Below are 57671 nucleotides of genomic sequence, written 5' to 3'. Positions count from 1 at the left end.
GACCGGTAACCACTGATGAAATGGCCGAAAGAGGAAAGTCTACAAATTGGGATACGTTTTTCACGGACACTATCGTACTTAAGGACTTGATGCCCGTGAGGCCTTATTTGAGTTCTGAGCGCTACCTGTATGCGCTGGAAGATTACTATAAGGCGCGCCAAGATGCATGGGAAAAGCTGAACGACTACGATGCGTTGCTGATGGTCGGCGGCGGTGGAGCTGTGGTGGACATGGTCAACAACAACCGGCTGCATGATGTGATTCTTGGGTTCTACTATCGGGATAAGCCGATTGCGGCAGAGTGCTATACCGTGACTTGTCTGGCTTTTGCACGTGAGCTGGATAGCCGAAAAAGCATCTTGGTGGGCAGACATGTGACCGGCCATACAATGGAATATGATTATACAGCTAATTGGGCAATTTTTGCCAATGGCGACTATTTCAATTTTGATTCTCCTCCTTTTCCGCTTGAATATATTCTGCGTGATACGGTAGGGGTGCATGGAAGGTTCCACAGCAATATTGGAAGAGCTACATCTGTGATTGTAGACTATCCGTTTATTACGAGCCGCTCTGTCGAGTCTTCGGATGAATGCGGAAGGCTGCTTGTTGATGTGCTTGAAAAAGGTGTAAGAAAGTACGGGTGGTGACGGTGAGTATTGAAGTCGATACGATTGATACCTTTTTAAAGGGACTCAGGTGCGAGTCTGGAGGATATTCAGAGACGATGGGCGGCGAAAACAGCCTTAGGTCTACCCTAAGCGTTGTAAAGGCGCTCGGCGAACTAGACCGATTTGACGGCAAGGGATCGGTGCCCCATGTGGTTGACTTTGTGAAGGCCTGCCACAAGCAGTCGGGTGGGTTTTCGATTAGTCCACTGGAGGCGGAGTCGCCGTATGATACCACGAACGGTCTGATCCTTTTAAAAAACATAGGTGAAACGGAGCTACTTGCACAGTATCTTCCTAAAGCGCTTGATTACATCAGTCAGGCGGCTGTGACCCAGTTTGACTTTTTTATGGCTATCGCGGCATATGAGGAATGTGAAGTCGCTGGTGCTGTTCCGCAAGCATTTGTTTTGTTTTTTGAAAAAATGCTGAGTGCGAGTCTTATTGAAGGAAGGGTCGCAGATACTGCGATTGCGGCATCGGCTCTTTTGAGGGCTCATGAAACTATACCTGAGAGTGATAGGATTATCAGTTTTTTGCTTTCTAAGCAAAATGCGGATGGCGGTTTTGGAGAATCTGAAACCTCGACACTGTTCGCGACTTACTGTGTGATGCGTCTTTTGGTTTTAAAACAGGCTACTCCGGATGGTATTAGGTTGCAGAAGTATCTTGATAGCCTTAAGACGCGCTTTGGATATTCGGATGTGACAGGTGGAAAGACATCGGCAGGTGCGACCTACATGAACCTTAGCATGAGGGGCTGGTTAAGGGACTTGCAGGGCTATGCTGTCAGCATGAGCCGAATTGGTGATGTAGATGGGCTCAGGCGATGGCTTGAACATGGCGGGGATCCCGATCTTTACGACAGTGAGGGGTGGACGGTGCTGCTTGCAGCCGCCGCCCGTGGTCAAGCACAGGTTGTCGATCTTTTACTGAATCATACGATGAAAAACGTACCAGTTGCAGATCCGACGCTTAGGTTCATACAGGCGGACGCCTTACCTATCTATATGGCGGGACAAAACGGCGATGTACAGACTGTCAGACTGCTGCTGAATGCGGATGCCAGCCATTTACACGAAATCAGCGGTGTCAACGGTCATACCGTATTGCTACAGGCGGCGTTCTACGGTAAAGAAAAACATCTGGAACTTGTGAGGTACTTACTGGACAGTGCAGATGGGGCGACCCAAAAACAGATGTTATGCTCGACTAATGTACGAGGCTATTCTGCGCTGGACATGCAGGATTTATGGCACAACGAGGCGATGAAAGCACTGCTTCTAAGTTATTACCCTGCAAATAGCGACGGCTACCTACTACAAAAACAGGAGTACTATAATAGATTACTTTTACGCATCGCATCACCTCAGGCCCTGACCGATGAACTCATCGATACGATAGAAACGTGTCTTGAATCAGCGGATACAGAAGTGTTTATTAGGCGCATCGACCAAATTCTAGCCATGCCGCACTTTGATATCGACCGACTCGGCGGACCGCTCCAGATGACGCCACTTGTCTTCACACTGACTGGCGTGGATGCAAATGATGAGAAAAGGGCCAACAGGCGATACAGGTTGGCGACCAAACTGCTAGAGGCGGGTGCCGACCCTAAAGTACGTGAGAAACACCCTATGGCGGTGGGAGCTGTCATTCGCGCGTCGGTGCTGAACAACTTTGAGCTCCTGAAACTGCTTAGGAAACATATGACTGCAGAGGACTTTGCTGTAGAACTGAATATCAGTCCTGCTGTGAATGGTCTTACAGCCATGCACGATGCGATACACCGAGCGCTTACTTCGCCGCTTTCTCAACTTGATGGACATATCAGGCAGATCGAATGGATGATTGGTCAAGGTGCGCGGCTTGATATTGCGGACCATACGGGACAAACCCAATATCAGCTGGCTGACTCTGCTAGAACGGATAGTGGTTTTCCAAATGTTAATGCAAGTGCTGTCTGGCAAGTGATAAGCGCGACAGCTGAAATTTGAAAGGAAGGTATAGTTATGGTTGAAATCACAAAGGATAGGGCACTGGAGATCATCACTCCTTTTTATGATCTGTTCAGATCGGATAAACGCGACTGGGAAAAGGGGTTTGACAGTCTGCACGACGATTGGGTTTCAAGGGACGGCAACGGACCGAATGCGTTTAGAACCAAGGACCAGACCAAAGAATATCTGGGAAACTTCTTTAAGATGATTCCTGATATCAATGTCAAGAACCTAGACGTCTTTGTAAACGGCGAGTGGATCATCGTACGTTCGGAACTGACCGGTACACCTGCCGGGGACCAGTTTTTGGGTGAGCCTGTAACTGGAAAGCCGTTTCATATCATGGCGCTGGATATGAACAGGGTTGATGAAAACGGAAAGCTAGTAGAGCTTTATCACTGCGAAAACTGGGCGATTGCCATCATGCAGGTTCGTGGAGCGTGGGAATAGTTGATTGTAGAATAGCTCGATAGGACAACGAATGGATAGGGTGATGATATGAATACTCAGTTTGAATTTTCAGATTTGATAGCAGGTTATTTATCAAACTACAACGAGACGGCAAAGACCTTTAGCGTGACAACAACTGATGGAAGATTATTTGATGTTTCACTGACCGCAAATACCTATGCCCGGATCACCGGTAATCTTAACGAAGGTTATGAGTATCCTGGTGACGGCATGTACGATCTTCTTTGCCAGGACGGCAAGATGGTTTTTGTATATGGAATTTATTATCCTCAAAAAGAGAAGAACGCTTTTGAAGCGAAGGTGATTGACTTCTGCTCAAGTGAAAAGGAGACCTATCGCTTTGAGGAGCCGGACTGGTGGATCAAACAAGCGAGGAGCATCGGCGAATTTTATGTGAATGCCGAGTTTGGCAAGGGTCAAGAAATAGATTATCAGAACTATCGTACCAGATTACATATCAACGGCGAAAAGAAGCCCGAACACAGGCAGGAGACGGATACTATCTCGCGTATGGTGTACGGTCTGGCGAGCGCTTATATGTTGACTGGAGAAGATGTTTTTCTTGAGGCGGCTGAAAAGGGTAGCGAGTACCTTCGCGACCATATGAGACTGATCGATACGGACTACAATGTGGCCTACTGGTGTCATGGGATTGATGTTAAGGCGGATGGATCTGAATTTAAGGTCTTTGCATCTGAATTTGGTGACGACTATGAGGCGATCCCGGCGTATGAGCAGATTTATGCGCTTGCGGGCCTTACCCAGACCTACCGCATCACAGGGTCCAATAAGATTTTTAACGATATCAAAATGACCACTGACCTGTTCGACAAGTTCTTTGTGGACAATGAAAAAGGCGGTTACTACAGCCATGTTGATCCGATCATGTTCAGCCCTCATGACGAGAGTCTTGGGGATAACAGGTCTAAGAAGAACTGGAACTCGGTTGGAGACCATGCGCCTGCTTACCTGATCAATCTTTGGCTGGCTACTGAAAACGAAAAGTACGGTAAGTTCCTAGAGGGGACTGCGGACTGCATCACCGATCATTTTCAGGATTACGAGAACAGTCCTTTTGTGCAGGAAAAGTTCAATGACGACTGGTCCCATGATAAATCGTGGAAATGGCAGCAGGACAACGGCGTGATCGGACATAATCTGAAGATCGCATGGAATTTGATGCGTATCAACAGTCTGTATGCCAAGGACAAGTACGTGGACTTTGCTAAAAAAATTGGTGCGGTGATGCCGAAGGTCGGCATGGACAAGCAGCGTTTTGGATGGTATGACGTGGTAGCAAGAACGGTGCCTGACGAGAGAGATGTGCACCCCTTTGCATGGCATGACCGAAAGGCGTGGTGGCAACAGGAACAGGGTATTCTTGCCTATCAGATACTCTACGGTGTGATAGGTGGTGAGGAATACTTGAAGTATGCGAGGGAGTCCGCTGCATTTTATAACGCGTATTTTTTGGACCATGACGATGGCGGTATCTATTTTAATGTGCTCAACAACGGCATTCCGTATCTGCTTGGTAACGAAAGGCTTAAGGGAAGCCACTCGATGGCTTGTTATCATTCGATCGAGTTATGCTACCTTTCGGCTGTGTATATCAATCTGCTGCATACTAAAAAGCCGCTTGACCTGTACTTTAAGCCTGAGGTGGACGGTTTCACAGACGGTATCCTTCGTGTGGCGCCTGATTTGCTGCCTAAGGGATCGATCTATATTGAAAACGTATGGATAGACGGCGAGGAATACGCAGATTTTGATGCGCAAAAGCTTCATGTAAGGCTGCCTAAGCTAACGGAAAGAAAACAAATCAAAGTACGAATCGCTCCAAGGATTTAGCAACCATTGAGCTAGTAGGTATCTAATTAAGGATAGGTGAGATTTTGAATAGAATCGATATTAATCCGACTGTGGAATACCAGGGCTATGCGATTGGTCCTGGAAGGGTATTGCCTTTTGGCGCGACGCTTGTGAGTGGGGGTATCAATTTTTCTGTTTACTCACGAAACGCAAAGTCGTGCACCCTTGTACTCTTTGATAAAGGCGAGAAGCAACCGATGGTGGAGATACCCTATCCTGAAGATTTCAGGTTAGGCGACGTGTATTCGATGGTTGTTTTTGGACTGGCTTTTGAAAACATTGAATATGGCTATCGCTTTGATGGTGAATATGACTTTAAGCGTGGTCACTTGTACAATAAAGAAAATATTCTGCTCGACCCCTATACAAAAGCGGTGGGTGGAAGAAGCGTATGGGGAACAGAGCCCGATTGGGGGGATATCATGCCCCATCGGTCGAAGATCATCGCGGATGACTTTGACTGGCAGGGTGACAAACCCCTTGAAATACCGATGGAAGACCTTGTGATTTATGAATGCAATGTCCGCGGATTTACAAAACATGAATCGTCAAAGGTGAAATATCCAGGCACGTTTGCGGGTTTTAGGGATAAGATTCCGTATTTGAAGGAGCTTGGAGTGAACTGCGTCGAGCTTATGCCGATTTATGAATTTGATGAGTTTGAAAACTCTAAACCTTCACCGATTACCGGTGAGAGAATGCTCAACTACTGGGGCTACAGCTCGATCGCCTTTTTCGCGCCAAAAGCGGGGCTTGCCGCGGGCGGAAAAAACGACATGCAGGTCGACGAGTTGAAGAATCTGATCAAGCATCTTCATAAGAACGGCATCGAGGTCATCCTGGATGTGGTCTTCAATCACACTGCCGAGGGCAATGAGAACGGACCGTCCATCTCCTTTAGGGGGATTGACAACAAAATCTACTATATGCTCACAGAGGAAGGCTACTATTACAACTTCAGCGGCTGCGGCAATACGGTCAACTGCAACCATCCTATTGTTAGAAACATGATTCTCGATTGCCTGCGCTACTGGGCGAGCGAGTACCATATCGATGGGTTTAGGTTTGACCTTGCCGCCATCATGGGACGAAACCAAGACGGGTCGCCCATGCACAATCCGCCTTTACTTGAGATTTTAGCCTACGACCCGGTCTTGAGCCGCTGCAAGCTTATTGCAGAAGCTTGGGATGCGGGGGGCCTTTACCAAGTGGGGAATTTTCCTTCGTGGGGGCATTTTTCGGAGTGGAACGGAAAGTATCGAAATGCCATCCGAAAACTGTTAAAGGGTGATGAGAACACTCTTCATGAAGCGGTGACAAGAATCTTGGGATCGTCAGACCTTTATTCGCACCAAGGGATGGGAACCAATTCGTCTATCAACTTCATCAACTGTCATGACGGTTTTACCCTGATGGACCTTGTGTCGTATAACGACAAGCACAACGAGGCCAACGGTGAGGACAACCGAGACGGAAGCGACGACAATTGCAGTTGGAACTGCGGATGGGAAGGCGAAAGCAGCGATCCCGCTGTCAACCAACTTCGTAAAATGCAGGTGAAGAATGCCCTAACGGTACTGATGCTCAGCAGAGGGGTTCCTATGTTTCTTGCAGGCGATGAGTTTGGCAACACGCAGTTTGGCAATAATAACGCGTATTGCCAAGACAACGAGATTTCGTGGCTTGATTGGAAGTTGACTGAGCAGAACAAGGAGATACTCGATTTTGCAAAAGGCATTATCGCATTTAGGAACGCGCACCCTGTACTACGGGGCAATCGTCATGTAGCGGCTACGGATTATCAAGGCTTTGGAAAACCGGATGTATCCATCCATGGAGTTAAACCTTGGGAACCTGATTACGGCGGACGTGCGATAGCACTCATGTATTCGGGTGATTATGCCAAAGACGATGTAGCCAAAAATGAGGACATCTATTTTGCGATTAACTCGCATTGGGACACTTTGTATTTTGAACCACCCGGTTTTGACGATGGCAAGGCATGGCACTTGGCTGTAAATACTTCGATGCCGCCAGGGCAGGACGTTTATGCCAAAGGAGACGAACCGCTTATTGATGCACAAAACAATATCGTTGTGGGCGGTCGGTCGATGATCGTACTGATTCGACGGTAATGAAATGAAATTTGGAGGAACCAAATGGCTAAATATGTTAATAAGAATTCTGACGGAAACCTTGAAGTAAAGCTGGAAGTAAGACTTGATGCAGCGCTGGCACCTGTGTACATGGATGAACTAAGGGTGTATACGAAACAGGACATTAAGAAGATATTGCTATTCGCAGGTGAAACTGAATACATGAGTAGTGCGGGTATTCGCGTGATTCTATTTGCAAAGCAAAAAATCAGTCAGGACGCCGAAGTCTGTCTAATCGCCCCTAAACCCTTTGTCACCGAAACCTTGCAACTCACAGGGCTGTATGATTATTTGACAGTGCTGGACGACTATGAGGGAAAAACGACGATATGACCCGACAAAAGGAGAAATGAATCGATGAAGCCAGAGGTAAAGAAAATCGCCATACTCATTGAGGCGGATTTTTATGAGAACGAGATCTTTTATTATCAGCTTCGATTTGCTGAAGAAGGCATACAACTTCATTTTCTATCTCGATTATGGAACCAGGACAGACTGACGTTTTTGGGGCACGAGTTTAGAGCTCCGTTTATATGCGAAGAGAGTTTTGAAGATTTGAGCGAGGCGGACCTCGCTCAATATGCTGCAATTATCGTTCCAGCGGGAATGGTTTCTGACAGATTGAGGTATACAGAAGATGTAAGTCAACTACCGCCTGTGAGTGAATTTATGAAAAAGGCTTTTGCCAACAAAAACCTGATTAAGGGCATCATATGTCATGGCATGTGGTTAATGTCGGCAACCCCCGAACTTGTTGAGGGAAGGAGAGCGGTTGTTCACAATAACTTGCTTGGAGATGCGAGAAACATGGGTATTATCTATGTTGATAAGGACGTGGTAGTTGATGCTGATCTTGTGACTGCGCGTACCGGCGGGCACTGCAATTTCTTCGCTAAAAAAATTATCGAACTGATTAAGGAACAATGAAACCCGGTTCAACAAAGGTGGAATGAATATGATTGCAAATTTATTGGCAAAGCTGTTTATTAAAAACTATCAGTTGGTGGAAAACCCGAAAGTCAGGGAAAGTTATGCGAGAATGGCTAATATCTTCTTTATGGTCGTTATGGGATCGATGGGCGTTGTGAAATACCTGATTGGTAGCTCCGTTGGTTCGATTGCCATCAGTTCATCTGCATTTGCTGATTTTTCGGATATTGGACTGGCTGCGATGATGATGATAAGTTTTAAGTTGGCAGGTAAAAAACCGGATGTGAAACACCCTTTCGGATATGCTCGAATCGAGTATATTTCGGGGATAATCGTATCGATGATTATCCTTCTTCTCGGAATCGAGTTGTTGCAATCCTCTATTGAGAAGATTGTTGCCCCGGAGCCGCCAGAGGTCTCTACAGCCGCTTATATCATCATGGCGGTTTCTGTAGTCGTCAATCTTACGGTCTTTAGCGTCAATAAGACAGTCAGTAAGAAAATAAGGTCTTCTTCGATAGGTGCGGCAGCGACAAAAAACATAGTGGACGGATTGGCCTCACTTGTTATTCTGGGATCCTTGGTGGTCTTTGCGATATTCAGCGTGGACCTTGACGGCTATGTGGGTTTGTTGATGTCGATCACGGTGCTGTATTCTGCTGTGACATCTTTTAAAGAAACCGCCAATCCACTGTTGGGGCTCGTACCGGATCTTGCATTTACTGAAGAAATAAGAAAAAGGGTGCTCAGTTATCCCTATGTTATCGGCACCCATAATGAAATTGTACACAATTATGGCAACAATCATTGCTACGTGTCCCTGCACGCCGAGTTTTCGGAGGAGCTTTCTGCAGTCGAAATACACCAGATCATCGGTGATATCGAGCAGGACTTTCTGTTCGACGGAATTCAGATCAATATTCATTTTGATCTTGTGGCAAAAGAGGACAAGCTGACTATGGAAATCGAGAAGCATCTTCTAGAGATTTGCGAGAAGCTGAAGTACAAGGTGTCGCTGAGCGATTTGAAGATCATGCCGTCGAATGCCGTGACCTATCTGTTTTTCACGGCCACGGTACCTAGGGACCTGAACATCGGGATTGATGAGATGAGACATGAGTTCAGCACCAGAATCAGTGAGTATGACAGCAGTTATAAGGCTGCGATTACCGTTAGCTACAGTCATGTGTAAAGTTGACAAAAGGTTATGAGTGTTATGGAGGGATCTAGATGAACATCACAAGAGAAACAGATGGTACAAAATTAATACTCGCCCTTGAAGGGCGGTTGGATACGACTACCGCACCGGTATTTGAAACAGAGGTGAATGCGATCACTGACGACATTAAGCAGCTTGAACTGAATTTTGGTAAACTGGAATATCTGTCATCGGCAGGACTTCGAATCATTCTGGCGGCTCAAAAGCAAATGAACAGACAGGGTGAGATGGTCATCGTCAATGTGAACACGAGCATACAAGAGGTTTTCGACATTACAGGCTTTGCCGATATTCTGACAATAAGGTAAAAAGATTAGGGGATAAGTGAGCGATGCTAAAGGATCATGGAGCAGTATCACGTCAGTTATATAAGAAGACACTTTACAGTTCGATGTCGGCACTGATGATGGGTGTGGTGGGGCAAATGGCGAACGGGTTGTTCGCGGGCAACTTTATCGGCACTTCGGCATTGGCGGTGATAGGCTTAACTGTGCCTGTTTACTACCTGTTTGCCACTGTAGCGAATATGCTTGGTATCGGCGGTGTCGCCTTGTGTTCTAAGTACATTGGAATAGGAGAGGACCTTAAGTGCGCCAAAGCGGCTACGACGACCTATTTGGCTGGTGTGATACTCTATCTTCTTTTGGCTGTTGTCTCGTTTGCCTTACTGCCTTTTGTGATTAGGTTGTTGGGAACGCCTGCAGAACTCTTAGGTGATGTGTATGAGTTTAGCGCGGTGATGATTGTCGGAGGATTTTTCATTATCGGCACCTATCTGTCTTTTAACTTTTTAAGGTTTGATGGAAAGAATCTTGAATTGACTTTATTTTTTATCTTGATGGCTGCTGTCAATGTTGCCTTCAATTACGTATTTATCATCGTTCTTAACTACGGTGTTGTGGGCATCGCCATATCAACTGCGATTGCTGGAGCGGCTGTGACGGTCTTTTCTGCTGTTTCATTGAATTACAGGGGCAATAGCCTACGATTTGTAAAAATCAGTAGCGATGAGTTCTTGAGCTTATCAAAGGAAATCGTGTCGATCGGTAGTCCAGGGGCGGTTGAGAATATTTCGAACTTGCTTCGGTTCTTGCTGCTTAACAGGTTGGTTGTGACTTTGTTTGGAAGTATCGCCATGTCTACTTTTGCAGTAGTTGGTACGATCAACATGTTTATTGTTTCTGTAATCGCTGGAATCGCAGGACCTTTAGTACCTTTCATAGGAGTGTTCGCAGAAGAAAAGGATATCCAAAGCATCAAACAGATATTGGCATCTGCGGTGAGACACGGATTGTTGTGGGTCTCGCCGAGTTCGATTCTGTGCATCCTGTTTGCAAAGGAGCTTTCTTCACTGTTTGGCATGCATGGTCAACAGCTTTTGGATTACTCGGTGCCTGCGTTTATCATCATCTCCTTTTCGTTTATTCCATCGCTATTCAATAACATCATCATTTCGATAAACGTAGCAAACGGACATACTAAGGTTGCGAATGCCTTGACGTTTGCAAAAAATATTTTAGTCATATTGCCGCTTGCCTATGGCATGTCTTATTCCTTTGGCATCATCGGATTTTGGTTTGCTTTTACGCTGAATGAACTGATGGTCCTTATCATGGCTGTGATCGTACATATTCGTGTGTCGATAAAGTATCCCGAACTGTCCAAAGTGACGCTTCTTGATTATAGTGTCGAGAAGGACGGCAAATACGTGGCCTTTTCGGTGAAGAACAATATCGAAGAAATTATGGCGGCGATAGGAAAAATCAGTGAATTTTGCGAGTTGAACGGAGTGAAAGACAAGTCTTCGATCTATATCTCACTTGCTCTTGAAGAGATGCTGATCTTGACTTCTGAGCATTCGTTTGAAATCGGTCAGGAGGGGGAGATCAGTGTGAGGATTCTTCTTCACAATGAGACAATAACACTTCGCATACGTAACACGAGCAATAGGTTCAATCCGATTGAATATTATGAAACGAGACGCAGCAAAAATGTCAGTGATGAGTTGGAACTTGATGATAGCATTGGAATCAAAATGATAATCGGTATGTCAAAATCAATGACTTACAGAAGGACATTCGGGATCAATAATTTAACGATTATTCTTTCGGAGTAGGGTCTGTAAATGAAAGGGAGATAATTATGATCGATTACACTGTCACCTATCAGGATAAATCAGTCACTGTACGTGAAATGACCTTTGAGGATATACTCGAAGTCGCTGGGCTGTACTCTGAGATTGAGATAAACATCAGCAATTATAAAGAAAAATTGTTCGAGGAAAACGAAAATTCCTTCAACAGGCGTGGTGGAATGTTCTTTCCTCAAAATGAAAAAACGCTTCATACGCTGCTGAAGAAAGGCGAAAAATTTCTGCTCGGTATCGAACAGGATAGGGTGACAGCGATGATTTGGTTTGCTTCTAATATAAGAAGCGACGGGTATTATGACAAACTTACATACATAAGCGACGACTTGCAGGCCATTGTGCAAAAAGAGGTGAAAAGAGGTACCATTGTGGATGGGGGAGAGATTATCGTATCTAAGCGGTGCACTTTTCCGCACCTTGCTGAAATTCTTCTCTATACGTTTATGACGTATATCTCATCTAAAGGCTTTACCAGTACGAATGGTGAAGTATACAGGGTGGTCGGTTATTCAGATAGCTGCGGGCAAGGAGACCTTGATGTCTTTAATTCAAGATCGATGGCTCTACTTGAAAAAACAGGGGCAAAACGGTTGGCGACGGTTCCTAGAAAAACAGTGGTAATGGAAAATGTAACTGTCGAAGTTGAACCTATCGCTGTTTTGTGGGATGTAAAAGAATCATTAGGATTAATTAAAACGCGACTTCAAAAATCGGGGCTTGTACTTGAGGAAGGAGAGGATTTGATTGAAACGGGGAATTAAAAGTAAAATCGTAAGAATCATGCTGTCTATTTCTTTATCAAGTCTTTTGATGTACATTGTCATCTTTCAGATCAGCAGTTATTTTTCGGCTGATATTGTTGAACGTGCTACAGATCAAATGGGTAGGAAGTCTTCAACGAACAGTGAGAACCTGCTAATCAGTCAAAGCATTAAAGATTCGGAACAGATTATCTTAAAGAACAGTGAACTTGTCAATAGCCAGTTGAATGAGATAGCTATGGATTTAAGTGCTATCGCTACTGCGATTACCTATATCAATGATCATTCGGACCTTTATATGCCTGTTATGGTAAAGTCGGCCCAGGAGTTAGTGGATCAAGGGTTGTCGGATGGAAGAACGATACACTACGCACTTGGTGAGGATGTAGAGCTTGAAAGTGTCAGTGACGAGCTTTACCTTATGGGAAACATACTGCCCTTTATGGAAGCCATCAATAACGAAAAGGGGATCATCACCAGTATTTACATCGGTGATGAATCCGGGTTTTCGATAGGGTACGACGAAAACGCGGCACTCAAAGCACCACATGGCATTGTTTATGAGGCAAGAAACAAGTCATGGTACACCGAACCCAAGCAACTAAACGGGTTATATGTTTCACCGCCTTATTCGGATAGTTTTGGTAGAGGATTGACGGTTTCGATGGCAACCCCTTATTACCAAAGGGGAGAATTAAAAGGAATCATAGGGCTTGATGTTCTTATTGAAGACATCAACCAAAGTGTTCTATCAGCCCAAATGGGCGGAAACGGTTATGCGATGCTGCTAGCAGAACAGGGCCGCGTGATTTCGGCACCTGGTTTGACAGAGGAGAATGCTGATCGATCAAATGTTTTTTTGGGCACGAAGGCTGACGAGATTGTGAGTTTGATGAATGAAAATTCAAGCGGGGTCTCCCTGTCTGAAATTGACGGACTACCTGTCTATGTACTTTTTCATAAAATTGAACTCAATAACTGGTATTACATTGCCGTTTTGGATATCGCAAGTATTATTGAGGGGGCGACCGAAGTCAAGATGGTGATCGATGAAATTACGATCGATACACAAAACGAGATCGCCAACGCTTCCTTTTATACGAATATCATACTTATAGGTATGTTTGTTGCTACCGGTATAGTGGTTATCTGGGCGGCAAATAAATTTTCCAAGAAGATTTCGAAGCCGATCTTGATGCTCAATGACGGAGTGAAAATCATATCGAATGGAGATTTCAGCAATAAGGTGGAAATTGAAACTGGAGATGAAATCGAGGAACTTGGAGCTTCGTTCAACAAGATGACCAAGGATCTGGTGGACCATATTGAGAACCTAAAAAAAGTCACTGCAGAAAAGGAAAGAATTGGCGCAGAACTTGATGTTGCGACTAAAATACAGGCGAGTATGCTGCCTTATATCTTTCCTGCTTTTCCAGACCGTAAGGAGTTTGACATCTATGCGACGATGGAACCCGCCAAAGAAGTGGGCGGAGACTTTTATGACTTTTTCTTAATCGATCAGACACATCTGGGTATCGTAATCGCAGATGTTTCAGGCAAGGGGGTTCCTGCTGCGCTGTTTATGGTCATCACGAAAACCTTGATAAAAAACTATGCCCAGCTTGGGATGCCGGCAGCTGAAGTATTTACAAAATCCAACGATCAACTTTGTGAAGGAAATGATGCAGGAATGTTTGTGACGGCCTTTATGGGAATTTTGGAGATTGAGACAGGGAAGTTCGATTATGTGAATGCCGGTCATAATCCACCGCTTATCAAAAAGTCAGATGGCGAATTTGAATGGATAAAAGCTCCTGCAGGATTTGTACTTGCAGGAATGGAAGGCATCAACTATAAACAGCAGAGCCTCATGCTCGAGCCTGATGATGTCATTTATCTATATACCGATGGTGTGACAGAAGCAACAAATCTAGAAAATGAGCTCTTTGCGGAGAGTCGTCTACAAACTATATTAAATGAGAATAAGGAGTCGACTTTGACTGAACTACTGGGCAGTATCAAAACCAACATCGACGCATTTGTAGGTGCCGCACCGCAATTTGATGATATCACGATGCTCGCATTTGAATACAAGGGTCTGGGTAAGATCGAAGTGATCGATTTACCTGCGCAGGTGGATCAACTGCACACGGTGCTTGATTTTATTACGGGGCAGCTTGAAAAGAATCAGTGTCCGATGAAGGTGATGACTCAAATCAATATCGCAGTAGAGGAGATTTTTGTCAACATCGCGCATTATGCGTATGCGAGCACGCCAGAAGGCGTTGGAGACGTGGGAATTTCGTTTAAAGTCGAAGAAAACCCGGCATGTGCCATTATCGAGTTTTCAGACAGAGGGATTCCATATAACCCGATGGAACTTGAGGATCCCGATTTGACACTTTCGGCGGACGACCGTAAAATCGGTGGTTTAGGAATCTATATGGTCAAAAAAAGTATGGACGAAGTCGCATATAAATATCATGAAGGCAAGAATGTACTGACCATCCAAAAACGCTTTTAGTATGGTTGAGAATGGAGGTGTGAAGTGAAAACCATCAATGAAAGAAGAAGCGTCAGAAAATATCTTGACAAACCGGTTGAACAGGAAAAGGTGGAAGCACTATTAAGGGCTGCCATGCAGGCCCCGTCAGCGGGGAATCAACAGCCTTGGGAATTTATCGCAATTCAAAACAGCCAAAAGCTTAACGCGCTTGCAAAGATGAGCCCCTACTCGAGACCCATCGCTGAATCTGCTCTGGCGATTGTTGTAGTGGCTGCTGAAAGCCGCATGAAGTTTCCTGAATACTGGCAACAAGACTTAGCGGCCGCTACACAGAATTTGTTGCTCGAAGCGACAGATTTAGGTTTAGGAGCGGTCTGGTTAGGGGTTGCACCTCTTGAGGAACGCATGCGATTTATCAGTGAGCTATTGGAACTGACTGAGGATAGCAAAGTATTTTCGGTGGTTGCGATCGGTTATCCTGTCATGGCCGACAGCAATAGGTTTGTCGACCGATTCGATCCTTCAAGAATCAAGTATCTATAGCAAATGAGGCATAAAAAAACATCCAGTGAAATTTAAGTTCACTGGATGTTTTCGTTTTTATGATAGGAAGCTTCAGCGGATAACCGGTCGATATCCTTGTGCAAAGTGATATGGCCGCCGATTCCAACAATGACATATGATACGATGAGTGATACAAAAATACCGATTACACCAAGGTAGCTTGATGAGATTAGCGCGAGTGGCACGTAAATCAGTAGCATTTGAACTAAGTTTAGCATAGCTGCCTTGATCGGTCTGTTTAGAGCATTGAGCGCGCCGCTAAAGATCATGATAGCGCCTTGGAAAGCATAACCGATGGGCACGATGCGAAGGTACAAGACTATTGTATCTGTAACTTGCGCCTGGTCAGTGAAGAGTCCTGCGATGGGCTTTGCCAGTATGAATAGCAGCGCATAGGTTACTATGCCGGATAAGGCAGAGAATTTTTCGCTGGATAGGATGCCTTTTTTTATACGATCGATTTTACCTGCGCCGAAGTTTTGCCCTACAAAGACAGGTATCACTGAAGATAGGGCGCTGACTAGGGTAAGTGCGAAATATTCGATACGTGATGCGATACCGTAACCTGCGACAACGGTGGTACCAAAGGTTGCCACTAAGCCTGTGATGATGCCGAGACCGATGGGCATGATCACTTTTGACACAGCATTGGGTAGTCCGATATAAAGGATCTTCTTCCAGGAATCGATGAGTTCTTTATAGTGAATGACTTTAAGTGAGATCACCTTTTCTCGTATGATGAGCACATAAAGTGAAACCGCAAAGGTGATCATCCTTGCAAGGACTGTAGCTGTGGCTGCGCCGCTGACGCCACTTGCCGGAATAAACCCCCAGCCGAAGATGAGGATGGGGTCAAGTAGGATATTTGCGCCTGCTGCGACCATCATGACAATGCTTGGCGTTTTTGTGTCGCCTAGCGCACGAATCGCATTATTGCCGATCATGGGAATGACGATAAAGGGTACTCCCATGTACCAGATGCTCATGTATTCCTTGATGTAGGGCATGACCGACTGATCGGCTCCTAGCAAGGTAAATAGCGGCTCGATGGTCGTTAGTCCGATGGTCATGGCGATGATGGCAAAGACGACCCCAAGGCTTAAGCTGTCGGTGGATAGCCTTACGACTTTTTCGGTATCGTGTTCTCCTACAGCGCGTGAGATGATAGCTGACGCACCGATTCCGATTCCGTGGTTGATGCTGTTAAACACTAGAACCACAGGGAAAGTAAAGGTGAGCGCAGCCATTTGACTGGTGCCTAGCTTACCTACAAAATACGTATCAGCAAGGTTGAATGCGACGATTCCCAAAACACCGAAAATCATAGGTAGGGTAAGGGTTGTCAGGGTCTGTTTTATATCGCCTGTGGTTAAGTCTCTTCGTTTAGTCGTTGCCATGAGCGTTTTCCTCCTTGATGTCTTTTAGCGCATCTTGAACGTTGCCGGATAATTTGATCAGCAGCGATTCGAGTTGTTTTATTTCTTCATCTGTCATGTCCTTAGTCAAAACGGTGGAAACCTCAGAAAGTTTAGTTCTGAGATTTGGCATGATTTGTTTTCCTTTATCTGTCAGGTAGAGTTTGCGGTTTCGTTTATCCGTTTCATCAGCAAGTGCGATAACGAGTCCGTCCGCTTCTAATTTTTTTACTGCTCTTGTGGTATTGGCTCTGTCGATCATGACAAGCTTTCCAAGTTCTTTTAAGTTGATGCCTTCATGGGTGTGTATGTTTATTAGAAACAGATAGTGACTGCTTCCAAACGAAAAATCATGGAGCAGATGGTTTACAACGATACTTTGTTGCCTGTAAATAGCTGAAATATACTTACCTATCGATGGTTTATACATAATATCCTCCTTTTAGTTGCGCGCGCAATCATTATATCACATATTGATTGCGAACGCAATTAATAAAGCAGTGGATTGGCTATGAAAGTAGTAAAGATGTGCAAAATAATCCATTTATTCATGATTTATTCACGAACTATCTGTATGATAGAAAAATCGGAGTAAATCATCATAGGAGGATGGATATGGCAATTAAAAAGCAATTGGTAGTATTAATGATCGTAGCTGTTGTGGCAGCCGCTTTTACAGGGTGTACGGCAACAGGGGTCAAAGACGATGAGGCAGTAGCGAACTACAAGCAGGGTGCATTAAGTGAAACAGAGCTTAGCGATCAATTGATTAAGACTGCGGGTCTTCAAAGCATGCTTGATTTAGTAGATGGCGGTATTTTAGCAGAAGTCGAACCTGTGACTGAAGAGATGACAACCCTTGTAGATGAAAGAATCGCAAGTATCAAGAGCCAGTATCAGGACAACTTTGAAGCGACACTCAAGATGAATGGATTTGATAGCGAAGAAGATCTGAAAAAGGGATTGCTCCTCGATGCTCAAAGACAGGCTTTCATCACACACTATGTGGCTTCCACTGAGTTGACTGCTGATGAGATCCAAGCATACTATGACAACTACGAACCGGATGTTCAAGCCAGTCATATTTTGATACAAGCGGCAGATGCCTCAGACGCGGCACAAGCTGAAGCGAAAAAACAGGCTGAGGACCTGATCAGTCGAATCAATGCTGGTGAGGACTTTGCGGAACTTGCAAAAGAGTTTTCACAGGATCCAGGTTCTGGGGCTAACGGTGGTGCGTTAGGTTCGTTCGGTAGAGGTGCCATGGTCGCGGAATTTGAAGATGCGGTATTTGCTCTTGAAGTTGGCGAAGTAACAAACGTACCTGTTGAAACACAATTTGGATTCCACATTATCATGAAGACAGGCGAAGGTGAAAAACCTTCTTTTGAAGAGATGAGACCGGAAATCGAGACCATTTTAACTTCAGAAATTTTGAATGCTGATCAGAACTTAGCATCTAAAGTACTTGTTCAACTGAGAGAAGATAACGGACTGGAGATTCTTAATCCTGTTCTGGCAAACCAATATCAGTTGTTTAGCGAGCAGGTCGATCAATAAATGAAAGATAGTTGGGATTATGCGAAAGCATGGTCCCAATTTATTTTTATATAGGCAGGTAACTCCAAATTGCCCTTTTAGGTGTTATTTTGTGTATTGCAACTGCCAGTTGCGGTATTTTAAAGTCTGATTGATAGCTTGCAACTGTTATAAATGCTATACTTTGACTACAAACAACGAAAAGGAGTTGAAGATATGAAATTAGCAGACAAGATTATCAGATTACGAAAACAGTTTGGATGGTCGCAAGAAGATCTGGCAGAAAAGATGAATGTGTCCCGTCAATCGGTGTCCAAATGGGAAGGCGCCATGAGTATTCCGGATCTTAATAAGATCATCATGCTTGGAGAGATTTTCGGTGTTTCGACTGACTACCTCTTAAAGGATGAAATTGAAGAAATTGAAGCGGGTTCTGATAGTGGAGACAGCGGTTTTGACAAAGTGTCGATTAAAGATGCCCAAAATTTTGTAGAAACGAGTGGGGCTCAGTCGAGAAAAGCAGCGTTTGCTACACTGGCCATATTATTTTCGGTTCTTCCGCTACTTGTATTATTGGCAATTGCTCAACTTCCTACGATTCAGTTGAGCACTCAAGTGATTACTGGTGTCGGCATAACCCTGATGTTCGCTTTAATCGGATTTGGGGTGGTCATCATCATCAGTACCAGTCATGTCGCAAGAAAACTCACTGCATTTAAGGAAGGCACTTTTGAACTCGAGTATGGTGTGGAGAGTATCTATCGTGAAAAATTGGAAGCCTACAGTAGCAAGTATCACAAGGGTTTGTCAATATCAGTGCTATTGTTTATCTTATCGCCTATACCACTGATTCTAGCTGCAATCTTTGAAGCCTCTACTACTGTGATCTTACTGATGGTGGTTCTATTGATCGCATTAATCGGCATAGGTGTCTTTATCCTCATACCGATTAGCTCGACGCAAAGCTCCTATCACTGCCTGTTAGGCGAGGGAGAGTTCTCACCTGAAGGAAGAATTATCAGTAAAAGAAGTATGCAGGTATCGACGATGTATTGGCCGCTGATTGTCGCAATTTATTTAGGATGGAGCTTTTGGACCATGGACTGGCATATCACATGGATCGTCTGGCCTGTTGCAGCTGTTCTCTTTGCAACAATTGTAGGTTTAGTTCAATTAGTAAAATCGGATTGATTAGTTTTTGAAGCAAAGCATGCGAAGTTGATGAGAATCTCTAAAAATAACCACTATTCTGTGGTTATTTTTAATTGTGCATTGCTATGATTTACTGTTTACTTGGTCCATTGTTTAGATTGAATTATGCTATAATTTAACTACATGAGTGCATAGGAGGGGAAGAATGGACAAGAATACGATGATAGAGAACTGTTTGACGCTTGTAAAAAACGCAAAAGTCGCTATGCTTGGTACGGTGGATGAGCAGGGGCATCCAAACATAAAGGCGATGCTGAATTTAAAGACGGACGGACTTCATCGGATATGGTTTAGTACAAATACCTCGTCTAAAAGAGTTCAGCAGCTGCTAAATAATAACAAAGCATGCGTCTACTATTATACGGATAACGATTTTATGGGATTGATGCTTGTCGGTAAGGCCGAGGTGATGAGGGATGAAGCGTCTAGAAAACTATTATGGTTTGATGGTTGTGAGGCGTATTACCCTCATGGAATCGATGATCCCGACTACTCCGTGCTGCGATTCACAGCAGAAAGCGGGCATTATTACCATAATCTAGAGAAACTTAGTTTTGAAGTCAGTTCTGTTTGATGGCTGCCATAATAAAGGAAATTAACATGGAATTAAAAGTAAGCAAAATTGAAAAAGGGGTATACTTATGAGCCATATCATCATCATATTTTATGCCTTATGCATCGGAGCATCGATGTCGGCTCTTAGCAGGCTTGTGCTGATAGACAGAAAAAGAAAAAACGCGCTCCTAAGGTCTGCTGTTCATCTTATTGGAGGAATCGCTGCAATTACGGGTCTTCATTTACTGAATCTTTATATCAAGACAAACCTTAGCGACGTGCCTGCTTGGCTTGGCGCAACGGCTCTGCTTCTTGGAATGTTTATTGGTGGACTCTTGATGTATCAGATACAGGTCTTTATCTTTGCAATGACCTTTAGGGAACTGGATGTGAAGACGCGGCTTTTTTTTGTAGGTTATGTGCTGGTGGCAATAGTCTCAAGCGCTTTTAGCTACGCCTTGGTGAATCTTTTTATTATCATTTTGGTCGGTTATTCTTTTGCCTACATCATCTATTATTTTTGGTTCAACGGCGAGTACCTCAGCAACGAGCATATAAAAAAGCTTAAGAAATACAGTGTGATTTTTTCAGTATCGCTGTTTTTGGTGGGGGCGGATATCATCATCTTTCAGGTACCTTTTTTGGATCATCTTCTACCTTATGGTTTTATGGCACTACCTTTAATGTTGATTTTGATCACTGTGGTGGTGAACAGCGAGGTTAAGAACTACTTGGCTAGCAACTATGATCAGAAGAACAAATACGAGGATATTCTTCTTGAGTTCAAGGTCACCAATCGCGAACGCGAGGTCATCAAGTGTCTTTTAGAAGGCAAATCCTATCAGGAGACAAGCGATGCGCTGCATATCAGCCTATCTACTGTGAAAACCCACATCAACAATGTGTATAAAAAGCTAAATGTCACTAGCAAGGTCGAACTTTTGAACCTGTTGAAATAACTGCGATTAGCCCTCTCAACCTTTCGGTTGAGGGGGCTTTTTAGTAAAAATCAAGTCTTTACCCGATTGTTTGATTGACCGATGCGTCCTACACTGAGAACAACTAAAACAACTGTTCAAGGAGGACTACAATGAAACATCAAAAAAACAGAAAAACATTACTCTTTATCATCTTTTTTATCTTACCGATTATCATGAACATTTTTTCACCGGTTCTTATCATCATGGGTGGCGTCGACGGCATACTGGGGCTTACGTACTATGCATGGACGATCATGTTCGTTTCCTCTTTATTTGTAGGTCGCGCGTTTTGCTCGTATGTTTGCCCATACGGTGCGATGCAGATGTCTTTATATGAGGTTTCGAAAAAGGAACTGGTTCGTGTGAAGGGGATGAAGTATTTGCGATTTGCCTTGGGGATTACTTGGATCGGTCTTATCATTTATGTCTATGCGGTGCGTGTCGGTTTTAAAACCGATCTTACCTATATGTTTGAAACGGGTGTGAGCGTCGATAATCTTAACGGTCTTATCAGGTACTATGCGATTGTAGGAACACTTCTTATATTCACCATGATTTTTGGTCGCCGTTCGGCCTGCAAATACGTTTGTCCGATGGGAATGCTAAACACGATTGGAGCATTTATCAAAGAAAAACTATCGATTCCTTCACTTAGGCTTACAGCGACAGAAGGTTGCATCGACTGCAAGAAATGCGACAAGGCATGTCCCATGACGCTGGATGTCAGTAGGATGGCGAAAACAGGTAAGACTTATGACTACGACTGCATCTTATGTGGTGAGTGCGTGGCGCAGTGTCCGAAAAAAGTGTTAAAAAGAACATTCAATTAAGTTGGATTCACCAGAAGCATAAAAAACGCCACACCTTTTGAATAGGTGCGGCATTTTTTTTAGGTTTATTGCGTCAATCGCTATAGGTCGCGAAGATTTTCTCGAAAGCCTTGTGTCTTTCAATAAAGACGCTGAGTATATCGGGATCAAAATGCGTCGGTTCGACTCTGCCGTCACCGTTTACGATGATCTCGTAGGCTTCCTCGTGGGTGAATCCGCGTTTGTAGGGTCGCTCACTTCTTAGGGCGTCGTAGATGTCGGCTAAAAACACGATGCGTGCTTCAAGAGGGATGGCGTCGCCTTTTAACTTATCGGGATATCCCGTGCCATCGTATTTTTCATGGTGGCTTCTGGCGATGTTCGCAGCCATTTCAAGGTCTTCTGAATCACCGATGATGATTTGACCTTGTACGGTATGGGCCTGCATCAGTGCAAACTCCTGGTCGGTCAGTTTGCCAGGCTTGTTGAGTACGGAATCTGGCGTGTTGATTTTACCGACATCGTGCATCTGTGCGGCCACTGTGATGGATTTGACGAATTTGGTATCCATGCCTAAACTTCGGGCGATCAATTTGGAGTAGTAATTGACACGTCTTATGTGGTGTCCTGTCACATCGTCATTGCCTTCTGCAGCACGGGCGAGCGCATTCATAGTATAGTCAAAAGAGGCTTCAAGAGCGGACATCTTATCTTTGATTGTCATCATCAAGTCCATTTTGATGGTAAGCGCCTTAAGGATGTTCAAGTCTCTTTGACGCACCTGTTCCTTGTAGTTGATTGCGATGACCATCATGTCGTGTATCGCAAAGCTTGCGATGTTGTCAATAGCGCCTGAAATCTCGATTAAGGCATTTGGTATCAGTTCTTCAATGACTTCGATGTCCGAGAACTCATCAAGGGTTTTGTTTTTGAAAAAGCCTGTTTCTTTATAGGGTTCAAATGAGAAGGTGCTGTCTTCAAACGCCTTTTCAAAATAATCGACCTTGTAGGATACCGGGTAGTGGTTGCCTATGTATTTTTCTCCATTCACTTTTTTGATGATCCACATGGATTCTGGGTGATTGTCGAGAAAGATATTGTCTACATAAACGAGTCGCAGGTAGTTCATGAGTACTTTGTGGTCGTAAATCTCATCTTCGTTGAGGTAAGATTCCAAACTTGCGCGTATTTCTTCATTCATGACATCATAGGTATCCTGACAGATGTGCATGTCGTGGTATTTGCTAGTAAACTGGTATGCCTGTTCAATTAGAACAGACAGGGTAGGATTCAATTGTTGCCCGCTGATATAAGTCGCGTGGCTGATGTATCTTCTTATGAGCGAAGGACGTGTCCTGAATGAAATACAGATAGTGGGTATGTATTCAAGACTAATCGTCGAATCGACAAGTGAGAATCCGTCGCTGTCCAGATCATCTGCGATGATGAGGATGCAGTGGGGCATCCTTTTATAGATTTCACCCATCAGGTCGGACTTTGATACGTTATGCACCCGTGCTTCACAACTGATGGACTGCTCAATAGACTGAATGTATTCTTGATTATTACCAATCAGATAGATCGTTGGTTTCACGTTATCACACTCCGATTCTTTATGCCTGTAGTTTTGCTTTTATACTGTCTTTGGCAACATAGCTTATTTCGCCGCCGCTCTGTACGATTTCGTTAGCAAGCTTGACGATTGGATAGAGAACATCATCTTTTACATCGTTTAACTCACCAAAATGGAAGACAACTCTTAACGGCTTGATAAACATGATGCCTCTTATGGCCATGTTGAGCAAGCTGTAATCGGACTGGTCAAGAGATTCGTTGAAGGCGATGATGAACTTGCCTTCGATGTTGTTGATTTCGAAACCCTGTTTTGTACTAGTCGGGTCATTCCTTCTGGTGTTTTGAGCAGTACTGTCGTTTGAGATGACTTCGTTGATCACGCTTAAGACTTTTTTTGACTCAATCGGTTTGATGATATAGTGCTTTGCACCTGCTGTGATGGCGTTATAGACCATCTTTTTTTGGTTTACGGCGCTAATCATGACGATTTTGGCCTCTGGAAACTGGGCGATGATTTGTTGGACCGCTTCGACACCGCTCATGATCGGCATGGAGATGTCCATGGTGACGATATCAGGTCGTAATTCCTCATACTGGGTAATTGCCTGGCGGCCATTGCTTGCTTCACCGATGATGGTATGTCCGTCTTCTTCTAAAATGGTGGTAAGGTTCTTTCTCATCACGATTGAGTCATCAACTACTAATATTCTAGCCATGTCTGTGTCCTCCTAATTAGTCGCTTCATCAAGTGCAGCGCTTGTGTTTGTGCCAATGCGGTCAAGTGTTTCATTGCCTTCTGTTATGAGTAGGCTGAGTGTGATCATGTAGTCGCCACTCTTGTAACTTGCAGATAGTATTTGTCTATCGGTATATTTGATATAAGCGCTTTTGTTGCTTAACATCACCGGTACGCCGATGCTTAAGAACACGCCTTCTTCTTCTAAGCTTCCCAGTACATTCCCAAGGATTGTATTAGTGACTTCACCAAGTACGTCTTCTGCATAGGTGTCGATAGATTCTTCAGGAATATCCGCTAAAACAAAGGCGCCAACCAGGTCTCTTGCAAATAGTTCGTTGGCGCTTACGATTAACATGCCGTCGATTGAACCCTTCATGTTAAGCAGCGCATTTACTCTGTGAAGCGTGATCTTATCTTGCGCTTCTATGCTTGCAGGCTCAAACTTAAAATTCAATGTATTAAAGTAGTTGCCTGCGATTGATTCAATTCTAGCAAGAAACTTTTCGGGTTCGAAGGTTACGATGTCTGTACCGCTCAAAAGGGGAAGGGAGACAATGAATCTTGACCCGGCTCCTTCTTTTGAATCCAGTGTGATAATACCCCCAAGTGCTTCAACGGCTTCTTTGAGTGCGGGTAGTCCGACTCCGCGACCAGAAATGGCTGTGGCGCTATCTTTTGTCGAGAAACCGTGTTTGAATATTTCAGCCTTTATTTCATCTTTTATGCCACGCCCATCATCTTCGACAACAATGTCAAAGCCGTCTGGGTGCTCCACGATTGTACAGCTGATGGCAGCCCCTTGACTTTTACCCGCGATAAGCCGTCCGTCGATGTCTTCTATACCGTGGTCCACCGCGTTTCTGAACAGATGCACCATGGTCTTAAACACGTTTTGGTAGATGTTGAAGTCTACAAATACGTCATCACCTTGAATTTCGAAAGGAAGAATGGATTTGTTCATCCTCTCGCTTAGTTTGGTGACATAATCAGGATAGGATTTCAAGCCTTCTTTAACCGACCTATACCTGATGCTTTGAATGATTGGGATGATGTTGTTAAACTCGGTTGCCGGTAAGATACGCTTGATTTTCTGTTCTATTTCTAGAATCTTGTCTTCGTTAATGGTGTACATGTCTTTTTTATATAAGAAGTCGAAACCGACATATGATTCGATGGTGGACATGTCTTCATTTAGTTTTCTCAAGACTTCTTCTTTATCGATTTGACGCACCGCTTCAATGGAACCTTCGTGATAGATATGATCTTCAAGTTCGTTTAAGTGATTGCTGATGCCTGTCATATAGTACTGTGCGAAGGTTCCTTTAAAGGTATGGATCGATCGAAGCATTTCTTCGTAGTGATCGCCTTCAAGTGAAGTAAAATCATTTTTGAACAGTTCTTTGAATTCAACAACCGAGGATAAGAAGTCATCTCGGTTGAGCAGCACTTTTACGATCATCTGAAGGACATCACGTTCAAGTTCCATTTGCTCTTCAAGTTCGCGCGTGTGCGTGATATCGGTTAAGATGACCATCATCTGTTCTTTAAAATTCTCATCTTTAACCAGTTTGTATTCGATGCTTTGAACTCTACGATTGACATTAAGCTCATCCGGCAACAGGGGGATGAATAGGTTTCTTTGCTGTTCTGTACCATCGATGATTTTCACTAAGAGTGATTCGATAAACTCTCTCTGCTCTTCGTCATCAAAAAGTAGGTCTGTGACCTTTTCACCTTGAATATCATGTCGATGTGCTTTGTTTTCCTTATCATGATCCTCACCGGAATGGTCATATAGGATATCGCTGCATGCGACTGAGTATTCCGAATTGACGATAAGGTCAGATCCGAAGGTCATGAAACCCTGGCCGACGTTATCCAATAAATTCTGTAGCTTCAGGGTTCGACTTAGATAGGCGTCGTTCATCGATTGAAGCGTGCCGCTTGTCATCAGGAGCTGATCGTTTTGTGATTCGAGTTCGTCCTTTTGGGCTTCAAGTTCTTCTCTTTGGTTCTCTAGGGTATCCCTCTGGGCTTCAAGTTCTTGATTTTGAGCCATCATCGTCTGATAGTAATCAGACATCTTCTTCATTATTTTGGTTGTGGATTCTGTAAGACTGTTGACCTCTGAGACAGGTTTTTTTACATCTAACACCGCATTGAAGGCGTCTTCAAGGTCTTCATTGGCCATGTTTTCCATTTGAAGGGCCAATATCTCAAGAGGTCTTGCTACCATTCTCGAGGTGATCACTGTGATGATCTTGCTGATGATCATATTGATGATGAAGATGAAAAATACTAAGAAGATGGATGCGAAGATGACCATGTTGATGATATCGGGACTAACCCTTACCATGACTTTACCGATTACATTGTTATCACTATCGAAGTATGGGGCGCTTACTTCGGTGAATACTTGTTTTGCAAAGAGGTTTTCGTTGCTGTATTGGTCCATCTTATTCATTTTACGAGTGGACTTGTAGCTATCATAAACCACCTCTTCGCCGTACATGATTTGGTACTCGAAATAGGTGATGGAGGATAACATTTCGATATCTGATTTGACCATCTGTTGATTTTTGACGCTATCAAGGTGCAAGATGGTTTGAGCCAGTTGATCAGACATTTGGTTTTGATCGTCGTATTCATCCTCGAGGTAAGCGATGAACTCATCTTTGTCACCAATCTGTATGTAGGTGTCCTGCGTGTCCTCAGCTATCTGATTTGCGGTATAGAGTGAAAAACCCATACCCATGGCCGCTGTCAAGGTTCCGATGACCATGACCATTGCAATAAGAAGCAGCAATACGCTGATCGAGTTGCTGAAGCGCATGACTCTGGCAATTCGCTTTTTAAGCATGTTCTGTTTGTAGTGTTTGGTATTATAACATTCAAGTTTTCTTTGCTTCAGTTCTTGCATCTTCAAGTCATGACGTTTACCCATTAATTTCACCCCTGTTTATTAGTAGATTTATTTGATGTGTTAGTGTCGAACTCCTTATTCAAATAGGCTCTCTTCTTATCATACACGTTGATTATTAAAATACCCTAAAAATCTACTAAAGAAACCCTAATGATTTTAAAACATCAGTAAGCGGCAGGTTCGGGGGTGTAATCCATTTGTTCTTCCCGTGCGACCTTACAAAGCATATGCTGATTGATTTTTTTTAGTTCGCCGTCTACAAGATAATGAGAACCGACTTGACGGTATTCAAAGGATACTTGCTTTTCGATACACTGCTCTCTAATGGATACCACCCAGTCTTTGTTAAGCGGTCTTGCCATAGAACCTTGTTCGCCACCTACAATGACCTGTTCAATCGATTGGTCCAGATAGGCACTCAAATCGATGGATTCGATCATGGGTTGTAAGATGATCAATTTATGGGCGATAGGCATTGATTTGAGCAAGGGGATTCTAAAATCAGCAGTCTTTTGATTTTCGGCGCTGATTCCAACACTGATATGCTCATATCCTTTGGGGTAGTCACTTGGCAGGCTGACTTTGAACCGGTCGATTCGCCTTGTCAAAAACAAGAAGTTCAAGTCGCTGCGCTCTTTCATCATCTCCCAGGCTTCTAATCTCCAGGGATCTGCTTCTTCGATAAGAAAGTCTCCCCTAAAGCAAACATAGACAAACTCACCGCTTTTTATAAGGTACTGTCCATGTTTGTTTTTCTTGATGATTTTTGCAAACTCATCGGTTTTATAGATGGTATTGGTATCGATGCCCTTATTTTCGTCTGAGCGATGGATAAAGCAGTTCACACATCCTTCGCTAAGCTTGTGACATCCTTTCCATGGGTTCCAAATAGCCATAGGAATCTCCTTTTTTATTTTGACATTACACTGTAAAAATCATATGCTTTATTATATATCATACGGGTCAAATGATAAATGTATTGTCACCGTTTGATAGGTAACACATGTTTTACTTATATGAGAGGTAAGGGTTACATATGAATAGACGATTTGAAAGAGCAAAACCTGAAGAGCAAGGTGTTTCATCGACGGCTCTTGTGAAACTGATCGAAGGCATGAAGAGGCAGATGGCTGAAAAAGAGGATTACGCCTTTCATAGTGTAATGATCTTAAGACACGGAAAAGTAATTGCCGAAGGCAGCTTTGCCCCATTTGAACAAGCACAGGCCCATCTGATGTTTTCGCTTAGTAAGAGCTTCACTTCAACTGCGATAGGGATTAGTGTTGAAGAAGGACTTCTTTCACTGGATGATAAAGTCATTGATTTTTTTCCAGAGATGAGAGGTATTGCAAAAGGAACCTATACAGATGACTTGACGATCAGACACCTGCTTTGTATGTCGGCAGGGCAAGATCAGGAAAACATGATGACAGGTAACTGGGTAGAAGCATTTTTCAGTCAGCCGATCAGTCACGCACCGGGCACCAAATTTATGTACAACACACTGGGAACCTATATCTTATCTGCCATTTTGCAAAAGGTGAGTGGTACCACCCTTGAAGCCTACCTTGAGCCTAGACTCTTTGAACCTCTCGGCATTAGAGAGCACCACTGGCATCAAAGCCCACAGGGGATAAGCGCCGGCGGTTTTGGGCTGATGATCAATGTAGAGGATATCGCGGCTTTTGGGCAGCTCTACTTAAACAAGGGCGTATTTAATGGAAAAAGAATCTTGTCTGAAAGGTATGTAACCGATGCGACGTCCGTACAAATAGCAAATGGCGAGGATGTAAATAGCGACTGGACCCAGGGGTACGGATACCAGTTCTGGATGTGTAGAAACGGCGCTTACAGGGGTGATGGCGCGTATGGGCAGTACTGCCTTGTCATGCCCGATGAGGACATGGTCATCGGCATCACAGCTGGGCTTAGCGACTTGCAGGCACCACTTGACTTGATCTTTGAAACCCTAATCGGTGAAGTATCCGATGTGGCGCTGCCGCCTAGTGATAAGTCGTTTGAGCTTAGTCAGATGATGAAATCCTTAATGATTGAATTTGCTGCCGATAAGGCTGAATATGCAGTTGATTTTGAAGGCGATTTTTCTTTAAGTGAAGCATTGTATGGCTGTAGTGACATCTATGTAAAACTAAGTGAGAAGGGACTTGAACTCTCACTGCGTAACGAATATAGTCACTTTGAAATCAATACGACCATAGGGGAATGGAGCAAAACAAAACTCTTCTTCTTAGGTGGAGAAATGGCAGCAAGTGCTGCAGGCGCCTGGATAGGAGAGGGCACCTACAGACTTGAAATCAGGTTTACTGAATCAGCGGTGGTCGATTATTATGAATTTAAAATTGGAGATGTGCTGAGTATCCACTATAAGAGGTGGATCAATCACTGGGAAACCAGGGACGGCATAATAGAAATGATAAGTTGAATGATAAGCCTTACAAGGAGACAATATGATTATCGAACTGACAAAAGAAAATGAGCATCTATTTAATACGGTTATAAGTGAAGTAAAGGTAAGGGAAAAACTGGTGCCTTCGCTATTAGGCGGTATTTTTACCTATCATTTGGAACCGGTAGCACCTACGATTAAAACCTATTCCCCAATAAAACTTGATTTGGAAAACTACTACAAGAATGAAAACAGTGTTGTTTACTTATATGTCGAAGCGGATGAAGCGATCGGTCAGATACATGTCAATAAAAGTTGGAACGGTTATTGCTATATCGATGACATTCGAGTATCACCAAAGCATAAAGGCAAGGGTGTCGGTAAAGCGTTATTCACGAAAGCCAAAGAATGGGGAAAAGCCCATCAGTTGAACCACATGACCTTAGAAACTCAAGATGTGAACGTGGCAGCGAATCTATTCTATGAAAAAATGGGCATGAGAATCGGTGCTGTCGATCTGATGATGTATAAAAATATTGAAGCGACTAAAAATGAAGTTGCGATTTTTTGGTTCCTGATGGACTAATAATGTCATTAGAAGCAACGATAAGTTGAAATTTGAGCAGTATCAATTTGGAGGTCAAACATGATTCATAAACCCAGACTATTTTTGAAACCCACAACCGATTCCGATCTTGATTTTGTACTGAAAAATGAACAGCTTGCCGCTGAAGCAGGCTATGTTGCGCTTTGGACAAAAAAACAACACGAAGAAGCGCTTACTAGGAACGAAACCATACATAGGATTGTTACCAGATTGGAAGACGGTGCCTCTGTGGGTTATTTGATTGCAAATCGAGATTCGAATGATAACCTGGAGCTGATGAGGCTTGTGATTGCTGAGAAAAAGAAGGGCTATGGAAGAGAAACAATTGACCTTGTCAAAGAACTGGCTTTCAATACGCTTAAGGTGAACAGGTTATGGTTGGATGTCAGGGTACACAATCAATATGCGACTGCCATGTATCTGGATATGGGATTCGTTATTGAAGGTACATTGAGAAACTGTGTGAAACTGACGGATCAGTATATGTCAATTCATGTAATGTCGATCTTAAAATCAGAATACCTAGCGTAAAGTGCTGTGAGATGGGTCTGTGACTCAAATTAGGATTTAATGGAATAAAAAAAGATAACCATACTTTTAAAGCATGGTTATCTTTTTTTGCTGCTACATGCTATGTGTGAATTAATTTTACCTTAAGAACAAGTTCATTATGTTCGATGTCGCCGGTTTCTTCAAATCCTAAGGTTTTGTAAAACTCTAGCGGACTACCTTCGCCTTGACCACAAGAAGTTATAAGCTCTGAGTAGCCGTGCTTTATTACTTCGTCAAAAACGATCTGCATTGCTGCTTTTCCGTAGCCTTTGCCGTGGTGTTCTGTGGCAATCATTAACCTCCATAGGTAGGCTTGGTCCTCTCCACCTGGCTCGTCGTCTTCAATACCATAGTGCATCATGATAAATCCGACTGGTTGATCATCTTTATAGATGGCTCTTGGCTCGGCTTTGGGTGTTACATAGGCTTGTGCCAAGGAATAAGCATTGTCTGCTACCATCTTTTTATGGTTGTCAGAAAGAGTCCTACTGAGCTGACAGACGGTATAGACGTTTTTTGTAGTAATTTTTTCGAAACGTATCATTTTATCACCTCTAATTTAAGTATATCCAAAGATAATAAATTTTGTTTGGACCAGATGGTTATAGTTGATTGTTATCACAACAGCCAAAGTGGACAGCGAATTTACTTGACCACAACCTGATTGCGGCCGTTGGTTTTTGCTTCGTATAGCGCTTCGTCAGCCACTTTAAGCATATTGGAGAAGTTGGTGTATTCTTCTGAATAAGAGACTACGCCGATGCTTACTGTAAAGTTGATGGTTTGGTAATCAGAAGTGATAAAGTTGTGATTACTGATCTTATCGTTCAAGAGGTTTGCGATGCTTGTCAGTGTATCCGTATCTGCAAGTACTTTGAGTTCATCGAGTGTTTTGGATAGACTACGTGCGTATAGGTAATAGACGATAGTAATCGACGAGATTGTCGAAAGAACTGACATCGTACTGAGTAGTAGTGATTTTCCGGTCTTAAACATCTGTTTTTTTAAAAAGAAAAAGACGAATAGAAAATCAACTAAACATAGTAGTGTCAATGCATTCACAAAAGTCGACCTGACAAAGACAACGTAGAAGGCACCAAAAGTGACAATCATTAAGATACTCACTGCATTGATGATATATGCATATTGGTCCTTTATAGGTAATTCGGCGCTATTTCCTACTTGAATTAAGGCGCAATGATGAAATGATTGGCAACTGGCCGTAAAAAACCATCCGATGGCCTATTGAGAACTTCACCCTTAAAGTACATGGATGTCGATCCACCGCCATCCAGGTTGTATGCGTTTTTTACACCTAGCTCGATTAACTTGTCTTGAAGTCTTTCAAGTGTGATGCCATTGCTCCAGTCGCTTTGTCTGCCGTCGATGACAATTAATATGAGGTCGTTGTTGGAGTAATCACCTATGATCGTCCGCGGATGCTTATTATTTTGCCATAGTATGGGTAGGGTCGTCTTTTCTCCGTTTTGAATGAGGATGGGTAAAAAGCTGGCTCCCTGATAGGGATTAAGTGCGAATAGCTCCTTTTCGCTATTAGGACGGCCACCGATAAGATTCCCGTACTTGTCGGTACCGACAAAGAATAGGTGTTCAGAGTCGGGAACAACAAACGGGTTTACAAGATTACCGTCTACAACCGTATTGCCGTTCATGACAGACACTGTTTCGCCGTCTTTTGAGACTTTGTCGAATCCGCCACCATTGATTGTAAGTATCGCACCGGTGCGCTCTGCTGCATCGGTAGTAGTTTCAAGCCCGCCTACTTTGCCTTGCGCGAGTTCCAGCTTAAAGATATAAGGATTAAAGAGCTTCACCTTTGCGATGTAACCTCGATAATCCAGTTCACTAAGGGTAAAGAGCTTGATCTCTACTTTAGTGCTCAGATAAAAATCGATGGGTTGTCCTAGCGCTTTTGTAATTCGCTTTTCGTAAATGTCATCTGACAATAGACGTAGCTGTGAGCTGCTTGAAATAGAACTTTTGAGGGCGGCTTCAAACATTGCAAAGTTTTTAACATAGTCTTGTATAGTTTCCTCTAGATAGGTAAGGCTCTCGATAAGCGGTTTTACACGAAGCTCCGCACCCGTTAGGGAATAATCGATAGGGTCTAGGTCGGTGATTTCGTATTCGTAAGCTTTAGTGATGCTATCACTCAACTGAGGATCGTCATAGTAGGATTTTGTAAGCATAACCGCAGCCAAGATTGGTGCCAACAAGAAGATAAGGAACACATAGTATCGTCTCATCATGGCGCCTCCAGTAGGATGTTCAAGCTTTTTCTGAGTGTCAAAAGCCTGTTGTCCAGCTCTTGTATACGATTAGCTATTTCACTTTGCAAGACGACAGAATCCTCGATGCTCGTATTGACAATGTCGATGCTTGATTTCAGTTCGGAGATATCAAGACTGTAGGCTGTAATCTCTTGATTCAGTTCAAGTATCTCTGTACGTAGGTGATCAATCTCCCGGTTCAAAGAGCTTATCTCCTCATTTAACTTTTGATTCTGTCTTATCAGTTCACCCTGGTTCTCGATGTTTTTCACTTCTATACGGTGGATAGATTCATCGATGTACATCTTGCCGTAATCGATTCCATACATGACAATCAAGACCCAGGCGACAGTCAGGAGCAGGGTGGTTATGATTCCTAAAAAGGTTTTTAGTACACTCTTGCCTTTGGGGGTTAAACCCCGTTTCACATTTTCTTGAGTCGATTTATCCATAAGGTCCTCCAGTCCAGTTGAAGGTGGTCTGCTATGATTGATATGTGTCCTATTATATATGTTCCCATTAGGCTTTGGGTTAATCAATACGTAGAGCGATTAGCAAGGTAATTGGAGCATGAATAACGATCACCTTGGATAGGTGGCATATTCTAACAAAATATTGTAAACTTATTAAAGAAAACAGTTATCCTATACGCATTCTATCCATGAAATGAAAGCATTAAGGTGAAGCATGATTTATATCGACAGATTTATATTTCCAAGCAAAAGCGCAGAATTTGATTTTTTCAATGAGTTGAAAAGGCGATGTTATACCAATTTTTATCCTTTTCAGATTTTAGACGACCACGACGCGCTACGGCTTGATTTTGAGCCGAGTATGATACTATACGGCGGAAACGGATCTGGCAAGACGACTGCCCTGAATGTGATCGCCGAAAAGCTGAAACTGAATCGGTTCGCTATTTTGGGTGTCAATTTGTGATTGCGACCCATTCGCCGTTTTTACTGTCGATACCTGGAGCCAAGATATATGATTTTGATGAAGAACCGGTTGACCTTAAACGGTGGAACGAGCTTGAAAACGTCAGAGCCTATTATGACTTTTTTAAAAGTCAGGCGGATGAATTTTAAGTTATTGGATTAATAAGGAGCACTTAAGATGAAGTCTGAAAAACTTGGAATATTTACGATGCGAATGCCTGAAATGAATAGGGAAAGAACCATTCGCGTATGGCTGCCACCCAGTTATGATGAGAGAAACGATGTTCGTTATCCTGTGATCTACATGCATGACGGGCAGAATCTTTTTGACAAGCAAACCTCAGCCTATGGTGAAATTTGGGAGGCGCACACCGCAGTAAAAGGACTTAGTCGGTATGGCTTTGATGGAGCGATTATCGTAGGTATAGATAACGCAGAGGGGCTTGGACGTTTGGACGAGTATTCGCCATGGGTAAGTACTGAAGTGGAACGTCTTAAGGGTTTGACAACTACTGATCGACCCATCGGTGGTGAAGGTGAGGCCTATGGAAAGTTTGTTGTGAACACACTAAAAGTCCATATTGACGCAACTTATAAGACACTTAAGTCACGTACAGATACTGCTGTGATTGGCAGTTCGATGGGGGGATTTATCTCACTTTATCTTGGAGCTACTTATCCAGATGTATTTGGCAAGGTCGGTGCGTTTTCTACAGCCGCATGGTTTGCCCAAAAGGAACTCGTCGGTTGCCTTAAAAGGATTGATTTATCCAAGGACACCCGCTGGTATATCGATGTTGGCACCAATGAGACAAGTAATGATGAGATTGATACTTTCAATCAGCTTTATATAGACGGTTCAAAAGAAATCTATCAGGTGCTGCTGGAAACTGGTGTGCCAAAAGAAAACCTAAGACTTATCACCGAAGAGGGTGGTATCCATAATGAGAAGGATTGGGCCAGAAGGCTCCCAGGCGCTCTGAAATGGTTATTTGAGTTATAGCATGGTTTAGTCCCTATGGTAGTTGAATTAATAAAGTAGATAGTCTTTAAGGAGCGTGGCAATGACTTTACCGCTTGATTTTAAAACAAAAGAAGCTTTTAGAGTGTGGTTGATGGAGAATCATGAACGCTGCGCAGGAAGTGATATCTTCATGTATAAAAAGGGATATCAACATCTAGGGCTTGGTTATGAGGATGCTGTGCGTACAGCGCTCTGCTATGGCTGGATAGACTCGGTCACCCATAGTTATGATGAGGTAAAGTTCATACAGTACTTCTCTCAAAGAAGAGAGAAGTCAAACTGGTCCTTGTCGAATATCAAACGCATGAAGCAATTGATCGAACAAGGTGAGATGACGGAATACGGTCTCAGGTACTTTGATCAGAATTTACTCGATCAGCTTGATGAACTGATTGAAAGGGATCGGCTTGAAAAGGAAAAGGGCGTAGAGGTTCCAGATTTTTTTAAATCAGTCTTAGAGGAGGAAAACGCCACAGAACTGTTCGAAAAAACCGCCTTTTCTCAGCAAAAGATGTTTGTCGCCTACATTTCTGATGCGAAGAAGGAACAGACCAAACTGAATCGCTGCATGAAGGTGATTGGAATTTTAAGGGGAGACAAGAACAACCTATAATTTAACGATGCTGCGCCCCTTGTGCTGGCCTTTTAACATCAAGTCTATGGTAGGGTCCAGTTCTTCAAGTGTGATTTCATGGATATGCTTTGTCAGATCTTCAGCCTTCCATTTGCCTGCGAGTAGGTTCCAAACTTCTAACCGATGCTCCATCGGACAATTGACAGAATCGATTCCGATTAGGGAAATGCCCTTTAAGATGAATGGAAACACAGAGGTTTGAAACTCATGCGAGGCAACATTGCCGCAGCAGGTGACACAACCACCGTAATTAGTGGTCTTTAAGGCTGTTGCCAGTGTGTTTCCACCTACGGTGTCGATCACACCAGCCCAGCGGCTTTTTAGTAGTGGCTTGCCCGATTTGTCATCGAGCAAGTGGCGGTCGATGATATCACTTGCGCCCAGGTTTAAGAGTAGCTCTTTTTCTTGTGGTTTTCCTGTTGAGGCGATAACGGTGTATCCCAATTTTTGGAGGATTGTGATCGCTGTGCTTCCTACGCCGCCTGTGGCGCCTGTTACAAGTATCTCACCGTCAGTCGGCTTTACACCTGAATTTATGAGGCGGTACACGGATAGGGCGGCTGTAAAGCCGGCGGTTCCGTATATCATGCTCTCCTTTAGGCTAAGGCCTTCAGGGAGTTTTACTACCCAACTGGCAGGCACACGGATATACTCAGCAAAGCCGCCATCTGTGTTCATGCCCAGATCGTAGCCTGTGACGATCACCGAATCACCTCTAGTAAAAGTTGTATCGGTACTTTCTTCGACAAGTCCTGCGGCATCTATTCCAGGTGTGTGTGGGTAGCTTCTTGTCACCCCTTTGTTGCCGGTTGCAGAGAGTGCGTCTTTATAATTTAGTGAAGAGTAGTCGACCTTGATCAAGACGTCCCCAGACGGTAAATCGGTTAAGCTTTTATGGGTGATCTCTCGATGAAATGTACCACCTTCAAGTTCTTTTACTACCATTGCCTTAAATTCTTCCATATTGTTTAAACCTCCTAAATAGTTCTACATGGAACTAATCATAATCCTAAATTAGTTCTTTGTCAAACCAAATTGCATTTTGCACTACTTCTTCGAACGAGAATAGATTATAATAAGTCTAACGAAAAGGAGAGCGTGATGAATGATAAATACATAGTCTACTTTGTAAGTAAGATAAAAAAGAAAATGACGAGTTTCATTGAAAAAAAACTGGAGGAAAACGCGATCTATGATTTGGTGCCATCTTACGGCAATATCTTGACGGTGCTCTACGACCACGATGGTAAACTGAGCATGAAGGAGATCGGCGAGCTATTAGGTAAGGAAAAATCGACGATTACGACCTTGGTTTCAAAACTGGAAAACCAGGGGTATGTCAGAAAAGTGAAAAGTGATACCGACAAACGCGTGACTTTTGTCGAACTGACAGAAAAGAGCCATCAGATAGAGTCGAAGTTCAATCAGATTTCAACAGAAGTACAAGACACTGCCTATAAGAACTTCACTCATGAAGAAAAGTCTGAACTGCTTAGACTACTTAAAAAATTGAATTGTAATTTTGATGACTAATAAAAAGTATCACCACTTGTCTTATGAAGTGGTGATACTTTTTTGCTTATCCTCAACTAGCCTTTAGGGAACCACGGAATAAAGACGGATGTTTTATCAGCATAGGTCTTAAATGCAGGGTTGTCCTTGTATTTCTTTTCAAGTAGGGGTACACCAGAAACGAACCGCACAAGCAATGTGATGATGATCGGTGAAAAGACGGTCCAGATTGGAGCGCCGAAGCCGATTGCGATTAAAAAGTTACCCCACCATAAGACCGCTTCGCCAAAATAGTTTGGATGCCTTGTGTATTTCCAAAGACCGGTGGTCATCACCTGGCCAGGCTTTTTTGTTTTTACAAATTCTTTTAGCTGCCAGTCGCCTAGGGCTTCAAATGAAAGCCCAAAGGCAAAGACGCCGATGCCAAGATACACAGCCACTGCCGAAACCGTTTGGGCTGTTGCGCTGATGCTGGCGAAAACGATCGAAAACAATAAGATTCCTTGGAACATGAAGACTTTAAAAAACGCATTGATTCTTGGGTGGTCGCCCCAGTTTTTTCTCATATCGACGTAACGATAGTCCTCAGGTTTTTTATAGTTTCGCTTGAAGATATGAGCGAATAGACGCAAAGACCATATTGAAATGACAATAGGTATCACGATAGGAATGCTTTGACCGATAAAGTATGCGGCCCATGCAGCTACTGAAAAACCGGGGCCCCATGCCATATCGACAATCGAGTTGTCGTTGATCACCTGCGCCCATATGAACAGCACCGAGAAGTAGACAAATAGAGAAACGATAACGACTAAATAGGTATTCATTTTTAATCCTCCAGATAGGCAATGCCGATAGCGCCTTCTCCAATAAATGCAGAGACGATAGTGGATACCTCTTGTATAAACACCGGCTCATGACCGGTTAATTCCTGCATCATCTGATGGTATTCGATGGCGTTTTCCTTGTTTCCGGTGTAGACGATTCCGTATTTTTTAAAAGGCGACTTTTGAAACTTTTTGACCATCAGTTTTTTCAAGTTAAGCTCTTTGGTCACGATACCCTTACCATCGTCATTAATCGAAATGATCGCCTTCAAATTCAAAAGTGACGCGATGTTTCCAACGATTTTAGGGACTCTGCCACTTAAGGTCGCATAGGCCAAGTCGGGTATCTCCACAAAAATTTTGGCACTGTCAACTGCCTTGTTCAAATTTGATAAGACTTCGGTGATGCTGCTTTTGCTTTCTAGTTGATCGATGAGGGTGTGGACAAGCAGCGCCTGAGCGCCAGAGTTCGTTTTTGAGTCGAACAGATGGAGATGCTTTGAACCGATTTTACTTTGTACTGAAATCGCCTTCTGATACATACCGCTCATCTCGGAAGAGACGAAGATACCGATCACATCCTCAAAATGCGATAACATAAACTCAAATGTCTTTTGAAGATAGGTTTCTCCTGGTTGCGACGAGGTAGCGGGTTGCTGTGTTTTTTTCAAAATATCAAATAGCGTTTCGTTTTTAAGGGTCAATCGGTCGTTATAGACATTTCCGTCAACGATCAGTTGTAGCGGAATTTGAAAGACATTTTTGTTAACTGTCCACTGCGCCGGTATATCTGCGATGGAATCTGTGATGATTCCGATGGCTGATTTACTGCTGGAATTCAGTCGAACCTGGAGATTCATATCATCCACTTTGGATTTTATTATTTTTCCGTATTTTGTGACAAGCTTAGCAGCAGCATCGGGATGGTCCGTGTGTGTGTGGATCTTGTAATAGTCACCGATCTTTTGAACGATGATCGAATCATCTGTCTTGACAAGTTTTTCCTTTATCAGCTTGCTATCCAAATGTTCATAAGCCTCCACGATAAATTCGGTGCAGTACTGAAAATTAGGATTTACATGGTCAACCACTTTGTGTGATGTGTTGACATTATTACTTAGGTGCACTTTCCCATACAGAAAATAGTCTTTGATTCCTTCCAGAAAGTAAACGAAACCCAGTGCGCCTGCATCGACGACATCGGAATCCCTTAATACCTTGAGTTGTTTTTTTGTTTCGAGCAGTGCGTGTTTCGCATGTTTTGTCGCTTCGAGCAAAAGGGTTTTAAACTCCAGATGATGGATGTGTTGGTTTTTTATAAAGCCTGCCCATTCCTTTATTACGGTCAAAATAGTTCCTTCTGTGGGGACTGCGAGTGCGTCATATGCGTACTTCACAGCGTCGTTGGTGATATCGCTGAACTCGCTCATAGACAGGCTGTCTTTGCCTTTGGATTCTACTGACAAGCCATGCAAAAAACTTGCAAAAATCGCACCAGAGTTGCCGTAAGCATCTTCAAGTGCGACTTCTGAGATAGAACTGAGAGTATCTGAAACAGTTTCGTGTTCGGTCGCATTTGCGATGATACATTTCATCGTATACGCAAGGTTGCTTCCTGTATCGCCATCAGCGACGGGAAAGACATTGATTGAATTTAGTGTGTTCTCATGATGGATAATTTTTTTTGCGCCTGACATCGTATAGTGATAGATATCGTGACCGTTTATGAGCTTCGTGTTCATGAGGGGGCTCCTTTGTTATCTTATGCTGAACAATTTGGATAAAAAATACGTGATTGTTGATACGGACCCGCCTACAAAGCTTCCCCAGATCAGGTCGATGATGGTGATTTTAATCGGCCAATTTTCAAGAGTGGCTAAATTGGTAAGGTCATAGGTGGCATAGGTGATAAAACCGAACAGAACGCCGTTTTTAAGTGCCAACTGCCAGTCTCCAGTTGCGATTGCGGGAGAAATTACAAAGTAAACAAGACCTGCGATGTAAAGCAAGTAAAATAGTATGGCCGCTGTCCAATTAGGAGATTTTGCCATGATGAAGCCAAGTTGATCTTTGTACATGTCTTTTGCAATGAGTACGAGCCATATGATGTCGATAACTAAAAAGGTGAAGAAAGCCATGAGGTAGATCTTGATCACTTGCATAATTCCTCCTTGATAATAGTTTTCATAGTTTATACCCTTTGACCTTTGCTACAATCATAATTCCTTTATAAGAAGTCACTCGTTTTTCCCAGTGGATTCTTTAACTTGAATTACAATTAACGAAGGTGAACTGTGGGTAATAATTAATGTGACATAAGGAAGGGCATTATTGTAATTGGATAAAATAATTCTTCTACTACACTTTGAGCGGATAAATGTTAAACTTATACTAATGGCAATGTTCTCATGTTATTCATAGTAAAGGAATATTTTATGGCACATGAACTTATCGTAGTCCCTTTAAGTGAAGGTCACGCAAATGAAATAATCACCTGGAACTATCTGGCACCGTATGATATGTATACTATTTCAGATGAAGAAGATAAAAAAGAGCTGCTTGATGGATCCTATTATGGGGTTCTACAAGAAGGTGAACTGATTGGATATTTTTGCTACGGTGCAAATGCGCAGGTTTCCAACAAAATTGGTGCTTACGATGACACGGTGCTGACAGATATCGGTTTAGGTATGCGGCCTGACTTATGCGGATTAGGTCGTGGCAGCGATTTTTTGGATGCAGGCATGAAGTTCGGTAGGGATGCCTTAGGAATTAAAGGCTATAGACTATCGGTGATCAAGAGGAATGAACGTGCGATCAGACTCTATGAGAAAAAAGGATTTGAAAAGACCCTGATTTTTGATGTCGAAAGAGAAAGCGGCGTCAGGACGTTTCAGGTTATGGTGCGGGATGAGTTGCATCGTTTGAAGACGGATAAAATCGCTTTCAAGGGTCTATCCATGGATGTGCTTGATGAAATGCATGGGTACGCTTCAAATGAACTTGTTAGCAAATTCATCGGGTGGCAATTAAGCACGAGCAGGTCTGATACAAAAAAACATTTGGATGGGTTGTTAAAAAGGCAATTGGCAGGAACGTTCAAGTATGCATCTGTAGTGGAAAATGAGTCCGGTAAGCACATTGGAACGGCGATGATTTTTGCGATCGACCAGGAGGCGGAACATGCCGAAATCGGTTATGTGATAGGACTTGACCACTGGAACAAGGGGTACGGTGCAGCGATTGTGAATTTGCTGAAAACCTATGCGTTCGAAACCCTGAAAATGAACAAACTGTTTGCAAGAGTAGTGGCTGTGAATAGGTCCTCCTCGAAAATATTGATGAAAAACGGATTTGAACTTGAAGCGGTCCTCAAAGACTATTATAAGATTGATGGAGTGATGAGAAATTGCGAGTATTACACAGTTTATCATCCTACTCTAAAATAAATCAAACGTTAAAAGAAACGTGGCACACGACGGTTTCAACTGCTATACTATAGTAGCGCGAAGACAATGAGGGGGATCAATATGTTTGGTAAAAAAAATAAAGACATGAAAGAAATGTTGGAGCTTTATCAGAAATTCGATTATTTTGCTCTAAAAGAGTATCAAACCACTAGCAATATGGCAAAGAGCTACAAAGATATTCTGCTGATGAGTTTATCTGATGGTAGAACAATCGTAGTTGCCAACAATAAGATGATCAGCACCGTACCTAAAACAGGCAACATCTCTTTACAACTGGATCTGTTCGCGGACAATTTCAAATACGATTCAGAAAAAATCTCCAATCAGATGTCAAGCTCTTTCGATGCTGTCGAACTGACGAACAGAAATGTGATAGAAATTGTCGAAACTGTTGAAGATCAAAGTAAACGTATTGAGCAGATGGCATTTTCAGGGGTGAAGGTTGCTGAGAATATCAATGATAACACGACAAAGCTAAATGAAATCAGCCAAAGCAACCAACAGATACTCGAGATTACCGATTCGCTAGATGAAAATATGAAGGCTTTGCAAGACATGTTAGGTGAAATCGGATTTATCGTAAATTCGGTTAACGATATTGCAGAACAGACCAACCTGCTGGCGCTGAATGCGTCGATTGAAGCGGCAAGAGCCGGAGAGCAAGGCAGAGGATTTGCAGTTGTCGCCGAAGAAATCAGAAAGCTTGCTGAAAATACAAAAGAACAGTTAAATCGTATGAATACCTTCACAAAAGAAATCGACTCAAAATCTCAACATAGTGTGCAAAGCGTTGTCGAGACAAGAAAAGCAGTGAGTGAACTGACACATGATTATGATGAGATTTCTAAATCGTTTGAAGAAAGTCAGACGATGGTGAATGACATCATAACAAGTATTCAAGGTGTTTCGGCCTTTATGCAACAGCTGACGGCATCTACGCAAGAAATCAGTGCTTCTATGAATGTGATCACAGAAGAAACTGGCAATATCGCTCATTTTGGTACCACACTGACAAACTATGCGGATACATCTGAAGAAATGAAGCTTAGCTTGGATTCCATAGAGGAAGAATACATAGGTATTGCATCTGATTTGGTTGAATCGTTGAATAACGGAAGTCATACTATTTCGAACAAGGACGTGCTTAAGCATTTGGATAATGCGATCATCGGTCATGAAAATTGGATGCGCGAGTTAAAATCCATTGTAACGACTAGACATATCAAAGCGCTTCAGGGTGATGGAAACAAATGTCCTTTTGGATACTTCTACAATGCGGTAAAACCTCAAAATCAAGACGTGCTTGCAGTTTGGAGTAAAATGGATAAGCCTCATAAAACGCTTCACGGCATACTGCATAAAGTGACTGATAGCATCAAGTCCAAAAATGTCGAGAAGGTAGATCGCTTATATGCTGAGGCGGAGGAGCTTTCACATGAAGTGATAGGCTATATTAATGAACTCAAAAAGATTGTCGGGAGTTTCAGTGCGGAAGAAAACATTCTAAAGAAATAGCAGCTTTCAAAATACCACTGCGGTGGTATTTTTTTGTCAAGATGGATGACTACCGGGACTGGTAAACTAGAATATCATGGTATAATATGCATTATGGTTTACAAGATGTACAAAGTTAAGTTATGGAGGTTAAAATGGAGTTTTCAGAAGCGTATTTTAAGGATAAGGAATTTAAAGAAATGTCACCCGCTGCAATCATGTATATGCAGCTTATCAAGCCTGAAATGATGCACGAGATCTATCAGCAGGCCATAAAAGCAGGTTTTGCGCTGGAGCCTTTCGACCCCGAAAAGGTACCTGTAGGCGAACTTGTCAACGCCATGCGTAAGGCAGTGTATGCAAATGACGTGGCCCTTAGAGGACAGCTGTTAAAACATGAGGACGAGCTGATAGACGAGGTACTGGACAGGTTTATCAAATCAGGAAACGACACCTTTATCGATCATGCGGTCTTCGTCTTATCGCTTACACAGTGCGATATAGTGGATAAGCTGATCGAAGCCATGCCGAATTTCAAATACCCCTACACCCAGTCCGTCGCCTGTATCGTATTAGGTGCAAAGGGAGATGATAGGTGTATAGCTATACTGGATGAGCTCTACCACAGCTACAAAAAAGATTATCCAAGCGAAAGCTTTGAACAAGCCGCCTTATACGGTTTACGACTGCTACTGGATAGACGACAAGAGCATGATCATGGACATGAACACGACCATGAGCACGAGCATCATTCTATATGTACCGACGAGAACTGCGATCACGATCACTAAAATAAGGTTGGCGCTTAATTGTGCCAACCTTAATTTAACTTGGGAAAACAAGTTTAGTTAATGTTGCGATTTTTGAGGGTGTTGAAAGATATAAAAATAGCTTAATGGATGTGAATACTGTAGACCAAGCCTACTTTATAAATTGTAAAAAAGTATTTCAACTTGATAAAAGTCTTTCGATTAAGCAATTTAGAAATATTATATTATTTGAAGTAGCAAAATCATTAAATGAAGAACATGATTTGATAGATAAGTATCCCAAGATGAAGAAAAAACTAGGAAGGTTATTTAATGAAGAATATATCATAGAAAAACCAAATAGTCATAAATCACATGAACTATTGCATACTCATTATTACAAACGCGATAAGTATCCTATTGATGCAAATGTTTGCGGATGTGATTGCAAAGAATAAAATCAAAGCTCATTCCAAACATTTTGGAATGAGCTTTTTTAAGTTGACAGGTAGTAGCTCCGATTAATTATTCATATCTTAAAGCTTCGATAGGGTCTAGTTTCGATGCTTTATTTGCTGGGTAAACGCCAAATACGATACCGATACTTGATGAGAAAATTACAGCTAGAAGTATGGAGAACAGGGATAAGTTCATTGGTGTTTTCATCAGGTTTTCTGCAGTTTTTGTAAAGAGATAACCAAACAATACACCAAAAGCGCCACCGATTAAGCAGATAAGAACAGCTTCAATCAAAAATTGTACTAGTATATCGATTCTTCTAGCACCTAAAGCTTTGCGAATTCCGATTTCCCTTGTTCTTTCAGTTACTGATACTAACATGATATTCATCACACCAATGCCTCCTACTACTAAAGAAATCCCAGCGATAGCGCTGACTAGTAGTGTTATTTGGCCTAGTGCATCACTTACAGTTTCAATCATAGAATCAAGACTGAAGTACATATATGCATCCTGATCTTTAATTCTGTGAAGGTTATGCAGAAAATCTACGATCCGTTGAGCATCTTCTTTTAGGGTCTCTTTATTTGCCATTGTCATTGTGATGGAAGTGATGACACCTTTTTTATTATAGACTTTATCAAGTGTTGAGTAGGGGAGATAAACGGTGTAATTTTGAAAACCAAATGCATTTACAGTTTTTTCATATACCCCAATTACATAATACTGTGTTGTTTTACGTCCATTTGATATAGGAACTCTTTGACCAATTGGACTTGCTTCTCCAAATAAAGTATCGCTTAAATCAGAATCAATGACGATAGATTGCCTCATTGCTGCAATGTCACGGTCATTAAGAAAACGCCCCTCAATCATTGTTAAGTCATCAATAATCTTTGTACTCGAATTTGCTCCAGTCATAGACACAGAAGTATCATCGAGGTTATCGACGATGACACCTTGACCAGCGGTTACTGGTGCAATTGCCAGTACGAGGTCAGAAAAACTTTCTGAAATTTTGTCGATATCACTTAGGGTCAACTTTTCATCAGGTGCTAATTGAACGTTCTTTTGCTCATATATAGAGATGTTATTTACTCCTAGACCACCAAGTTCGCCCTCTATAGCACTTTGCGATCCATCCCCTATTGAAAATATAGTTACTACAGCTGATATGCCAATAATTAGACCTAGCATGGTAAGTAGTGATCTCATTTTATTGGTCCAAATAGAGGAAACAGCAATTCGAATGAGCTCAAATGTGCGCATGTCCATTCCTCCTATCTTCACTTATTTTTCCATCTCTAATAGTGATTACTCGGTTGGCATGTGCTGCTACATCATCTTCATGTGTGACAATAATAATGGTTGCGCCAGACTTATGAAGGTTATCGAATAATTCTAAAATTTCTGCAGACGAATGTGAGTCTAAATTGCCAGTTGGTTCATCTGCAAGAATGATTGATGGATCTGTTACAAGTGCTCTAGCGATGGCAACTCTTTGTTTTTGACCGCCAGAGAGTTCATTTGGCCGATGATTTGCACGTTCTGTCAAACTTACCTTTTCAAGTGCTTCATCAGCAAGTCTGTTTCTGTCTTTTAATGATACATTACCATAAATGAGTGGTAAGGCCACATTTTCTTTTGCTGTTTGTCTTGCCATCAGATTAAATGACTGAAATACAAATCCAATTTTTTGATTTCGTATATGGGCGAGTTGAGCGTTCTTCATTTGACTAACATCAGTATCATCAAGCATATAACTGCCCTTTGTTGGCTTATCTAAACAGCCAATGATATTCATAAGTGTTGATTTACCAGAACCAGAGGGACCGATAATTGCTACGTACTCCCCTGAATCGATTGTCAAATCAATTCCATCAATCGCTTTTACACATGTGATACCTTGACCATAATATTTAGTGAGATTATTAATTTTAATCATAAATGCTACCTCCTATTTTGGTTTATTACCGCCACCAGCCCCAGGGACTCTAAAAAGATTTTTTTCTAGTTCGGCAGAAGGTTTAGCACTTGAAGGAATTACGATTTCATCTCCAGCACTGAGGTTGTCAGATAGTACTTCGATCATCATATCCGTTTCCATTCCTGTTTGTACACGGACTGGTGTTTCAATACCATCCACTACTTTAAGTACAAGTGAATCACCTTTGGGTGAATCAATTAAAGCGTCATAGGGTACTGCAAGAGCATTTTCTTTTTGTCCAATCAAAATATCGAGTGTAGCAGTAAAATTGGGTTTGAGTAGTTCATCAGGAGAAAGTATCTTTATGGTTACATCGATTAATACTTCTGTACCTGTACTTGTTCCAATAGGAGCAATACTTGTTATTAGACCCTTGTAAAAGTGGTCAGTATTTCCTAGTGTACTTATCATTACATCTTGTCCAATTTTTATGAGATGAATATCATATTCTGATATTCCCGTAGTCACTTCTAATTGATTTAAATCGGTTATGGTTGTTGCTATTGAACCCGTTTGTATGGATGCACCAATATTTTCTGTTACAAAAGTTACAATTCCATCGATAGGCGAAAGAATATTAGTTGCTTCAATTTGCCTTTCGATTTGCTCAATTTCAAGCAGGTCAATGCTTATTTTTGCAGTTAATTTATCTAGTTCGTTTCCAATTGAGGATGTATTTAATTGATTTTTAACATTGACATAGCTTGAATATGCACTATCAAGACTGGACTTAAAACTGTTGAGTTCTGTTAAACTAATGATTCCACTTTCATATAAGGCTTGGTTATTCTCATAGCTTTCTTTGGTCCTATTATAAAAGGAGAGTACCTGCTCATAATTTGCCTGTAAAGTGATATTGCCGCTTTGCTTCATGTCATTTAGTGCATCTTGATCAATCATCAATTGATACTTAGCTTGTTCAAGACTTTTAATTAGGGATGAATTGTCGATAGTAATTAGCAGATCACCAGCCGAAACTTTATCTCCAATTTTCACCTTGATTGATTCGATTGTACCGGATATATCCGAATATACACTGATAGAGTTACTTGATTGTATAGTTCCATCGGAGTAGAGGGTTTGGCTAAGTGGCATTTTTTTAAGAACAAAGATTTGTGTTGTTTGCTCATTGGCTTTAAGTGCTTCTTCTTTTTTGATTTTTTCATTATTGATGTAGAGAAATGAACTAGTAATAATTACGACGAAAATAATGAGAATGGTTATTTTTTTTCTCATTTTACTACCTCCTTTGATTGATATCTTTAGTATAGAGTTACCCAATTAACTGCATTTAAATTAAACCTAAATTCCACGTCAATTTTCAAATTGCAATTAAATTCACTATTCTCATGTGTTTTACGAGGAATTGAAGCGGCAACTTCTACATTTTAACATTTTTTACACCTCCTTTCAACAACAACATTTTAAATATTCTAATAGCTCTTAATTTTGAAAGTGCTTAATAAGCCTCGTATTGAAGCGACATTAGAGCAGAAATATTCAGGTCATTCTTTTCAAAACTCAACATAGGCATTTTTCATACACTCCCCGATAAGGGTATTTTTCAGACAATTTCATAATGACAGACCTAGCCGTTTTGATAATCTTCGCAGCAAGAAACACATATTTCAAGCGAAATGTTTTTATTTGCTGTCTGTATCAGAGACGTCAAGGTAATCAAACTTAAATAGCAGAAACAGATTGTACGATAACATCATCATTTGAAATACTGCTTCATTTGCCCAAAATGATTTTAGCAGAAGGTGGCCTACTGCCATGTCATATTTTGCTTCTTTGATGTAATTTTCAGCATTGCCACGCTTTTCATAGGAGATAACCACGGCTTCTGACAGTAGTTTTGTATTGGTCACAAAGAAAAAATAGTCGTACTCAGAGCCTTCTAAAAGTGATAATTGCGCTCTTTCTTTTTCTGGTTTTAGTACGCGAGACACCACAAATCTTCTTTTTTTCTCCCACTTATCTAACTTTGTAAACAATTCTGTAGTTTCTCTACCTTCCGCACCCTTAACGAATAGAATGGATGAATCTGCTACCTGTGATGCAAGCGTTGAGTAAGCTTTTGCTTTGATTAAGTATTTGCATCCAAGAGACTCGATTGTTTCAATGATTTCTTCATCAAAGTAACCACTATCCATCCGAAATAAAATTTCTAAGTCGTCTTTTTTTAGGGTAGCTACGATTTCTTTAATCAGTTCAGCAGCACCATTTGCAGTGTAAGTATTGCCACTTCTAAAAAACCCAGTGACGAATGCTTTCAATTCGTCGCAAAATGCAAACTGGATATTGTAGCACCTGTTGCCTAGCTTTTTAGGATTGTATCCTTTGGTAGCGCCTTCTTGATGGCCTTCTACGTTTATAACACTGCTATCAATATCAATAGTGATGGATGTCAGTTTGCTTTTCGACAGTAGTTTTTTGAATACTTTGAAGTTGATTTCTCTGAACATTTGTGTTGTCTTAAAGTTGAATTTCCCCAAGAACCTTGATACTGTTTCAGGTTCTTTTACAGAAATATCGAATTCACGAACGAGTGGATCGTTTTTTAAGAGCTTCAAACGTTCTAGCTTATCTATACCTATGAAATGTCCGCAGAGCATGGTCTTAATATGATTCATTTTGATTTTGTTTACAGAGTCACTCTCAAAGATGAGATTATTTTCTATCATCTCAAAAATGGCATTGTTTTTTACATTCTCTAGCAGAAGGAAAAGTCCTGCATTTGAGGTTAGATTCTTAGCATTAAAATCAATTTTATTAATCATAGGCCATCTCCTTCGCAGAGTTTCTATTGCTATGTTTTTACCCAATGAGCAAGGCAAAAAACATATAAAATAGTATCTTTCTGCTATTGTTTTCTTTCACCCAATGGGTGAAAGATCGGTTTTGGCTTAATCATTATTACAGCTTGCTTTAAGAGTTATTTCGATGTCTCACACGTAGAATCTAGGTTAACCTTAAATTTGTTTCCAACCGCTTTGTATTTGCAGTAGGTTGCCCTATACTGAGTACATGGAGTTGCTAATACTGGACAGATAGGGGACATTATGTGGGATCGTAAGGAATTGAAGTTGAAGGCAAGGGGATTTTTATCTAATTTTTATGGACAGGCCTTTATGGTGAGTCTGTTGGCGGCCATATGCGGGTTTGGTGAGGATAACCCCATCCGTTATGGTGCTTCCGCGACTGATGAAGTTGCCATGATTGATGGAGTCGTGTTGAAGTATAATTCTTGGCTTCCTTTTATCGGAAGTATCGAGTTTACAAACAATGCCTACTTTCTTATCCACTTATTCAGTCTGTTGTTCATTTCCTTTGCCTTATTGAATCCAATCTATGTTGGGATATGCAATTATTTTAAACGAGGTCAAGTAGAAGATGTCGACCTTCAGGCGTTGAAGTTTTCTTTTCATGGGAAACACTACCTGAATATTTCAAAAACGATGATGTTCAAGTCGATTAAGGTGTTTTTATTCTATTTAATGTTGGTCATACCGGGTATTATCAAGAGGTATGTCTATTGCATGGTACCATATATACTAAGTGACAATCCGAAGATGAGTACGCAAAGAGCTTTAGAGTTAAGTGACTGGATGACGGACGGGCATAAAGTGGACATATGGGTGCTTGAATTATCATTTTTAGGATGGTTGATACTTGGAGGTTTATTTTTTGGAATAGGAATTGCTTTTGTCAATCCTTATATCGACGCGACAAAAGCACAGTTGTATCTGAAACTACGAGAAATCGCCATCGAAAAGCATTTGACAAATGCGATCGAGCTGAACATGAGCCCTGAGGAAAGTAAAGAAGCTGTGTATGTTTAAGTGCTGATAAAACCTTGTAGAATCGGTTACGGAAGAGAAATGCAAAAAAAAAAATGGTGCGGACAGTGCGACACAGGCAAATCCACACAGAATTAACACTTGTTGATGTTCTATTTGAATCTGCCGAAAACGGCTTATGAGCTAGGACGTAGGTTCGATAGCCTCCAGCATTAACCTCCTCGTACCATCGAGGAACTAACCCCCCCTACTTAAGTAACATTAAAAGAGGGCTTTTTCCTTTTTTATATTTTTACTAGAGTATGAGAACTTGAATATTAAGATTGTCCAGGATGTATGATAAGTGTGTGAAACGTCTTCTTTTTATTGTTTAAATAATATAAAATAGTTCACATACAACTGAGTATTTCGGACGTCAAGAGCTATTTATACCATTGGACTGAACCCATTATAGCCGAGCTTTTAATGGCTCACTATGCGGCAAGCGCTCTGACGGCAACTGGTGCTTTTATTGATTATAATTGAATTCTTTCATTGTTATAAAAACTTATATATTCGTTAATTTATAAGGCTATATCAGAAATTGTCATTCAAGACGGATCAGTTAGCCATTTATCTTTTCTAATACATTTTGAATTTGTGTACGATAAACCTTTTTCATACCTCGTAGTTGAAGCGCTTTTAACAATACATCCTTTGCTTCTTTATATTCACCAAGCTCTGATATAATTACAGCTATTTTAATGGCAAGCTTAACTTCTTCATCAACATTTAGCTTTATTGGACTATTATAATGGAAGTCTTTTAGTGCAACTAGTAAATGTTCTTTTAATTTTAATTGAGTCTGCAAATCACCAGCATCACCCATTAACCACACGAGAGATTGTAACAACCTTACCTTAACTAAAATAGTTTCGTGTAAGTCACACATAATTCGACTGAGATGAATATAATCCTCTATAACGTCATTTATTGTTTTTTTTATGCTCGTTTTCAATTCACCGTCAGAATACCTTGGTAAATTGTCATGCAGATACTTTTGTGATTTTGCACTCAGTTTGTAAAAATCATTATGAAAATTTGCATAATTACAGTAAGGACAAATCCAAATTAAATACCATAAATCATCAAAATCTTTATAAATTACCCTAAAGTCATCCGTTCTTCTTTCAACTTTTAAACGGGAATACTTAATATGATTGGCTTTAAATTTATTTTGACACACAGGGCAATTAACGTCTTTAGAATACAAATTCAGTTCATGTTTTTGCGGTAAAATCATTTTATATTTTCTATTATTTATTAAAGTTAGAATCTTATCATCAAGTGAAACTTCAAAGGACTCATCTTTGGTATATGTTGATTCAGACTCTATTGATTTACATAAATAGTCATTACTTTCTTCAATACTAGTAGCAAAGAAATTCAGTAAATTATTGGCTATCTGAGGCATTGTACTAATAAAACTATTGATATTCTCCTCATTGATCTCTGCAATAAAAGTTTCTTCATCAGCTATGACGGTATAAGGGTAATTTTGATTCCCAAGATATTCCATTAACCCTAAGATTTCATCTTTAATAGCTTTTCGAACAAACACGTCTTCATTTCCATTGTTTAAGTATATGTGCGCAGATCCAGAAAGTATAAAATAACAACATCCCATCTCTTGACCTTGTTCAATGAATTTTCGTTTTTTTAATATTTTCCTAACAGTCGTTTCTTCTCGAATAAAATCATACATAAGTTATTTCCTCGTTTCTTTTAGACTGTTTTATTGTTTCATAATATCGATTGGCCATTATTTTAAGCATTTTTACTATAATACTTGGTTCTTGTGAAATAAAAGTATCAAACTTTGCTTGACCAATTCGTAAACATGTAGTTTCTTCATTTGTTCTAATTGTCGCACCTCGTCTCGAGTCAGAAACCAATGCCATTTCACCAAAAATATTGCCTTCTTTTATTACAGAGGCTAAAATTTCATTACCATCATATGAACTTGTGATAACAACGTTAACAGAGCCCTTTAAGATTATAAACAAACTATCCCCTATTTCTCCTTGCTGAAATATCTTTTCATCTTCGCCATAGCACTCAATTTTTCCAATTTTTTTTAACTCTTGTATATTCATATCTACCTCTATTCGCAATGTATTGACTTAAGAATTTATATTTTATCAAAATAAAGTTTTTAGGTGCTTTATTATTGCCTTGAATACTTCTTACTCAAATTAAATACTGTTTCATCAAACGACTTGTTGCTGAAAAGCCTGAAATACAAATAAACATTTAATAGATAGATTAGGAAATATCATAATTAATATTGTTTAACGATTTGCTTATAAATCTAGGAATTTAAATTTTCATTAACAGCTTTATTAAATAATTAAATACACCTAATATAATCATACACCAAAAGGGGAATTATAAACATGATGGTTGCAAATACTTCTTATCAATAGAATTAGTTATTTTTAAATTAGAAACGGGGAAACAAGAGTATAGGTTTATACTAAACCTCGATTGGTGTTTTATACCCATAACTTTGATGGTCTCGGGGAAAGTTGTAGTCAATTATGTACTTTTTAGTAAGATTTTATTTTAGTTACTGCTTCAGGGAACTCTAAGTATAGGCGTTCCAGATTCTATGATCTGAAAAACTTTCTATGGAAATGTTGTCCGTTGTCCAAATTAATCATCCATGCTTATTTTAGAATGATTATAGCTCTTAATTACCTCGATGTACTCGCTTGATGTGAACTGGTTACCTTGATCATTATTAATGATATCAGGTACTCTATGCGTTCTTATTGCATCTTAAGAACTCTTGTAACAATCTCTGTTTGCAGGTTTATGATACGCCGTAGAAAGAGGTAATTCAATCCGTTCATACTGACGTTTCACCGTTTACTTTGAACATTAAAAGTCAATTAAAACTTATTCCCCTCATTTTGGAAACCTGCTCGTATTTTGTTTGACTAATCAACGCTCACAGCTGTACAATTACTATATGTGCTGGTGCTAATTATGACGTTAGCTATGTACTTTATTATAGAAATAATAGGATATTCTAATTGCTGAAGAAAAAATGGAAAACTATAAGAATGCTTTTCTAAAGGATGTAATTTGTGGAGTTTTGGTGTGCTTAAGAATTAGAATGATGAGAGCATTACATTCGCGGTCATCTCCAACAATATGCTCTGGTCCAAATGAGAGACTAGAACCACTCTACTTAAAAAACATTGACAGTAGGGTGTTTATTTCGTTTTTTGGGAGTATATTAACAAAAACATGAGAATTAAAATATTAAGGCTGACCAGAATATATATAATAAGTCTGTGAAGATTCTTTTATTTATATAGTATAATGAGATAAGTACACCTTTGTACTGGAGATAAATGCAGCTATTGGGAATCAAGTAAGTCGAAAACTACTCAACATCGACATGGAATTTGAAGGGGGACACAATGAACGAAAAAAAACTAATTAGCAAACTCACTGATATAGCTATACAGTTATCAAATGAACGAGATGTGGATAAATTACTTCATATAATACTAGAATCTTGTGTCGAAATAACCAATGCAGATGCAGGTAGTATATTTACACTAACGGATCAAGGTCTGCAATTTGAATACACGGTTAACCATTCTGTTGATGTTCCCTTTGAAAAAAGTGTTATACCAATTAACAGACAGTCTATTGTAGGAAACTGTGTCCTAAATAAAAAAAGCTATAATTTAAAAACAATGAATGACGTAAAAAGCCTCTTTAACATTGAACACAACAGCTCTTTCGATAAAAAAATAAATTATAGAACAATCAATATGTTGGTTGTACCTCTTTTAAACTATGATGGTGATGTTATAGGTGCCATGCAGCTTATTAACAAAAAGGAAAAAAATTCATCCCTAATTATATCTTATGAAACAAACGTTGATTTGCCTTCATTTACGCTGTTAGATGAACAACTAACTTCCTCATTGGCATCACAAGCAGCTATATTAATTGACAGGACAAAGTTGCATTTAGAATTATCTGAACTGCTGGATACAATTATTACGACCCTATCAACAACGCTTGAACAGCGAGACCCTGTTACAGCTGGTCATTCAAGAAAAGTTGCTGAGTATTCACTTTTGCTTGCTAATGCTATTAATGACAATCAAGGTATATATAAAGAAATTCATATAAGTGATGACAGAAAAAAAGAGTTAGAAATAGCAGCGCGTTTACATGATGTTGGTAAAATAGGTGTACCTGAAGCAGTATTACAGAAGAAAAATAGATTATCTGATGCCAACATTAATGAGATTGAAATGAGATATTATCTGATGAGTGAGTTAATTAAAAAAGATAATGATAACACTTTTAATATTGATTTTTCAGACAACACAGTAAAATATATAGAAAAAATAAAAGAGATAAATAAGTCCAATTTCCTTGATGAGGATAGCTTAAATTTCTTGAAAATGCTTAGAGATGAAGTGCCTATTATATACAATGATTTGCAGTTAGTTTTTCTAAATGAAGAAGAATATTATAATTTATCGATAAAAAAAGGGAATTTAACAGATGATGAACGTCGTAAAATAAATATGCATGTTGTCTATTCAAAAGAAATCCTTGAAAAGATGAGTTGGGGAAAGACTTTTGCCAATGTTCCAATGATTGCTGCTAGCCACCATGAGAAATTGAATGGCAAGGGCTATCCTATGGGGATTGATCAAAATGACTTATCGCTATTTGAAAGAATATTGGCGATAACAGATATTTATGATGCACTCACTGCTATTGACAGACCCTATAAAGCGCCAATGTCTATTGAAAAAGCTTTTCAAATACTATCATATGAAGTTAAAGATGGCGCATTAGACAAGCACTTGGTTGACTTGTTTAAATCTACTATGCTATAAGTAAAAAAGGGGGAAAGATAAAGCGATGAAATTTAAAATATATGGTGTCATGGGCTCAGTATCTGGTGGTCAATCTAATCTAGGTAGTAATACGACATGTTTAATGGTAAAAAATAATAAAACCGAAATTGTATTTGATGCAGGTTCAGGTTTGATAAATTATATGAACCAATCAAGGCTTAATAAGTTTACTCTTTTTATTTCTCATTATCATCTAGACCATATCTTAGGTCTACCATTTATAGCTCAGATATATGACAAAGATAATTCTTTCGATATATATTCACCAGACCTGAATGGGTATAATGTTCAGAACGCCTTGGAAACACTCATGGTTGAGCCAATATTACCAATGAAACCTAATTATATGGGTGCTAAACTAAACCATCATGAGTTAAGGAACAATTGTACAATACACATTGATGGTTTAACAATAAAGGGGATGTTAGTTGACCATCCCGGTGGCTGTATGATTTATTCAATTGAAGAAGAAAACAAAAAAATATCTATACTAACAGATTTACCTGATGGTATGGAAGAAGATAAAGATATTATGAGTTTTTGTAAAAATTCTGACTTACTTTATATGGATGCCTTCTTCTTAAAAGAAGAATTAACGACAGCTACATTACGTTCATATGGTCATGCTAGTGTTGAGTCTGCAATTAATATTCTAACAAAATCAAATTCGAAGAAACTTGTATTAGGACATCATCAATCAATAAGAATTTATAGCGCATTAAGCAAGTATGAGACGGATTGTATATTTGTTGGTAGAGAAATGCAAGAATATGAGATTTAGAATTCTGAGCGACACGAATGGATGTACGATATAAGGACTTGTGCTTTAAATAAAAATGTATAACCGAATAGTTACTAATAGGCTTACTTTTATAGAAATTACTATATTGTTATTTTAAACAGGTAGGGGGTTGAATATGAAGAATTTAGTTCCAGAATTGATTTATGACGAAATGAAATGTAATAGGTACAGTGGTGTACTTTGTGGATATACAATGTTTGCTGATATATCGGGTTTTACCTTGATGACAGAACAACTAATGTTAAACGGATCTGAAGGGGCAGAAATTCTGTCAATAATCTTGAACAAAATATTTGATCCTTCAATAAAGTTCATTTACCAAAAAAAGGGGTTTATATCAAACTTTGCAGGTGATGCTTTTACTGCTGTATTTGACGAAAGAGAAGCATCCGTGATAAACATATTACAATCAGCAAAAGAAATTATAGCTTTATTTGAGTCAATTGGCAGGCAAAAAACTCGATTTGGTGAATTTGACCTAAAAATTAAAATTGGCTTGTCATATGGTGATATTAATTGGGGAATAATTTCTGGTGATACAATTAAATCATATTATTTTAAAGGTGACGCAATCAATAATTGTATTGAAGCCGAACAACATTGCATGCCAAATGACATATGTTTTGACGATGTCTTTCTTTCGAAGATAGCCAATCAATCTAATGTAGATTATCAAAGAATTTCAAAGGGATACTATTTATTAAACAAAATCAATGATGTAAGTAACATAAGATATCCTTTATTATCTTTTAATGAGGAAGAGACTATTTTTTTTCCAAGTTCCATTGTTAACCTTACTATACAGGGGGAATTTAGGAAAGTAGTATCATGTTTCATTTCTTTTGATGAGAATGACAATATCGATGATTTCTTAAAGGTTGTGTTAGATTTATCAATAAAGTATGGTGGTTATTTTAATAAGATAGATTTTGGAGATAAAGGTGGAATCGTAGTTGTAATTTTTGGTGCGCCAGAATCCAAACCACAGTTCTTAAAAAAAGCAGTGATGTTTTCATCAAAAGTAATCAAGTTACCCCAAACTAATTCAAAGATAGGTATGTCATATGGAGTGGCTTATGCAGGCTTTGTAGGTTCTAATATAAGGCAGGAGTATACTGCATTAGGTGTTTCGGTCAATTTCGCAGCTAGGTTAATGACTAGTGCGACTAGTGGTAAAATTGCATTAGGAGAAAGTATTAATAATGAAATAAGACATTTGTTTGAAACCAGTGTACAAGAAAATGTGATAATCAAAGGGTTCACTAATCCAATTAATATATACTCAATTGAAAAAAGCAAAAACAACCTAGTAAATCAAGCGCCATTTACCTCAAGAACTCATGAAATTAAACTCATAAAAAACTATATTGATCAAAGCAATAGCGCGAATTTTCAAGGTGTTGTTCATATAAAGGGTGAGTTAGGTATTGGTAAATCAAGGTTAGTCGATGAATGTATTATTGATTATAAGAAAAGTGTTGAAATACTTACATTTGTAAGTGATGAATTATTTAGATCAAGTCTAAATCCTATTAAAAGAGTATTATGTGATTATTTTAATATAAACACAAATAACAATGCCTTTCAAAATACCAAAATATTTCAGGAAAACTATAATAAATTATACATGATTCAAAACGCCAATCCAGAAGAACTAGATCAACATATTGAGTTTATTGCTAACATCATGGACTTACATATCCCGGATTCAATACTACCATCTATGGATCCGAAAATCAGATTTGAAAATATGATGTATTCATTTGAATATTTTATATATCTCATTTCTACAGAAAGACCAGTGATACTGCGAATAGAAGATTTACAATGGTTTGATGCTGACAGCATAAAATTTTTGAAACACGCAATCAATTCATGCAATGATTCATCGTTAATCGTGATTATAACTAGTAGAATAGATGAGGACGAAGTGTTTACTAATACCTCAGAATGGTGTAATAATCATGAATTAATAGATTTAAAAGCTTTTACACTAAAAGAAACAGAACTGTTCTTAAAAAATACTTTAGGGTGTTTAGAATTACCTACCTCTACTAGAGATACAATATATGCGATTACAGAAGGTTCGCCTTTTTACTTGGAGCAACTTATTATTTATTTAATGGAGACAG

52 protein-coding genes and 2 pseudogenes (2 of these 54 cut by a window edge) are annotated in these 57671 nt (G+C 40.7%); 34 read left to right on the top strand and 20 right to left on the bottom strand.

Annotated features, from left to right (window positions below; translation table 11 throughout):
• The 13 genes in view from DWB64_RS12975 to DWB64_RS12915 are tightly spaced (at most 48 nt apart) and all read left to right on the top strand, a layout consistent with a single transcriptional unit that may run on beyond the window.
• A protein-coding gene (locus tag DWB64_RS12975; protein ID WP_129488674.1) for a type 1 glutamine amidotransferase domain-containing protein crosses the window boundary here: on the top strand, positions 1-650 show its 3' portion. The gene continues 184 nt to the left of window position 1, outside the view; 650 of the gene's 834 nt are visible here — the last part of the coding sequence; the start codon falls outside the window, past its left edge; the stop codon is at positions 648-650.
• Between the two features lie 2 nt (positions 651-652).
• On the top strand, positions 653-2665 hold the full coding sequence (locus tag DWB64_RS12970) for an ankyrin repeat domain-containing protein (RefSeq protein ID WP_164980406.1): 2013 nt from the start codon (positions 653-655) through the stop codon (positions 2663-2665).
• Between the two features lie 15 nt (positions 2666-2680).
• Positions 2681-3118, top strand: a complete 438-nt coding sequence (locus tag DWB64_RS12965) for an ester cyclase (protein WP_129488672.1) — start codon at positions 2681-2683, stop codon at positions 3116-3118.
• Positions 3119-3166: 48 nt separating this feature from the next.
• A complete protein-coding gene (locus tag DWB64_RS12960; RefSeq protein ID WP_129488671.1) occupies positions 3167-4990 on the top strand; it encodes an AGE family epimerase/isomerase in 1824 nt (607 codons plus the stop codon).
• A gap of 44 nt (positions 4991-5034) precedes the next feature.
• Positions 5035-7146 carry a glycogen debranching protein GlgX gene (glgX, locus tag DWB64_RS12955; protein ID WP_129488670.1) on the top strand — a complete coding sequence of 704 codons (2112 nt, stop codon included), beginning with the start codon at positions 5035-5037 and terminating at the stop codon, positions 7144-7146.
• A 24-nt stretch (positions 7147-7170) separates the two neighbouring features.
• Positions 7171-7500 carry an STAS domain-containing protein gene (locus DWB64_RS12950; RefSeq protein WP_129488669.1) on the top strand — a complete coding sequence of 110 codons (330 nt, stop codon included), beginning with the start codon at positions 7171-7173 and terminating at the stop codon, positions 7498-7500.
• A gap of 24 nt (positions 7501-7524) precedes the next feature.
• Positions 7525-8094 carry a DJ-1/PfpI family protein gene (locus DWB64_RS12945; protein ID WP_129488668.1) on the top strand — a complete coding sequence of 190 codons (570 nt, stop codon included), beginning with the start codon at positions 7525-7527 and terminating at the stop codon, positions 8092-8094.
• A gap of 28 nt (positions 8095-8122) precedes the next feature.
• Positions 8123-9289 (top strand): cation diffusion facilitator family transporter, encoded by a 1167-nt coding sequence (locus DWB64_RS12940; protein WP_164980405.1) that lies wholly within the window; start codon positions 8123-8125, stop codon positions 9287-9289.
• Positions 9290-9327: 38 nt separating this feature from the next.
• Positions 9328-9624 (top strand): STAS domain-containing protein, encoded by a 297-nt coding sequence (locus DWB64_RS12935; RefSeq protein ID WP_129488666.1) that lies wholly within the window; start codon positions 9328-9330, stop codon positions 9622-9624.
• Between the two features lie 23 nt (positions 9625-9647).
• Positions 9648-11432, top strand: coding sequence for an MATE family efflux transporter (locus DWB64_RS12930; protein WP_129488665.1), 1785 nt, complete (start codon positions 9648-9650; stop codon positions 11430-11432).
• 26 nt (positions 11433-11458) lie between these two features.
• Positions 11459-12226 (top strand): hypothetical protein, encoded by a 768-nt coding sequence (locus DWB64_RS12925; RefSeq protein ID WP_129488664.1) that lies wholly within the window; start codon positions 11459-11461, stop codon positions 12224-12226.
• Complete coding sequence (locus DWB64_RS19480; RefSeq protein WP_129488663.1) at positions 12210-14750, top strand: SpoIIE family protein phosphatase; 2541 nt, start codon at positions 12210-12212, stop codon at positions 14748-14750. The genes DWB64_RS12925 and DWB64_RS19480 overlap by 17 nt, the downstream gene beginning before the upstream one ends.
• Before the next feature lie 24 nt (positions 14751-14774).
• Positions 14775-15275, top strand: a complete 501-nt coding sequence (locus DWB64_RS12915; RefSeq protein WP_129488662.1) for a nitroreductase family protein — start codon at positions 14775-14777, stop codon at positions 15273-15275.
• A gap of 38 nt (positions 15276-15313) precedes the next feature.
• On the opposite strand, the gene DWB64_RS12910 is transcribed toward DWB64_RS12915, so the two are convergent.
• Both DWB64_RS12910 and DWB64_RS12905 read right to left on the bottom strand, forming a co-directional pair.
• Positions 15314-16693: an MATE family efflux transporter gene (locus DWB64_RS12910; RefSeq protein ID WP_129488661.1), complete on the bottom strand. Its 1380-nt coding sequence runs from the start codon at positions 16691-16693 to the stop codon at positions 15314-15316.
• A complete protein-coding gene (locus DWB64_RS12905; protein WP_129488660.1) occupies positions 16680-17141 on the bottom strand; it encodes a MarR family winged helix-turn-helix transcriptional regulator in 462 nt (153 codons plus the stop codon). Before DWB64_RS12905 ends, DWB64_RS12910 begins: the two co-directional genes overlap by 14 nt.
• Before the next feature lie 185 nt (positions 17142-17326).
• Here DWB64_RS12905 and DWB64_RS12900 point away from each other — a divergent pair, with 185 nt between their 5' ends.
• The 5 genes from DWB64_RS12900 to DWB64_RS12880 all read left to right on the top strand — a co-directional run bounded on the left by DWB64_RS12900 (position 17327) and on the right by DWB64_RS12880 (position 21827).
• Entirely contained in the window at positions 17327-18271 is a 945-nt protein-coding gene (locus tag DWB64_RS12900; protein WP_164980404.1) for a peptidylprolyl isomerase, read from the top strand.
• Positions 18272-18466: 195 nt separating this feature from the next.
• Positions 18467-19441: a helix-turn-helix domain-containing protein gene (locus DWB64_RS12895; protein ID WP_164980403.1), complete on the top strand. Its 975-nt coding sequence runs from the start codon at positions 18467-18469 to the stop codon at positions 19439-19441.
• Between the two features lie 166 nt (positions 19442-19607).
• Positions 19608-20036, top strand: a complete 429-nt coding sequence (locus DWB64_RS12890) for a pyridoxamine 5'-phosphate oxidase family protein (RefSeq protein WP_164980402.1) — start codon at positions 19608-19610, stop codon at positions 20034-20036.
• A 67-nt stretch (positions 20037-20103) separates the two neighbouring features.
• Entirely contained in the window at positions 20104-20976 is an 873-nt protein-coding gene (locus DWB64_RS12885) for a helix-turn-helix transcriptional regulator (RefSeq protein ID WP_129488657.1), read from the top strand.
• A 131-nt stretch (positions 20977-21107) separates the two neighbouring features.
• Positions 21108-21827 carry a 4Fe-4S binding protein gene (locus DWB64_RS12880; RefSeq protein ID WP_129488656.1) on the top strand — a complete coding sequence of 240 codons (720 nt, stop codon included), beginning with the start codon at positions 21108-21110 and terminating at the stop codon, positions 21825-21827.
• Between the two features lie 73 nt (positions 21828-21900).
• Here the strand turns inward: DWB64_RS12880 and DWB64_RS12875 are convergent, their stop codons facing one another.
• The 4 genes and pseudogenes from DWB64_RS12875 to DWB64_RS12860 form a co-directional block, all read right to left on the bottom strand.
• Positions 21901-23400: an HD-GYP domain-containing protein gene (locus DWB64_RS12875; protein ID WP_129488655.1), complete on the bottom strand. Its 1500-nt coding sequence runs from the start codon at positions 23398-23400 to the stop codon at positions 21901-21903.
• A gap of 343 nt (positions 23401-23743) precedes the next feature.
• Positions 23744-24097 (bottom strand): annotated as a pseudogene (locus DWB64_RS19475) (response regulator); the annotation flags it as partial.
• 12 nt (positions 24098-24109) lie between these two features.
• Positions 24110-27064, bottom strand: coding sequence for an ATP-binding protein (locus DWB64_RS12865; RefSeq protein ID WP_129488653.1), 2955 nt, complete (start codon positions 27062-27064; stop codon positions 24110-24112).
• Positions 27065-27207: 143 nt separating this feature from the next.
• Entirely contained in the window at positions 27208-27939 is a 732-nt protein-coding gene (locus tag DWB64_RS12860; RefSeq protein ID WP_129488652.1) for a DUF5131 family protein, read from the bottom strand.
• Positions 27940-28079: 140 nt separating this feature from the next.
• Here DWB64_RS12860 and DWB64_RS12855 point away from each other — a divergent pair, with 140 nt between their 5' ends.
• The 3 genes from DWB64_RS12855 to DWB64_RS12845 are packed head-to-tail and all read left to right on the top strand — an operon-like array spanning position 28080 to position 30588.
• Positions 28080-29486, top strand: a complete 1407-nt coding sequence (locus DWB64_RS12855) for a serine hydrolase (RefSeq protein WP_129488651.1) — start codon at positions 28080-28082, stop codon at positions 29484-29486.
• 25 nt (positions 29487-29511) lie between these two features.
• Positions 29512-30036: an N-acetyltransferase gene (locus DWB64_RS12850; RefSeq protein ID WP_129488650.1), complete on the top strand. Its 525-nt coding sequence runs from the start codon at positions 29512-29514 to the stop codon at positions 30034-30036.
• Positions 30037-30096: 60 nt separating this feature from the next.
• Entirely contained in the window at positions 30097-30588 is a 492-nt protein-coding gene (locus tag DWB64_RS12845; RefSeq protein ID WP_129488649.1) for a GNAT family N-acetyltransferase, read from the top strand.
• A 100-nt stretch (positions 30589-30688) separates the two neighbouring features.
• Here DWB64_RS12845 and DWB64_RS12840 read toward each other — a convergent pair whose 3' ends face one another.
• From DWB64_RS12840 to DWB64_RS12825, 4 genes are all read right to left on the bottom strand, one after another.
• Complete coding sequence (locus tag DWB64_RS12840) at positions 30689-31153, bottom strand: N-acetyltransferase (protein WP_129488648.1); 465 nt, start codon at positions 31151-31153, stop codon at positions 30689-30691.
• A gap of 101 nt (positions 31154-31254) precedes the next feature.
• Positions 31255-31722: a diguanylate cyclase gene (locus tag DWB64_RS12835; RefSeq protein WP_129488647.1), complete on the bottom strand. Its 468-nt coding sequence runs from the start codon at positions 31720-31722 to the stop codon at positions 31255-31257.
• Positions 31723-31796: 74 nt separating this feature from the next.
• On the bottom strand, positions 31797-32876 hold the full coding sequence (locus DWB64_RS12830) for a phosphodiester glycosidase family protein (protein WP_164980401.1): 1080 nt from the start codon (positions 32874-32876) through the stop codon (positions 31797-31799).
• The gene (locus DWB64_RS12825) at positions 32876-33352 is read right to left on the bottom strand and encodes a hypothetical protein (RefSeq protein ID WP_129488645.1); all 477 of its coding nucleotides are present in this window, start codon (positions 33350-33352) and stop codon (positions 32876-32878) included. The genes DWB64_RS12830 and DWB64_RS12825 overlap by 1 nt, the downstream gene beginning before the upstream one ends.
• A gap of 235 nt (positions 33353-33587) precedes the next feature.
• On the opposite strand from DWB64_RS12825, the gene DWB64_RS19645 reads away from it, so the two are divergent.
• From DWB64_RS19645 to DWB64_RS12810, 4 genes are all read left to right on the top strand, one after another.
• Positions 33588-33839, top strand: coding sequence for a hypothetical protein (locus DWB64_RS19645; protein ID WP_371682603.1), 252 nt, complete (start codon positions 33588-33590; stop codon positions 33837-33839).
• On the top strand, positions 33836-33988 hold the full coding sequence (locus DWB64_RS19640) for a hypothetical protein (RefSeq protein WP_371682602.1): 153 nt from the start codon (positions 33836-33838) through the stop codon (positions 33986-33988). The genes DWB64_RS19645 and DWB64_RS19640 overlap by 4 nt, the downstream gene beginning before the upstream one ends.
• 28 nt (positions 33989-34016) lie before the next feature.
• Positions 34017-34841, top strand: coding sequence for an alpha/beta hydrolase (locus DWB64_RS12815; protein ID WP_129488644.1), 825 nt, complete (start codon positions 34017-34019; stop codon positions 34839-34841).
• Between the two features lie 61 nt (positions 34842-34902).
• On the top strand, positions 34903-35475 hold the full coding sequence (locus DWB64_RS12810) for a YdeI family protein (RefSeq protein ID WP_129488643.1): 573 nt from the start codon (positions 34903-34905) through the stop codon (positions 35473-35475).
• On the opposite strand, the gene DWB64_RS12805 is transcribed toward DWB64_RS12810, so the two are convergent.
• Positions 35470-36459, bottom strand: coding sequence for a YhdH/YhfP family quinone oxidoreductase (locus tag DWB64_RS12805; RefSeq protein ID WP_129488642.1), 990 nt, complete (start codon positions 36457-36459; stop codon positions 35470-35472). The genes DWB64_RS12810 and DWB64_RS12805 overlap by 6 nt on opposite strands.
• Before the next feature lie 138 nt (positions 36460-36597).
• Between DWB64_RS12805 and DWB64_RS12800 the strand changes: the two genes are divergently transcribed.
• Entirely contained in the window at positions 36598-37029 is a 432-nt protein-coding gene (locus tag DWB64_RS12800) for a MarR family winged helix-turn-helix transcriptional regulator (protein WP_129488641.1), read from the top strand.
• A 56-nt stretch (positions 37030-37085) separates the two neighbouring features.
• Here DWB64_RS12800 and DWB64_RS12795 read toward each other — a convergent pair whose 3' ends face one another.
• The 3 genes from DWB64_RS12795 to DWB64_RS12785 are packed head-to-tail and all read right to left on the bottom strand — an operon-like array spanning position 37086 to position 39997.
• A complete protein-coding gene (locus tag DWB64_RS12795; protein WP_129488640.1) occupies positions 37086-37835 on the bottom strand; it encodes a DUF1295 domain-containing protein in 750 nt (249 codons plus the stop codon).
• 2 nt (positions 37836-37837) lie between these two features.
• Positions 37838-39577 (bottom strand): DegV family protein, encoded by a 1740-nt coding sequence (locus DWB64_RS12790; RefSeq protein WP_129488639.1) that lies wholly within the window; start codon positions 39575-39577, stop codon positions 37838-37840.
• A 15-nt stretch (positions 39578-39592) separates the two neighbouring features.
• Positions 39593-39997 (bottom strand): DUF2177 family protein, encoded by a 405-nt coding sequence (locus DWB64_RS12785; protein WP_129488638.1) that lies wholly within the window; start codon positions 39995-39997, stop codon positions 39593-39595.
• Between the two features lie 273 nt (positions 39998-40270).
• On the opposite strand from DWB64_RS12785, the gene DWB64_RS19380 reads away from it, so the two are divergent.
• The 4 genes from DWB64_RS19380 to DWB64_RS12760 all read left to right on the top strand — a co-directional run bounded on the left by DWB64_RS19380 (position 40271) and on the right by DWB64_RS12760 (position 44006).
• On the top strand, positions 40271-41284 hold the full coding sequence (locus DWB64_RS19380; RefSeq protein WP_206736676.1) for a GNAT family N-acetyltransferase: 1014 nt from the start codon (positions 40271-40273) through the stop codon (positions 41282-41284).
• 81 nt (positions 41285-41365) lie between these two features.
• On the top strand, positions 41366-42820 hold the full coding sequence (locus DWB64_RS12770) for a methyl-accepting chemotaxis protein (protein WP_164980400.1): 1455 nt from the start codon (positions 41366-41368) through the stop codon (positions 42818-42820).
• A 134-nt stretch (positions 42821-42954) separates the two neighbouring features.
• Positions 42955-43590, top strand: a complete 636-nt coding sequence (locus tag DWB64_RS12765; RefSeq protein WP_129488636.1) for a hypothetical protein — start codon at positions 42955-42957, stop codon at positions 43588-43590.
• A gap of 104 nt (positions 43591-43694) precedes the next feature.
• Entirely contained in the window at positions 43695-44006 is a 312-nt protein-coding gene (locus DWB64_RS12760) for an iron hydrogenase small subunit (protein WP_129488635.1), read from the top strand.
• Positions 44007-44073: 67 nt separating this feature from the next.
• On the opposite strand, the gene DWB64_RS12755 is transcribed toward DWB64_RS12760, so the two are convergent.
• The 4 genes and pseudogenes from DWB64_RS12755 to DWB64_RS12740 form a co-directional block, all read right to left on the bottom strand.
• Positions 44074-45276, bottom strand: coding sequence for an ABC transporter permease (locus DWB64_RS12755; RefSeq protein WP_164980399.1), 1203 nt, complete (start codon positions 45274-45276; stop codon positions 44074-44076).
• Complete coding sequence (locus DWB64_RS12750; RefSeq protein ID WP_129488633.1) at positions 45263-45952, bottom strand: ABC transporter ATP-binding protein; 690 nt, start codon at positions 45950-45952, stop codon at positions 45263-45265. Before DWB64_RS12750 ends, DWB64_RS12755 begins: the two co-directional genes overlap by 14 nt.
• Positions 45953-45964: 12 nt before the next feature.
• Positions 45965-47230 (bottom strand): efflux RND transporter periplasmic adaptor subunit, encoded by a 1266-nt coding sequence (locus DWB64_RS12745; RefSeq protein ID WP_129488632.1) that lies wholly within the window; start codon positions 47228-47230, stop codon positions 45965-45967.
• Between the two features lie 285 nt (positions 47231-47515).
• Positions 47516-48777: pseudogene (locus DWB64_RS12740) on the bottom strand (IS1380 family transposase).
• Between the two features lie 282 nt (positions 48778-49059).
• Here DWB64_RS12740 and DWB64_RS12735 point away from each other — a divergent pair.
• The gene (locus DWB64_RS12735) at positions 49060-49839 is read left to right on the top strand and encodes a DUF975 family protein (protein ID WP_129488631.1); all 780 of its coding nucleotides are present in this window, start codon (positions 49060-49062) and stop codon (positions 49837-49839) included.
• Between the two features lie 562 nt (positions 49840-50401).
• Here the strand turns inward: DWB64_RS12735 and DWB64_RS12730 are convergent.
• Complete coding sequence (locus DWB64_RS12730) at positions 50402-51541, bottom strand: DUF2225 domain-containing protein (RefSeq protein ID WP_129488630.1); 1140 nt, start codon at positions 51539-51541, stop codon at positions 50402-50404.
• On the bottom strand, positions 51534-51932 hold the full coding sequence (locus DWB64_RS12725; RefSeq protein ID WP_129488629.1) for a Crp/Fnr family transcriptional regulator: 399 nt from the start codon (positions 51930-51932) through the stop codon (positions 51534-51536). The genes DWB64_RS12730 and DWB64_RS12725 overlap by 8 nt, the downstream gene beginning before the upstream one ends.
• 1335 nt (positions 51933-53267) lie before the next feature.
• Here DWB64_RS12725 and DWB64_RS12720 point away from each other — a divergent pair.
• The 3 genes from DWB64_RS12720 to DWB64_RS12710 form a co-directional block, all read left to right on the top strand.
• Entirely contained in the window at positions 53268-54716 is a 1449-nt protein-coding gene (locus tag DWB64_RS12720; RefSeq protein WP_129488628.1) for an HD domain-containing phosphohydrolase, read from the top strand.
• Positions 54717-54741: 25 nt separating this feature from the next.
• A complete protein-coding gene (locus DWB64_RS12715) occupies positions 54742-55518 on the top strand; it encodes an MBL fold metallo-hydrolase (protein ID WP_129488627.1) in 777 nt (258 codons plus the stop codon).
• A gap of 136 nt (positions 55519-55654) precedes the next feature.
• Positions 55655-57671 carry the 5' portion of an adenylate/guanylate cyclase domain-containing protein gene (locus DWB64_RS12710; protein ID WP_129488626.1) on the top strand. It continues 1772 nt past the right edge of the window, so only the first 2017 of its 3789 coding nucleotides appear in the window; the start codon lies at positions 55655-55657; its stop codon lies off the right edge, out of view.

Origin of the sequence: Fusibacter sp. A1, from assembly GCF_004125825.1 — a bacterium.
Classification (GTDB): Bacteria; Bacillota; Clostridia; order Peptostreptococcales; family Acidaminobacteraceae; genus QQWI01.
Note: the sequence above shows the minus strand (reverse complement) of the source record. Positions and strands in the feature narration are given on the sequence as shown.

Coding starts and splice junctions, on each gene's coding strand:
- DWB64_RS12965 (WP_129488672.1), top strand. CDS start 2,681: ATGGTTGAAATCACAAAGGATAGGGCACTGGAGATCATCACTCCTTTT.
- DWB64_RS12960 (WP_129488671.1), top strand. CDS start 3,167: ATGAATACTCAGTTTGAATTTTCAGATTTGATAGCAGGTTATTTATCA.
- DWB64_RS12950 (WP_129488669.1), top strand. CDS start 7,171: ATGGCTAAATATGTTAATAAGAATTCTGACGGAAACCTTGAAGTAAAG.
- DWB64_RS12945 (WP_129488668.1), top strand. CDS start 7,525: ATGAAGCCAGAGGTAAAGAAAATCGCCATACTCATTGAGGCGGATTTT.
- DWB64_RS12940 (WP_164980405.1), top strand. CDS start 8,123: ATGATTGCAAATTTATTGGCAAAGCTGTTTATTAAAAACTATCAGTTG.
- DWB64_RS12935 (WP_129488666.1), top strand. CDS start 9,328: ATGAACATCACAAGAGAAACAGATGGTACAAAATTAATACTCGCCCTT.
- DWB64_RS12930 (WP_129488665.1), top strand. CDS start 9,648: ATGCTAAAGGATCATGGAGCAGTATCACGTCAGTTATATAAGAAGACA.
- DWB64_RS12925 (WP_129488664.1), top strand. CDS start 11,459: ATGATCGATTACACTGTCACCTATCAGGATAAATCAGTCACTGTACGT.
- DWB64_RS12910 (WP_129488661.1), bottom strand. CDS start 16,693: ATGGCAACGACTAAACGAAGAGACTTAACCACAGGCGATATAAAACAG.
- DWB64_RS12905 (WP_129488660.1), bottom strand. CDS start 17,141: ATGTATAAACCATCGATAGGTAAGTATATTTCAGCTATTTACAGGCAA.
- DWB64_RS12900 (WP_164980404.1), top strand. CDS start 17,327: ATGGCAATTAAAAAGCAATTGGTAGTATTAATGATCGTAGCTGTTGTG.
- DWB64_RS12895 (WP_164980403.1), top strand. CDS start 18,467: ATGAAATTAGCAGACAAGATTATCAGATTACGAAAACAGTTTGGATGG.
- DWB64_RS12890 (WP_164980402.1), top strand. CDS start 19,608: ATGGACAAGAATACGATGATAGAGAACTGTTTGACGCTTGTAAAAAAC.
- DWB64_RS12885 (WP_129488657.1), top strand. CDS start 20,104: ATGAGCCATATCATCATCATATTTTATGCCTTATGCATCGGAGCATCG.
- DWB64_RS12880 (WP_129488656.1), top strand. CDS start 21,108: ATGAAACATCAAAAAAACAGAAAAACATTACTCTTTATCATCTTTTTT.
- DWB64_RS12865 (WP_129488653.1), bottom strand. CDS start 27,064: ATGGGTAAACGTCATGACTTGAAGATGCAAGAACTGAAGCAAAGAAAA.
- DWB64_RS12860 (WP_129488652.1), bottom strand. CDS start 27,939: ATGGCTATTTGGAACCCATGGAAAGGATGTCACAAGCTTAGCGAAGGA.
- DWB64_RS12855 (WP_129488651.1), top strand. CDS start 28,080: ATGAATAGACGATTTGAAAGAGCAAAACCTGAAGAGCAAGGTGTTTCA.
- DWB64_RS12850 (WP_129488650.1), top strand. CDS start 29,512: ATGATTATCGAACTGACAAAAGAAAATGAGCATCTATTTAATACGGTT.
- DWB64_RS12845 (WP_129488649.1), top strand. CDS start 30,097: ATGATTCATAAACCCAGACTATTTTTGAAACCCACAACCGATTCCGAT.
- DWB64_RS12840 (WP_129488648.1), bottom strand. CDS start 31,153: ATGATACGTTTCGAAAAAATTACTACAAAAAACGTCTATACCGTCTGT.
- DWB64_RS12835 (WP_129488647.1), bottom strand. CDS start 31,722: ATGATTGTCACTTTTGGTGCCTTCTACGTTGTCTTTGTCAGGTCGACT.
- DWB64_RS12830 (WP_164980401.1), bottom strand. CDS start 32,876: ATGAGACGATACTATGTGTTCCTTATCTTCTTGTTGGCACCAATCTTG.
- DWB64_RS12825 (WP_129488645.1), bottom strand. CDS start 33,352: ATGGATAAATCGACTCAAGAAAATGTGAAACGGGGTTTAACCCCCAAA.
- DWB64_RS19645 (WP_371682603.1), top strand. CDS start 33,588: ATGATTTATATCGACAGATTTATATTTCCAAGCAAAAGCGCAGAATTT.
- DWB64_RS12815 (WP_129488644.1), top strand. CDS start 34,017: ATGAAGTCTGAAAAACTTGGAATATTTACGATGCGAATGCCTGAAATG.
- DWB64_RS12810 (WP_129488643.1), top strand. CDS start 34,903: ATGACTTTACCGCTTGATTTTAAAACAAAAGAAGCTTTTAGAGTGTGG.
- DWB64_RS12805 (WP_129488642.1), bottom strand. CDS start 36,459: ATGGAAGAATTTAAGGCAATGGTAGTAAAAGAACTTGAAGGTGGTACA.
- DWB64_RS12800 (WP_129488641.1), top strand. CDS start 36,598: ATGAATGATAAATACATAGTCTACTTTGTAAGTAAGATAAAAAAGAAA.
- DWB64_RS12795 (WP_129488640.1), bottom strand. CDS start 37,835: ATGAATACCTATTTAGTCGTTATCGTTTCTCTATTTGTCTACTTCTCG.
- DWB64_RS12790 (WP_129488639.1), bottom strand. CDS start 39,577: ATGAACACGAAGCTCATAAACGGTCACGATATCTATCACTATACGATG.
- DWB64_RS12785 (WP_129488638.1), bottom strand. CDS start 39,997: ATGCAAGTGATCAAGATCTACCTCATGGCTTTCTTCACCTTTTTAGTT.
- DWB64_RS19380 (WP_206736676.1), top strand. CDS start 40,271: ATGGCACATGAACTTATCGTAGTCCCTTTAAGTGAAGGTCACGCAAAT.
- DWB64_RS12770 (WP_164980400.1), top strand. CDS start 41,366: ATGTTTGGTAAAAAAAATAAAGACATGAAAGAAATGTTGGAGCTTTAT.
- DWB64_RS12765 (WP_129488636.1), top strand. CDS start 42,955: ATGGAGTTTTCAGAAGCGTATTTTAAGGATAAGGAATTTAAAGAAATG.
- DWB64_RS12760 (WP_129488635.1), top strand. CDS start 43,695: ATGGATGTGAATACTGTAGACCAAGCCTACTTTATAAATTGTAAAAAA.
- DWB64_RS12755 (WP_164980399.1), bottom strand. CDS start 45,276: ATGCGCACATTTGAGCTCATTCGAATTGCTGTTTCCTCTATTTGGACC.
- DWB64_RS12750 (WP_129488633.1), bottom strand. CDS start 45,952: ATGATTAAAATTAATAATCTCACTAAATATTATGGTCAAGGTATCACA.
- DWB64_RS12745 (WP_129488632.1), bottom strand. CDS start 47,230: ATGAGAAAAAAAATAACCATTCTCATTATTTTCGTCGTAATTATTACT.
- DWB64_RS12735 (WP_129488631.1), top strand. CDS start 49,060: ATGTGGGATCGTAAGGAATTGAAGTTGAAGGCAAGGGGATTTTTATCT.
- DWB64_RS12730 (WP_129488630.1), bottom strand. CDS start 51,541: ATGTATGATTTTATTCGAGAAGAAACGACTGTTAGGAAAATATTAAAA.
- DWB64_RS12725 (WP_129488629.1), bottom strand. CDS start 51,932: ATGAATATACAAGAGTTAAAAAAAATTGGAAAAATTGAGTGCTATGGC.
- DWB64_RS12720 (WP_129488628.1), top strand. CDS start 53,268: ATGAACGAAAAAAAACTAATTAGCAAACTCACTGATATAGCTATACAG.
- DWB64_RS12715 (WP_129488627.1), top strand. CDS start 54,742: ATGAAATTTAAAATATATGGTGTCATGGGCTCAGTATCTGGTGGTCAA.